The 56,999-nt window shown below is 59.2% G+C and carries 54 protein-coding genes (2 of these 54 running past the window's edge); 19 read left to right on the top strand and 35 right to left on the bottom strand.

Features of this window, described 5'->3' with window-relative positions; translation table 11 throughout:
• The 3 genes in view from dapA to dapD are tightly spaced (at most 39 nt apart) and all read left to right on the top strand, a layout consistent with a single transcriptional unit that may run on beyond the window.
• Nucleotides 1–329, top strand: the final stretch of a protein-coding gene (dapA, locus tag GXM19_RS11035) for a 4-hydroxy-tetrahydrodipicolinate synthase (protein ID WP_006234337.1). The gene continues 1,981 nt to the left of window position 1, outside the view; the window shows 329 of its 2,310 coding nt (coding positions 1,982–2,310); its start codon lies beyond the left edge, outside the window; the stop codon is at nt 327–329.
• Nucleotides 322–1,062 carry a 4-hydroxy-tetrahydrodipicolinate reductase gene (gene dapB / locus GXM19_RS00785; RefSeq protein WP_172544914.1) on the top strand — a complete coding sequence of 247 codons (741 nt, stop codon included), beginning with the start codon at nt 322–324 and terminating at the stop codon, nt 1,060–1,062. The genes dapA and dapB overlap by 8 nt, the downstream gene beginning before the upstream one ends.
• 39 nt (nt 1,063–1,101) lie before the next feature.
• Nucleotides 1,102–1,821 carry a 2,3,4,5-tetrahydropyridine-2,6-dicarboxylate N-acetyltransferase gene (gene dapD, locus GXM19_RS00780; RefSeq protein WP_006234339.1) on the top strand — a complete coding sequence of 240 codons (720 nt, stop codon included), beginning with the start codon at nt 1,102–1,104 and terminating at the stop codon, nt 1,819–1,821.
• A gap of 253 nt (nt 1,822–2,074) precedes the next feature.
• On the opposite strand, the gene GXM19_RS00775 is transcribed toward dapD, so the two are convergent.
• The 5 genes from GXM19_RS00775 to GXM19_RS00755 form a co-directional block, all read right to left on the bottom strand.
• Nucleotides 2,075–3,079, bottom strand: a complete 1,005-nt coding sequence (locus tag GXM19_RS00775; protein ID WP_022094136.1) for a nucleoid-associated protein — start codon at nt 3,077–3,079, stop codon at nt 2,075–2,077.
• A 111-nt stretch (nt 3,080–3,190) separates the two neighbouring features.
• The gene (locus tag GXM19_RS00770; RefSeq protein ID WP_006234342.1) at nt 3,191–4,351 is read right to left on the bottom strand and encodes a DUF2974 domain-containing protein; all 1,161 of its coding nucleotides are present in this window, start codon (nt 4,349–4,351) and stop codon (nt 3,191–3,193) included.
• A gap of 114 nt (nt 4,352–4,465) precedes the next feature.
• Entirely contained in the window at nt 4,466–5,416 is a 951-nt protein-coding gene (locus tag GXM19_RS00765; RefSeq protein WP_006234343.1) for an L-lactate dehydrogenase, read from the bottom strand.
• A gap of 201 nt (nt 5,417–5,617) precedes the next feature.
• Nucleotides 5,618–6,781, bottom strand: a complete 1,164-nt coding sequence (locus tag GXM19_RS00760; RefSeq protein WP_006234344.1) for a pyridoxal phosphate-dependent aminotransferase — start codon at nt 6,779–6,781, stop codon at nt 5,618–5,620.
• 118 nt (nt 6,782–6,899) lie between these two features.
• The gene (locus tag GXM19_RS00755; RefSeq protein WP_040358349.1) at nt 6,900–8,879 is read right to left on the bottom strand and encodes an NAD(+) synthase; all 1,980 of its coding nucleotides are present in this window, start codon (nt 8,877–8,879) and stop codon (nt 6,900–6,902) included.
• A 203-nt stretch (nt 8,880–9,082) separates the two neighbouring features.
• On the opposite strand from GXM19_RS00755, the gene GXM19_RS00750 reads away from it, so the two are divergent.
• Both GXM19_RS00750 and GXM19_RS00745 read left to right on the top strand, forming a co-directional pair.
• Nucleotides 9,083–10,045, top strand: coding sequence for a hypothetical protein (locus tag GXM19_RS00750; protein ID WP_006234346.1), 963 nt, complete (start codon nt 9,083–9,085; stop codon nt 10,043–10,045).
• Between the two features lie 140 nt (nt 10,046–10,185).
• A complete protein-coding gene (locus tag GXM19_RS00745; RefSeq protein ID WP_006234347.1) occupies nt 10,186–11,481 on the top strand; it encodes a hypothetical protein in 1,296 nt (431 codons plus the stop codon).
• A 214-nt stretch (nt 11,482–11,695) separates the two neighbouring features.
• Here GXM19_RS00745 and ettA read toward each other — a convergent pair whose 3' ends face one another.
• The 3 genes from ettA to GXM19_RS00730 all read right to left on the bottom strand — a co-directional run bounded on the left by ettA (nt 11,696) and on the right by GXM19_RS00730 (nt 14,535).
• Nucleotides 11,696–13,375: an energy-dependent translational throttle protein EttA gene (gene ettA, locus GXM19_RS00740; RefSeq protein ID WP_006234349.1), complete on the bottom strand. Its 1,680-nt coding sequence runs from the start codon at nt 13,373–13,375 to the stop codon at nt 11,696–11,698.
• A gap of 184 nt (nt 13,376–13,559) precedes the next feature.
• Nucleotides 13,560–14,264 carry an SdpI family protein gene (locus GXM19_RS00735; protein ID WP_006234350.1) on the bottom strand — a complete coding sequence of 235 codons (705 nt, stop codon included), beginning with the start codon at nt 14,262–14,264 and terminating at the stop codon, nt 13,560–13,562.
• Complete coding sequence (locus GXM19_RS00730; RefSeq protein ID WP_022094448.1) at nt 14,257–14,535, bottom strand: autorepressor SdpR family transcription factor; 279 nt, start codon at nt 14,533–14,535, stop codon at nt 14,257–14,259. Before GXM19_RS00730 ends, GXM19_RS00735 begins: the two co-directional genes overlap by 8 nt.
• Nucleotides 14,536–14,714: 179 nt before the next feature.
• On the opposite strand from GXM19_RS00730, the gene GXM19_RS00725 reads away from it, so the two are divergent.
• Nucleotides 14,715–15,512: a tRNA threonylcarbamoyladenosine dehydratase gene (locus tag GXM19_RS00725; RefSeq protein WP_006234352.1), complete on the top strand. Its 798-nt coding sequence runs from the start codon at nt 14,715–14,717 to the stop codon at nt 15,510–15,512.
• A 14-nt stretch (nt 15,513–15,526) separates the two neighbouring features.
• The gene (locus GXM19_RS00720) at nt 15,527–16,309 is read left to right on the top strand and encodes a TatD family hydrolase (protein ID WP_006234353.1); all 783 of its coding nucleotides are present in this window, start codon (nt 15,527–15,529) and stop codon (nt 16,307–16,309) included.
• A gap of 79 nt (nt 16,310–16,388) precedes the next feature.
• Here the strand turns inward: GXM19_RS00720 and GXM19_RS00715 are convergent, their stop codons facing one another.
• The 14 genes from GXM19_RS00715 to deoC form a co-directional block, all read right to left on the bottom strand.
• Nucleotides 16,389–17,906: an FGGY-family carbohydrate kinase gene (locus GXM19_RS00715; protein WP_006234354.1), complete on the bottom strand. Its 1,518-nt coding sequence runs from the start codon at nt 17,904–17,906 to the stop codon at nt 16,389–16,391.
• Between the two features lie 6 nt (nt 17,907–17,912).
• A complete protein-coding gene (locus GXM19_RS00710; protein ID WP_040358351.1) occupies nt 17,913–18,722 on the bottom strand; it encodes a BtpA/SgcQ family protein in 810 nt (269 codons plus the stop codon).
• Nucleotides 18,723–18,755: 33 nt separating this feature from the next.
• Complete coding sequence (locus GXM19_RS00705) at nt 18,756–19,184, bottom strand: secondary thiamine-phosphate synthase enzyme YjbQ (RefSeq protein WP_006234356.1); 429 nt, start codon at nt 19,182–19,184, stop codon at nt 18,756–18,758.
• Nucleotides 19,185–19,186: 2 nt separating this feature from the next.
• The gene (locus GXM19_RS00700) at nt 19,187–20,047 is read right to left on the bottom strand and encodes an amidohydrolase family protein (protein WP_040358369.1); all 861 of its coding nucleotides are present in this window, start codon (nt 20,045–20,047) and stop codon (nt 19,187–19,189) included.
• A gap of 27 nt (nt 20,048–20,074) precedes the next feature.
• Nucleotides 20,075–20,875, bottom strand: coding sequence for a fructoselysine 6-kinase (gene frlD, locus GXM19_RS00695; RefSeq protein ID WP_006234358.1), 801 nt, complete (start codon nt 20,873–20,875; stop codon nt 20,075–20,077).
• A gap of 121 nt (nt 20,876–20,996) precedes the next feature.
• Nucleotides 20,997–21,860 carry a PfkB family carbohydrate kinase gene (locus GXM19_RS00690; RefSeq protein ID WP_006234359.1) on the bottom strand — a complete coding sequence of 288 codons (864 nt, stop codon included), beginning with the start codon at nt 21,858–21,860 and terminating at the stop codon, nt 20,997–20,999.
• A gap of 14 nt (nt 21,861–21,874) precedes the next feature.
• On the bottom strand, nt 21,875–22,843 hold the full coding sequence (locus tag GXM19_RS00685; protein ID WP_006234360.1) for an SIS domain-containing protein: 969 nt from the start codon (nt 22,841–22,843) through the stop codon (nt 21,875–21,877).
• A gap of 61 nt (nt 22,844–22,904) precedes the next feature.
• On the bottom strand, nt 22,905–23,756 hold the full coding sequence (locus tag GXM19_RS00680) for a sugar phosphate isomerase/epimerase family protein (RefSeq protein WP_006234361.1): 852 nt from the start codon (nt 23,754–23,756) through the stop codon (nt 22,905–22,907).
• 1 nt (nt 23,757) lies between these two features.
• Nucleotides 23,758–25,341 carry an amidohydrolase gene (locus GXM19_RS00675; RefSeq protein WP_006234362.1) on the bottom strand — a complete coding sequence of 528 codons (1,584 nt, stop codon included), beginning with the start codon at nt 25,339–25,341 and terminating at the stop codon, nt 23,758–23,760.
• Nucleotides 25,342–25,350: 9 nt separating this feature from the next.
• Nucleotides 25,351–26,814, bottom strand: coding sequence for a YfcC family protein (locus GXM19_RS00670; RefSeq protein ID WP_006234363.1), 1,464 nt, complete (start codon nt 26,812–26,814; stop codon nt 25,351–25,353).
• 218 nt (nt 26,815–27,032) lie between these two features.
• Nucleotides 27,033–27,776: a GntR family transcriptional regulator gene (locus GXM19_RS00665; RefSeq protein ID WP_006234364.1), complete on the bottom strand. Its 744-nt coding sequence runs from the start codon at nt 27,774–27,776 to the stop codon at nt 27,033–27,035.
• Between the two features lie 150 nt (nt 27,777–27,926).
• Nucleotides 27,927–28,586, bottom strand: a complete 660-nt coding sequence (locus GXM19_RS00660; protein WP_040358370.1) for an HAD family hydrolase — start codon at nt 28,584–28,586, stop codon at nt 27,927–27,929.
• Nucleotides 28,587–28,649: 63 nt separating this feature from the next.
• A complete protein-coding gene (locus GXM19_RS00655; protein ID WP_040358373.1) occupies nt 28,650–29,492 on the bottom strand; it encodes a Cof-type HAD-IIB family hydrolase in 843 nt (280 codons plus the stop codon).
• A 149-nt stretch (nt 29,493–29,641) separates the two neighbouring features.
• On the bottom strand, nt 29,642–30,316 hold the full coding sequence (gene deoC, locus GXM19_RS00650; RefSeq protein ID WP_006234367.1) for a deoxyribose-phosphate aldolase: 675 nt from the start codon (nt 30,314–30,316) through the stop codon (nt 29,642–29,644).
• A gap of 455 nt (nt 30,317–30,771) precedes the next feature.
• On the opposite strand from deoC, the gene GXM19_RS00645 reads away from it, so the two are divergent.
• The 4 genes from GXM19_RS00645 to GXM19_RS00630 all read left to right on the top strand — a co-directional run bounded on the left by GXM19_RS00645 (nt 30,772) and on the right by GXM19_RS00630 (nt 35,498).
• Nucleotides 30,772–31,929: an IS110 family RNA-guided transposase gene (locus tag GXM19_RS00645; protein ID WP_225093533.1), complete on the top strand. Its 1,158-nt coding sequence runs from the start codon at nt 30,772–30,774 to the stop codon at nt 31,927–31,929.
• Nucleotides 31,930–32,473: 544 nt separating this feature from the next.
• Nucleotides 32,474–33,520 (top strand): hypothetical protein, encoded by a 1,047-nt coding sequence (locus GXM19_RS00640; protein ID WP_006234368.1) that lies wholly within the window; start codon nt 32,474–32,476, stop codon nt 33,518–33,520.
• Between the two features lie 63 nt (nt 33,521–33,583).
• Complete coding sequence (locus tag GXM19_RS00635) at nt 33,584–34,201, top strand: ATP-dependent Clp protease proteolytic subunit (protein WP_006234369.1); 618 nt, start codon at nt 33,584–33,586, stop codon at nt 34,199–34,201.
• Entirely contained in the window at nt 34,194–35,498 is a 1,305-nt protein-coding gene (locus tag GXM19_RS00630; protein WP_006234370.1) for a VirD4-like conjugal transfer protein, CD1115 family, read from the top strand. The genes GXM19_RS00635 and GXM19_RS00630 overlap by 8 nt, the downstream gene beginning before the upstream one ends.
• 139 nt (nt 35,499–35,637) lie before the next feature.
• On the opposite strand, the gene pgi is transcribed toward GXM19_RS00630, so the two are convergent.
• Both pgi and GXM19_RS00620 read right to left on the bottom strand, forming a co-directional pair.
• A complete protein-coding gene (pgi, locus tag GXM19_RS00625) occupies nt 35,638–37,332 on the bottom strand; it encodes a glucose-6-phosphate isomerase (RefSeq protein WP_006234371.1) in 1,695 nt (564 codons plus the stop codon).
• A 199-nt stretch (nt 37,333–37,531) separates the two neighbouring features.
• Nucleotides 37,532–38,056, bottom strand: a complete 525-nt coding sequence (locus GXM19_RS00620) for an iron-containing alcohol dehydrogenase (protein ID WP_239057664.1) — start codon at nt 38,054–38,056, stop codon at nt 37,532–37,534.
• A gap of 216 nt (nt 38,057–38,272) precedes the next feature.
• Between GXM19_RS00620 and GXM19_RS00615 the strand changes: the two genes are divergently transcribed.
• Both GXM19_RS00615 and GXM19_RS00610 read left to right on the top strand, forming a co-directional pair.
• Entirely contained in the window at nt 38,273–39,799 is a 1,527-nt protein-coding gene (locus GXM19_RS00615) for a Y-family DNA polymerase (protein WP_370510495.1), read from the top strand.
• Nucleotides 39,792–40,217, top strand: coding sequence for a hypothetical protein (locus GXM19_RS00610; protein ID WP_227790077.1), 426 nt, complete (start codon nt 39,792–39,794; stop codon nt 40,215–40,217). Before GXM19_RS00615 ends, GXM19_RS00610 begins: the two co-directional genes overlap by 8 nt.
• Here GXM19_RS00610 and GXM19_RS10970 read toward each other — a convergent pair.
• Both GXM19_RS10970 and GXM19_RS00600 read right to left on the bottom strand, forming a co-directional pair.
• The gene (locus GXM19_RS10970; RefSeq protein ID WP_006234376.1) at nt 40,214–42,766 is read right to left on the bottom strand and encodes a hypothetical protein; all 2,553 of its coding nucleotides are present in this window, start codon (nt 42,764–42,766) and stop codon (nt 40,214–40,216) included. The genes GXM19_RS00610 and GXM19_RS10970 overlap by 4 nt on opposite strands.
• A 272-nt stretch (nt 42,767–43,038) precedes the next feature.
• On the bottom strand, nt 43,039–43,422 hold the full coding sequence (locus GXM19_RS00600; protein ID WP_006234377.1) for a heavy-metal-associated domain-containing protein: 384 nt from the start codon (nt 43,420–43,422) through the stop codon (nt 43,039–43,041).
• A 173-nt stretch (nt 43,423–43,595) separates the two neighbouring features.
• Between GXM19_RS00600 and GXM19_RS00595 the strand changes: the two genes are divergently transcribed.
• On the top strand, nt 43,596–44,300 hold the full coding sequence (locus GXM19_RS00595) for a DUF3793 family protein (RefSeq protein WP_006234378.1): 705 nt from the start codon (nt 43,596–43,598) through the stop codon (nt 44,298–44,300).
• 46 nt (nt 44,301–44,346) lie between these two features.
• Nucleotides 44,347–44,766 carry a flavodoxin gene (locus GXM19_RS00590; protein WP_006234379.1) on the top strand — a complete coding sequence of 140 codons (420 nt, stop codon included), beginning with the start codon at nt 44,347–44,349 and terminating at the stop codon, nt 44,764–44,766.
• A gap of 117 nt (nt 44,767–44,883) precedes the next feature.
• Here the strand turns inward: GXM19_RS00590 and GXM19_RS00585 are convergent, their stop codons facing one another.
• From GXM19_RS00585 to GXM19_RS00560, 6 genes are all read right to left on the bottom strand, one after another.
• The gene (locus GXM19_RS00585) at nt 44,884–45,636 is read right to left on the bottom strand and encodes an amino acid ABC transporter ATP-binding protein (RefSeq protein WP_006234381.1); all 753 of its coding nucleotides are present in this window, start codon (nt 45,634–45,636) and stop codon (nt 44,884–44,886) included.
• Nucleotides 45,637–45,648: 12 nt separating this feature from the next.
• Nucleotides 45,649–46,986, bottom strand: coding sequence for an ABC transporter permease subunit (locus GXM19_RS00580; protein WP_115596182.1), 1,338 nt, complete (start codon nt 46,984–46,986; stop codon nt 45,649–45,651).
• Nucleotides 46,987–47,126: 140 nt separating this feature from the next.
• The gene (locus GXM19_RS00575) at nt 47,127–47,987 is read right to left on the bottom strand and encodes an ABC transporter substrate-binding protein (protein ID WP_006234383.1); all 861 of its coding nucleotides are present in this window, start codon (nt 47,985–47,987) and stop codon (nt 47,127–47,129) included.
• Nucleotides 47,988–48,134: 147 nt separating this feature from the next.
• Nucleotides 48,135–49,001 carry a deoxyribonuclease IV gene (locus GXM19_RS00570; RefSeq protein WP_006234384.1) on the bottom strand — a complete coding sequence of 289 codons (867 nt, stop codon included), beginning with the start codon at nt 48,999–49,001 and terminating at the stop codon, nt 48,135–48,137.
• Nucleotides 49,002–49,174: 173 nt separating this feature from the next.
• Nucleotides 49,175–50,194 (bottom strand): Gfo/Idh/MocA family protein, encoded by a 1,020-nt coding sequence (locus tag GXM19_RS00565; RefSeq protein WP_239057663.1) that lies wholly within the window; start codon nt 50,192–50,194, stop codon nt 49,175–49,177.
• A 90-nt stretch (nt 50,195–50,284) separates the two neighbouring features.
• Complete coding sequence (locus GXM19_RS00560; protein WP_040358398.1) at nt 50,285–51,475, bottom strand: aldo/keto reductase; 1,191 nt, start codon at nt 51,473–51,475, stop codon at nt 50,285–50,287.
• Nucleotides 51,476–51,637: 162 nt separating this feature from the next.
• Between GXM19_RS00560 and GXM19_RS00555 the strand changes: the two genes are divergently transcribed.
• Nucleotides 51,638–51,832, top strand: coding sequence for a cyclase family protein (locus tag GXM19_RS00555; RefSeq protein WP_040358399.1), 195 nt, complete (start codon nt 51,638–51,640; stop codon nt 51,830–51,832).
• 116 nt (nt 51,833–51,948) lie between these two features.
• Nucleotides 51,949–52,863: a ketopantoate reductase family protein gene (locus GXM19_RS00550; protein WP_040358404.1), complete on the top strand. Its 915-nt coding sequence runs from the start codon at nt 51,949–51,951 to the stop codon at nt 52,861–52,863.
• A gap of 109 nt (nt 52,864–52,972) precedes the next feature.
• Here GXM19_RS00550 and GXM19_RS00545 read toward each other — a convergent pair whose 3' ends face one another.
• The 3 genes from GXM19_RS00545 to GXM19_RS00535 form a co-directional block, all read right to left on the bottom strand.
• Complete coding sequence (locus GXM19_RS00545) at nt 52,973–53,179, bottom strand: hypothetical protein (RefSeq protein ID WP_006234393.1); 207 nt, start codon at nt 53,177–53,179, stop codon at nt 52,973–52,975.
• A gap of 188 nt (nt 53,180–53,367) precedes the next feature.
• On the bottom strand, nt 53,368–54,144 hold the full coding sequence (locus GXM19_RS00540; RefSeq protein ID WP_006234394.1) for a hypothetical protein: 777 nt from the start codon (nt 54,142–54,144) through the stop codon (nt 53,368–53,370).
• A 312-nt stretch (nt 54,145–54,456) separates the two neighbouring features.
• Nucleotides 54,457–55,767 carry an O-acetylhomoserine aminocarboxypropyltransferase/cysteine synthase family protein gene (locus tag GXM19_RS00535; RefSeq protein WP_006234395.1) on the bottom strand — a complete coding sequence of 437 codons (1,311 nt, stop codon included), beginning with the start codon at nt 55,765–55,767 and terminating at the stop codon, nt 54,457–54,459.
• 272 nt (nt 55,768–56,039) lie between these two features.
• On the opposite strand from GXM19_RS00535, the gene GXM19_RS00530 reads away from it, so the two are divergent.
• Nucleotides 56,040–56,978 carry a LysR family transcriptional regulator gene (locus GXM19_RS00530; RefSeq protein WP_040358406.1) on the top strand — a complete coding sequence of 313 codons (939 nt, stop codon included), beginning with the start codon at nt 56,040–56,042 and terminating at the stop codon, nt 56,976–56,978.
• Nucleotides 56,979–56,990: 12 nt separating this feature from the next.
• Nucleotides 56,991–56,999, top strand: partial view of a ribonuclease HI gene (rnhA, locus tag GXM19_RS00525; RefSeq protein ID WP_006234397.1) — the 5' portion only. Its footprint extends 528 nt past the window's final position; the window shows 9 of its 537 coding nt (coding positions 1–9); the start codon lies at nt 56,991–56,993; the stop codon falls past the right edge of the window.

The following is a 56,999-nucleotide window of genomic DNA, read 5'->3' as shown; positions in this document are numbered from 1 at the left end:
ACTCGGGCGAGGATGCACTCACAGTGCCGCTCATGAGCCTGGGCGCTTCGGGCACCATCAGCGTGTGGGCCGACGTGCAGCCGCAGCTTGTACACGACATGTGCCGCGCTTATCTGGACGGCGACGTAGCGCGCGCCCGCGATATCCAGATTGCCGGCCAGCCGCTCATCAACGCCCTCTTTAGCGAGGTCAACCCCATCCCCGTCAAGGAAGCGCTCGCCCAGATGGGCATGATCGAGGCAAACTACCGTATGCCGCTGTGCCCCATGGCAGACGACACGCGAGCCGCACTTACCGATGCTCTGAAGGGAGCTGGTCTACTTGATTAAGACCGTCATTATGGGAACGGGCCGCATGGGCTCGCTCATCCGCACTACCGCCGAAGGCATTGTCGACGCCGCCGGGCAGCCCGTTTTTGATATCGTGGCCCAGATTGGCTTCGATTTGAGCGAGCTCGAGAACGCACCGGCTGCCGACGTCATCATCGACTTCTCGAACGTCGCGACCTTCGACGCCGTCGTCGCCTATGTCGAGCGCACGGGCGCGGCGTTGGTCTCAGGCACCACAGGCTACACCCCCGAGCAGATGGACCGCCTGCGTGAGCTGGGCCAGAACACCCGCGTTATGCACTCGGGCAATTACTCCATCGGTATCGCAGCCCTGCGCCATCTGGTAGCGCAGGCTACACGCGAGCTGCCCGGCTTTGACTGCGAAATCGTCGAGACGCACCACAACCAAAAGGTCGACGCCCCCAGCGGCACTGCCAAGCTACTGCTCGACGCCGTCGTCGAAGCCGAGCCCGAGGCAGGCTACCACCCCGTCTATGGCCGCGAGGGCATGTGCGGAGCACGCGATCCCAAGGAAATCGGTATGCACTCGCTGCGCGGCGGCACCGTCGCCGGCGTGCACGAGGTGAGCTTCTTTGGCCAGGACGAGGAGGTCACGCTCACCCACCGCGCCACGAGCCGTCAGATCTTTGTCAACGGCGCCTTGGCAGCCGCGCAGAAGCTCGTCACCCGCGAACCCGGCTTCTATACGTTCGACAAGGTCATGTTTGCCTAACCAGGTATCAACCGAATCCACCCAAAGGAGAGATAGCAAATGAGCAACGCAGCCGAGATGGATGCACAGGAGATTATCAACTACATCGCCACCGCGCCCAAAAAGACGCCCGTCAAGCTGTACGTGCGCGAGAAGCCGGGCATGAAGGTTGCCTGGGGCGACGCACATGTCTACGGCGGCCGTCGCGGCAAGACCGTCTTTGGCGACTGGGACGAGCTCAAGACCATCCTGGACGCCAATGCCGATTCCATCGATTACTACGACGTTGAAAACGATTGCCGCAACTCCGCCGTGCCCATGCTCGACCTTAAGGGCATCAACGCCCGCATCGAGCCGGGCGCGATCATCCGCGACCGCGTCGAGATTGGCGACCGTGCCGTCATCATGATGGGCGCCATCATCAACATCGGCTCCGTTATCGGCGAGGGTTCCATGATCGATATGGGCGCCGTGCTGGGCGGTCGCGCCACCGTGGGCAAGAACTGCCACATCGGCGCCGGCACCGTGCTGGCAGGCGTTGTGGAGCCCGCCAGCGCCACGCCCGTCATCATCGAGGACGATGTCATGATCGGCGCAAACGCCGTGGTCCTGGAAGGCGTGCACGTGGGCAAGGGTGCTGTAGTTGCCGCCGGCGCCGTGTGCGTCGAGGACGTCCCCGCCGGCGCCGTCGTGGCCGGTGTCCCCGCCCGCGCCATCAAGATGCGCGACGAGAAGACCGACAGCAAGACCGGCCTGGAAGAGGGCCTGCGCCAGCTTTAATAGTTACGGCGTTTTACCAAACGCCGTAACGACCCGACGCTGCAAACGCCCCTAGGCGGCAATCTGACGTTCAATCGTCGGGCATAACCAGAAGGTCAATGCCCTCCTCTTTCGCGTCACCTTGCTCGCCTAGGGGCGTTTTCGCTGACGTGTGCTCAACCTGCGGCGCAATGTCAGCAACCAAGCCGAAAACAAAAAAGGCCGAAGTCCCAAAAGGCTTCGGCCTTTGTTTTTTGCAACGTCCAAGAGCAGTTTATCGATTCTCAATACTTCCGATGTTCTTGAGCTCGATGGAGATGAGGCCGTTGGGCTCGTTGACAAACTCGATGTACTCAGAGTTCGAACCCATCTCGGCCGGGAAGCTGATCTCGATGCCCGTGTCGGTACGGATCTTGTGGTTGCGCACCGCCGCGCGTTCGACCTGCTTGCGCTCCACGGGCACACGCTCAGGCACCTTCTCCTCAGTCAGTGCCGCGCGCACGCTCTCCTTGATAACCGGCTCGTCCTCAAAGACCTCATCGACGATATCCCAAGGGGGCAGTTCCTCGTCATCCTCAACTTTCTCGGCAACAGCAGCCTTAACCTTGGCGAGTGCTACAGCCGTGTTGGCACCGTGCTCCTCGGCGACTTCCTCGACCACACGCGTCACGGTGTCGATGACCTCCTTGCCCGATACCCCCGTGTCGCACTGCAGCAGGCCATCGGGAATGAGCATGCGATCCTCGCCGGCAATCTTGCGCTTCTTATCCACATAGCCGATCTCCATGGTGCTTGCACGCACGATTGCATAGCTCGGCACCTTTTGCGAGGGATTCGGCAGAATGGCGTAGTGGCGCGCAATGTCGTTGCGCACCTCGCCCTCTTCGCGACCCACCTCGTGCATAAAAGCCTGCTTGGAGCCCAGCAGCATCACGGCAAACCAGCGGGCATCCTCATCGTCATCAAAGTCCGCCACAAGCACGTCAGTGGACTCGGCTTTCTCGGCCTTGGTAAGTTCGGAAGAGATGAACTCCGCAATCTGCTGAGACAGATCCACGAACTCACGCTCACCAAAGAAATAGCCCTTGAGCTCGCCGCCGAATGCGGAGTTCTCGGCAAACGTGGCACGCTTGTTATCAGCCGAGGTACGAGCGCGCCGCAGGTGCGTGGTTACGAAATTACGCACGGTGCGGCTCTCGATATCGAGCTCGCGCTGGCTCATAACGTTGACGGCAGAGTCAAAGTCCAGGATATGCAGAATCGCGTGATTGATTTTCATATACGGCATTCCGTTCTAGATCGATTTCGGCACGAACCAGTATAGCGGTCGATCCCGCCCCAGGCGCATCGAAGATTGGTGCATCGGGGACAGGTTGCTTTGCACCAATGGTTAGCGCAGGAGCTCGGACTGCCAAGCCTCGAGCTGTTCTGCCAAGCTCTTGCCGGCAGCGGGCATGTCGATCTGGGGACGTTTGGGCAGAAGCGCACACTTAAGAATCGCAACGATAGTCTGCGAGACAAAGCGTCGCGTATCCTTGTCAAAGCCTTGCGCAGCCTGGAGCATCACGGGCAGGCTCTCGCGCAGATTCCCAGCGATATCCGCAAACCGCTCAGCACCCGTAGCCTCAAGCACGGAGAACAACGCATCTACAAAACGCTCGCGCTCGTTAGGCGACACCGCAAGCAGCATCTCGCGAATGGAGCCATCAACGTATCGAGCACCGGCGGACAGGCGCTCACAGTACACGAAGTCGCGACCATCAACCACCCAGCTAAAGGGATTATGCTGAAGCAGGCTGAACTCGGTGCTCTCAACGATGGCATAGTCCTCCTGTGTCTCGAACATCATGCCAAAGATCGACGACCGAGGTAGCGTCTTGTCGATTCGACCGGATAGATCGGCGAAGGCGTTGCCGCTCAGAAACTCCTCGACGAAGCCCGGACCATCATGGGAATACGCCCGTTCGATTCGCTCACGGGCGACATCGGGGCACATCGCCGCACCGTACACCGCAAGGTTTCCACCCTTGGAATGACCTCCGCACAAAAGCGGCCCGTCAATCGCATCCGCCGCCTCGTCTACATAACGCGCCGCGGATTCCTGGGCCGGCACAGGACACCGGAACGCCATGTTAAAGTCCTCTTTCCAGCCCACAATCGTGCTGTCGGTCCCCCGGAAGGCAAGATAGCTAAACCCCGCCGGAAATCGGAACGTCATGGCCGCAAACTGCTCCGTTGTCTCGGCATCACTCACGCTACGATAGCCGCAAACACGAACGCCACGGTAGCGAGGGCTTGCTGCCACAGCCTCCAACAGGGCACGACTCCCCTCCGGATCCCACAGGTCGCCAATCATGTCTTGGTAGCACTCGGCGCGCAGCAGCTCGCGTACGTCTAGGCCCTGCCAGTTCGTCAGCTCCGCCATATCACCCGGCAAACGCAAATAGGACAACCACGCAAAGACCAGGCTATCCACCGCGCAGAACGGCCGTTCCTCAAACGGATCAAACGCTGTCTGGGCATAGGTCAAAAAATTAGGCGAATCCGACATGGCCCTCCCATCAACTATGGTGCATTGGGGTCAGGTTACTTTGCACCAAAAAGGCGCCCGGGCCGTGTGGACCCGGACGCCTTCATTGTAGCTTTTCGCTCTAGCGAGCTTGATTTAGCAGGAGAAGTCGACGCTGTCGATGATGTCCTTGAGGGCCTTGGCGGAGGCGGTGAGCTCATGCTGCTCGTCATCGTTCAGCGGCACGGGGACGCGGCAGACGACGCCGTCGCGGCCAACGACCGTCGGCATGGAGATAGCCAGATCGGACAGGCCATACTCGCCCACCATGAGCGAGGAAACGGGCAGAACGGTCTGCTCATCGCGCATAACGGCGGTGCAGATGCGCTTGACGGCCATGGCGACGCCGTAGTAGGTGGCGTGCTTCTTCTCGATGATGGTGTAGGCGGAGTTCTTGACGTCCTCGGCGATACGCTTCTCGGCAGCCTCGTGCTCCAGATGACCGTGAAGCTCGCAGAAGGTGTTCAGCGGAACGCCAGCAACCTGAGCGCTGGACCAAGCGACAAACTCGGAGTCGCCGTGCTCGCCCATGACATAGGCCTGGACATCGCGCGGGTCAACCTCGACGTGGGCACCAAGCATCTGCTGCAGACGGCCAGTGTCGAGCACGGTGCCGGAGCCGATGACATGGCCCTCGGGCAGGCCGGACATCTTGATGGCAGCATAGGTCAGAACATCAACCGGGTTGGAGACGATTAGCAGAATGCCGTCGAAGCCGGACTTCTTAATCTCGGGGATAATGGACTTAAAGATGTTAACGTTCTTGTTGACCAGGTCCAGGCGGGTCTCACCGGGCTTCTGGGCAGCGCCAGCGGTGACGACGATCATGGCGGCGTCGGCGACATCGGAATAATCGCCGGCGTAGATCTTCATCGGCTCGGCAAACGTCATGCCGTGCGCGATATCCAGAGCCTCACCCTCGGCGCGGTTCTTGTCCACGTCGATGAGGACCATCTCGGAGAACAGACCGCTCTGCATCAGAGCGAACGCCGAAGACGAACCGACGAAACCGCAGCCGACAATAGCGACCTTCTTCTCGTTAACCATTAGAAACTCCCATCTCTCTCCACAAACAAGCCGCCCGGGAACGACCCGAGCGGCTTGTCGTAATCCCAATACATCCAATCGGGACTTTGATTATGCCCCTATTCGCAGCCGAAAATCGACCGTTTACCGAAATTGTTTGCAGTATTCGTAAAATAACTGCACGAAATCGGTTTCGAGCTATTGACGGGCCGAAACAGGTTTCTAATACAGGCCCGCCTCGCGAATGGCCTCGACAGCCAAAGCGATCTGATCGGGCGGCAGGACCAGCGCCATGCGCACGTGCCCCTCGCCCGAAGGACCAAAACTCGCGCCCGGCGTCACCACAACGCCGGCCTTCTCCATGAGCTCCTCGCAAAACGCCATGGAATCGGTGCGACCACCGGGAAGCTTGGCCCACACAAACATAGAGCCATGCGCGTTGGGACGCTCCCAGCCCAGGCCCTCAAGACCGTCGCACAGGGCATCGCGGCGCTCCTGGTACTTCAGACGCTGCGCCTCGACCTCATCGCGCGGACCGTTCAGGCAGGCGATGGCGGCCTTCTGGATCGGGAAGAACATACCGAAGTCGATCTGGCCGCGCAGCTTGGCAAAGGCCGAGACTACATCCTCGCGACCGACCAAAAAGCCGATGCGGGCACCGGTGACGTTAAACGACTTGGAAAGCGAGAAGAACTCAACGCCCACCTCGAGCGCGCCGGGATACTGCAAGAAGCTGCCGCCCGGCTCGCCGTCGAACACGATGTCGGAGTATGCGTTGTCATGGACGATGAGCAGGTCGTGCTCGCGGGCGAAAGCGATAATCTCCTCGTAGACCTCGGGCGTACCCACCGAGCCGACCGGGTTCGCGGGCAGCGACACGATCATATACTTGGCACGATCGGCCACCTCGGGATCGATACCCGCCACATAGGGCAGGTAATTATGCTCGGCAACCAGCGGATAGTATTCGAGCTTGGCATCGGCGATCTTGGCACCCGCCTCAAAGACCGGGTAGCACGGATCGGGAACCAGAATGGTGTCACCCGGATCGAGCAGGGCCAGGCCCAAATGGCCCACGCCCTCCTGCGTGCCGTTGCACGACTGCACCATAGACGGCGTAATGCCCGAAACGCCAAAGCGACGCTCATAGTAATCGCACACGGCTTGCTTGAGTTCGGGCAGGTCGCGCAGGGCATACTTCCACATCTCGGGATCTTGGGCTGCCTGCGTGAGCGCCTCGACCACGTGGTCGTACGGCTTAAAGTCGGGCGTGCCCACGCTCATGTTGTAAATGGTCTTGCCCTGAGCCTTCAGCGCGAGAAGCTTGTTGTTGAGCGAGGCGAAGACCTCCGCGCCAAAGCGGTCGAGACGCTGCGATGCCTGCATGGTGCCACCTTTCGATATAAAAAACGCGGCGCTCCGACAAGAGCGCCGCGCGATACGGGCCATCAGATTGCAAAAGTGTAACGCTTGCAACCCCCGTATTGGTTCAATTTAGCCAACCTTAGTCAACTGGATTGAGCGCGTCGATCTGCGCAAGCCACAGACACGAGCTAGCGTCACTCGGCATACGCCAATCGCCGCGCGGGCTGAGCGTCACCGATCCCACCTTGGGACCATCGGGCAGGCAGCTGCGCTTAAACTGCTGGGCAAAGAAGCGGCGGTAGAACGTACGTAGCCACGTGTGGACGGTCTTGACATCGTAGACGCCCTCAAAGCTCTTGAGCGCCATGTGGTAGATCTTGCCCGGCTCAAAGCCAAAACGTAGCAGGTAGTAGAGGAAGTAGTCGTGCAGCTCGTACGGGCCCACCAAATCCTCGGTCCTCTGCGCAATCTCGCCGTCGCCCGTGGGCGGCAGAAGCTCGGGGGACACCGGCGTATCGAGGATATCGAGCAAGACCTCGGCAATACGCCCGCCAAAGACATCGGCGGCATAGCGCACCAGATGGCGCACAAGCGTCTTGGGCACGCTCGCGTTGACGGCGTACATGCTCATGTGGTCGCCGTTATAGGTAGCCCAGCCGAGCGCCAGCTCCGACAGGTCGCCCGTGCCAATGACAAAACCGCCAGCCTGGTTGGCCAGATCCATCAGGATCTGCGTACGCTCGCGGGCCTGGCTGTTCTCGTAGGTCACGTCCTGCACGGCCGGATCATGCTCGATATCCTTAAAGTGCTGTTCCACGGCAGCATGGATTGAGACCTCGCGGAAGCTCACACCCAAGTCACGAGCGAGCGACTCGGCATTGGACTTAGTGCGGTGCGTCGTGCCAAAACCTGGCATGGAGACCGCCGTGATACCCGTGCGCGGCAGCCCCAGCGCATCGAAGGCACGCACGGTCACAAGCAGCGCTAGCGTGGAGTCCAAGCCGCCCGAAAGGCCGATGACCGCAGCCTTGGTACCCGTATGGGCGAGGCGGGTCTTGAGGCCCGCAGTCTGCAGGTCGAGGATGGTCTCGCAGCGCTCGGCCAGGTCGCCGTGGTCGGCCGGCACAAAGGGCGCGCGCGGGAAAACGCGGTCGATATCGCAGGCATCGCGCAAGACAGGTTCTTCGGCCAGCACGCCCTCAAACGAAAACTCAACGGTCGTGGCCTCCGGCGCATCGTCGGTGCGCGCCCACGTCGTCGAGCGACGGCGCTCGGCAACCAGGCGGTCAAGGTCAACGTCGGCGATGGCCATATCGCAGGTAAGCAGTTTGGTGGCGGCGAGCTTGGAGCCATTTTCGTAGATAAGGTTCTCGCCCGCAAAGACCATGTCGGTCGTGGACTCGCCCTCGCTCGCGTCCGCGTAGGCATAGGCGCAGTACAGGCGTGCGCTCTGGTTAGAGATGAGGCTGCGGCGGTAATCCGCCTTACCGATAATCTCGTCCGAAGCCGACGGATTGAGGATCACCGTCGCACCGGCAAGCGCCATCTCGGTCGAAGGGGGCGCCGGCACCCACAGGTCCTCGCAGACCTCAACGCCCAGCACCATATCCTCGGCACCCTCATCACAGCAGCGGTAGACAAGCCCCGAACCCAGCGGAACCGGACCCTGACCGGCAAATTCAACCCACACGGGATCCGCAGGCGACGGAGCAAACCAGCGACGCTCATAGAACTCGCCATAGTTGGGCAGATACTTCTTGGCCGTAAGACCCAAAAGCTCGCCCGCGCAGCACACGGCAGCGCAGTTGTAGATATTCTCGGCAACTGCAACGGGAAGACCGATGGTAAAGACAATCGGCAGATCGCGGGTTTCATCGAGAATGTGCACAAGTGCCGCCTCGCAGGCATGCAGCAGTGTGCGGTTATGGAACAGATCAGCCGCGGTATAGCCGGTCAGGTTAAGCTCGGGCAGCACCAGCGCGCGAACGCCGCGCTCGGTAGCCTCGCGAACAGCCGCCAGCGCAACCTCGGCATTGCCCTCGACATCGGCCACGCGAATCCGCGGCGAGGCCGCCGCCACACGCAAAAAGCCATCAGACTGAGAAAGGTGAAGATTCATAAGAATGCTCCCGTGCGTAGACGCCATTCACAACAATTAGCAAGTCCTATTGTAGTTCAACCGCCGGGTGGAACCGCATCCCACCAACTTGGTGAGCAATTGATGAGTTGATGGTATCTGTTAAATGTCACGTACGATTCACATCTGGTGGGTACCCTGATGGCTACACGAAACGAAGCAGATTTACACCGGGAGGACCCCGTATGACAACCAAGTACACCGACGCGCCGCGCACGCGCGTCATGACGCCGGCATCGCTCAACAACGGCGTACACGAGAACCATTCCATTGGACAGACCATGGCCATCGCGCCCAAAAAGGGCCTGTTCGACGACATTTCCATTCCCCAGATCATCGCCGGCGCCGCAGCTGCCGCCACGAGCGTGGCGCTTGCTTCAAAGATCGGCATCGCTGGTTCAGTAATTGGCGCCGCCGTGAGCTCGGTCATCACCGTTGTGTCCTCGCAGGTCTACCGCCACTTTATCTCTGCCAGCGCCAAAGCCCTCAAAGGTACGCACGCCGACGTCGACTACCCCGCCGGCGCCTATGAGCCCGTTGAGCTTAATGCCGAGGAGCACCTGGGCGGCGCCGCGACTACGCAGGAGATGCGCCAGGTTGCGGGACGCGCGACCACGGCGCGCGTCGCCCCCAACAGTCTGCGCGCCAAGGCGGCGGCAGAGCGCAGCCAGACACAAAAGAAGGTCATCGTCTTCTCGATCGCCATCGCCATCGTCGCGGTCATCGCCTGCGCCGGCGCCATCCTTATCACCACTGCCGGTGAGGGTCTGGGCGAGCGTCCCGAGCCAATCCTGTCGTCGCGCACGACCGAGAGCGATGCAAATGGCAACACCCAGTCGCAAGATCAGCAGGCGCAGACGGACGATACGCAAGACAGTTCTACCTCTGCCAATTCGTCCTCGAACACCCAAAACCAATCGCAGGGCACCGATTCCTCTACGGCCAGCAGTAGCACGCCGTCCGGCACGACCGACTCAAGCCAAACGACTGGCGGTTCGCAGCCGAGCACGGGCGGCCAGACGAGCGACACCACTTCGGGAACGGGCACAGCAGACAGCAACAACACCAACGGCTCGAACAGCTCGAGTGGAACCGCGTCCGGCACGGCATCTGACAACTCGAGCCAAGGCACGGCATCGGGCAACTAAGTACATTTGCCTCTCATAGATAACCGACCTGTACAACGGGCGCGAATCGAAAGCGGTTCGCGCCCGTTTGCCTTGGGCGCCGCCATGGCGAACGCTATGCGATGGTAAGATGCTTTACATGTGTAAAGAGGAGATTTGCCATGAGCAAGACAATAGTTAGGCCCACGCTTTCGCTGGGCAACCACATCTATCTGTATCGCCTGCTGCGCGACGCGATTGGGTGCGGCAAGCAAACGTTTATGACACAGGTCGAGGAGGCGCTCGCCGCCGGCGACATGACCGCTTATGACCTGGGCTTTGAGTCCACGCGTGAGCTGCTCGAGGAGCTCGACGACTGCATTAAGCTGACCGTCTTTAAGGGCGGTCGCCTGTATGCCACCGTCATCGCCAACGAGGCCTGGGATGCCGCCCTTGCCAAGGGCGAGGACAAGCCCAAGGCTGCCAAGGGCGCCAAGCAGTCCTACAAAAAGAAAAAGCGCGGTGAGAAGGACCTCAAGGCCGTGCGTCCCAAGCACGTTAAGCGTCCCGAGCCCGAAGTCATGGTTGAAGCCGTGCCGGAACCCGAGCCCGAGGCAGAGATCGAAGCCGCTATTGAGGTAACAGCGGAAGCCGAAACCACCGCCACGACCGATCCCGAAGTCATATCTGAGCAGGAAACCACTGCGGAGCTCAACGAAGCTCCCAAGTCGACAACCGAAGAAGCCGCTGACCGGCCCGAGACGTCTGCATTCCAAAACAGCGATGTCTTTGGTGACAAGACCGAGGACGATCAGTCCGACGAGCCCGCCGATCAAGGCGCTACCGAGTCGGCGCCGGAGCCCGAGGCACCGCAGCCCGCCATCTCGCTCACGGTCGTCTATGACCCCGAGAACGCAAACGCCGGCATCACCACCATGGCATCCACGCCCATCGAGGCAAAGTCGAGCGTCGAGAATCAGAGCGCTCCGCAAGTCGAGTTCGACACCGCGACCGCAGACGCACCTGCCATCGTCGAACCCGCAGATTCCGCGGTGATGCCGAAAGCGGACACCGAATCAGTACTCGGCGCCGAACCCGCGCCCGTCATCGAGGTGACGCCCGTCAATGAGCAGGCCTTCGCACCGACGATGGTACCGGCCCCCGCACCCGTAGCGCCCGCCATCCCCGAGGACTTCCCCGTCGATTTCGCAACCGAGGTCTTCTGCCCCGGCCCGCTTCTGCACCAGCTGTCAACCTATCTCCCCTACGGCGCCGACACGCTCGGCATCGTCGGCGAGTACTACTGGATCGCCCGCGAGCGCGGTACCATCGAGGCCGCGCGAAACCGCGCAAGCTTCCCTCTGCGCTACACGCAAGCCGGCGAGCGCCACGAAGTCACCGTGCGCATCCGCCGCAACACCACCGGCGGTCTCGGAGCCGCCTGGACCATCGATAAAGTCGAAGAACCCGAGCAGTAACGACAAACGGCTCAAATCCAAATCAGGATTTGAGCCGTTTTTATTTGTTGATGTTGCGTAACCAACAGCGAGCGGGCCGCAAGTGCCCCAGGTTGCCGTGAAAGAGGAGCGACGCGTACTTCGGTACGCGAGCGACGGCTTGAACGGCAAGATGGGGTGCTTGCGACCCGCGCAGCGTCGAGCAGTTACGCGGTTTGGAAAACCGCGTAACGATCTAGTCGCGCGTCAGCTTACGGTGAATACGATGCGGCTGGGCTGCATCCTCGCCCAGGCGCTCGATGCGGTTGGCCTGATAGGCCTCGAAGTTGCCCTCGAACCAATACCAGTTGCCCGGATTCTCGTCGGTGCCCTCCCACGCCAGAATGTGCGTGGCGACGCGGTCCAGGAACATACGGTCGTGGCTAATGACCACCGAGCAGCCCGGGAACTCGAGCAGCGCCGCTTCGAGCGAGGACAGCGTCTCGACGTCGAGGTCGTTCGTGGGCTCGTCGAGGAGCAGCAGGTTGCCGCCCTGCTTGAGCGTGAGTGCCAAGTTCAGACGGTTGCGCTCGCCACCGGATAGTACGCCAGCGCGCTTCTGCTGGTCCTGGCCCTTAAAGCCAAAGCTCGCCACATAAGCGCGGCTCGGAACCTCAGTCTCGCCGACCATCATGTGGTCCAGGCCATCCGAGACGACCTCCCACAGGTTCTTATCGGGGTCGATGCCGGAACGGTTCTGGTCGACGTAAGAAATCTTGACGGTCTCGCCCACCTCGAGCTCGCCCGAAGTCAGCGGCTCCAGACCCACAATCGTCTTGAACAGCGTGGTCTTACCGACGCCGTTGGGGCCGATGACGCCCACGATGCCGTTGCGCGGCAGGGTGAACGAAAGGTCGTCGATAAGCACGCGGCCATCGAACTCTTTGTGCAGGTGATGGGCCTCGAGCACCTTGTTGCCCAAACGCGGGCCCACAGGAATGCGAATGTCGGTCCAGTCGAGCTTCTGGCTTGCGCGGGCCTCGGCCTCCATCTCCTCGTAGCGAGCCAGACGGGCCTTGTTCTTGGCCTGGCGAGCCTTGGGCGAGCTGCGTACCCACTCGAGCTCGGCCTCCATGCGCTTGGCGAGCTTGGCATCGCGGTTGCCCTGTGCCTCGATACGCGCAGCCTTGGTCTCCAGATACGTGGAGTAGTTGCCCTTGTAGGGATAGAGGTGACCGCGGTCGACCTCGCAGATCCACTCGGCAACGTTATCCAGGAAGTAGCGATCGTGCGTGACAGCCAGAACGGCGCCCTGGTAGTTGTGCAGGAAATGCTCGAGCCACAGGATCGACTCGGCGTCCAGGTGGTTCGTGGGCTCGTCGAGCAGCAGCAGGTCGGGAGCCTCGAGCAGCAGCTTGCGCAGGGCCACGCGACGGCGCTCGCCGCCGGAAAGCACATTAACCGGCATGTCAGAATCGGGCAGCTGCAGGGCGTCCATGGCCTGGCCGAGCTTGGAATCGATATCCCAGCCGTCGGCGGCGTCGATCTCGTCCTGGAGCTTGCCCATCTCGGCCATGAGGGCGTCCATGTCGCAATCCGGGTCGCACATCTCCTCGCCGATCTTATTGAAGCGATCGACCTTGGCGATCATGTCGCCAAATGCCATGCGCACGTTCTCGATGACGGTCTTGTCGTCATCGAGCGGCGGCTCCTGCTGCAGGATACCCACGGTGTAGCCGGGGGTGAGCCTGGCATCGCCGTTGGAGACCTCCTCGATGCCGGCCATGATCTTGAGCAGGGTCGACTTGCCCATACCGTTGGGGCCCACGACGCCGATCTTGGCACCGGGGTAGAAGCTCAGGGTCACGTCGTCAAGGATTACCTTGTCGCCATGGGCCTTGCGAGCCTGATACATCTGGTAGATGAACTCCGCCATTTGCCTGTTTTATCCTTTCTACCTGCTGTTTCCCTATTCTTGTTTCGCTTTAGTGGAAACGAAATGAGAAAACCAGCTCTGAAACGTAACGAAAAAGGGGCATGGTTGCCCACACCCCCTAATACTACCTGGGAAAAGTCCCCCGGAGCATACTATGAACTGCGTACGCTAGTTTTCCGCAACCTTAACGAGCGGCTCGCTGCGATTTGCGCCACAACAGATACGAGTAGACGTAGACGGCTCCAACCGAACCAAACGCCAGAACCGCAATCACCGCGGCGACGACTTCACTCGAAAGCACGCTGCCTGCCACGCCCATCACAATCAGGCCAATACCCAGCACCATAAAGCAGGCGCCGCCAAAACGCTGAGTACGGCGCCAGTTCTCGGGATCGGCAAGCGCCCAAGGTGTCTTGATACCGAGCGTATAGTTCTGCTTCACACGCGGCAAGTAGTTGCCTACGCCGATGAATAGCAAACCGACAACACCGGAAATCAGCACGTTAACCGAACCGACCGACGGCACCACGCCCCAGACCGTAAGCTCTCCCAGCCAGCTTATGGCGCACATGAACAAGGTGGAGGCGATTACGAAGCCCTGGTAGAACTTGCCCGAGGTTCGATATGCCTCACCTTTGGGGTCGATGCGCGGCACCATGCGGAACATTGCGAGAAGCGCCAGAGGCAGCACGCCGAGCGCGGAGGCCATCCAGCTAGGACCCCAACCGTCGACGGCGCCGTTCGCGCCCCAGTGCGTGGGAATCTGCGCAGGCAAGCTCGGCATCACCATGAGGTGCGCTACGACATTGGCGACGCACAGAGCGACCAGCGCAATCCACACGCGCGACGATACCCCCGTGGGGTGAATGCCCTTGTTTTCGTTATTCATCCTTATCACCTTCAGTGTTTGTAAAGCCCATAAACCAGCCAATTAAATCCTGCATGACGGTGGTGTTTAAGCTGTATACGATGTTTTGGCCATGGCGCTCGTCGGTCACCAACCCGGCGTTTTTGAGCGTCGCCAAGTGATGGCTCAGCGACGGCTTACTGATATCGAAATGCTCGGCAAGCTCCCCCGCCGTGCAATTGCCCTCGCGCAGCAACTCCAAAATGCGCCGTCGCGTTGGATCGGCAAGCGCCTTAAAACCCTCTCCCGGCATAAGACCTCCTCTCATCATCTCTCATGACGTGCACACTATACTCAATATTTAGATGTTTGTCTAACTATCTAATCGCAATGCTTCAAACCACATCAAAGCAAACGCCATCGCAACCTATGGGCGATTACCTATAATGGCGATAGCTAAAACACGACCTGCTTCCCCATCGGAGGATATTTATGACCGAAACCGCTGCCGCAGCCGCCATCGAGACACGCGACACCAAGCTCGAGATTATCATGGGCCGCGAGGCACTCGATAAGCTCGCCGATGCTACGGTGCTAGTGCTCGGCTGCGGAGGCGTGGGCTCCAACTGCTGCGAGGCACTCGCCCGCGGCGGCATCGGTCATTTCGTCATTCTGGATAAGGACATCATCGCGCCCAGCAATATCAATCGCCAGGCCATCGCCTTTCACAGCACCGTCGGCAAGCGCAAAGTCGACGTCATGGAGGCTATGATTCACGACATCAACCCTACCGCTACCGTCATCAAGCGCACCGAATACCTGCTGAGCGACAACATCGATGATTTCTTCGTGAGCGTTTTGGAGCAGACGGACGGCAAGCTCGACTACGTCGTCGACGCCATCGACACCATCTCGGCCAAGCTCACCATTGCCAAATATACTCAGGACCACGACATTCGTTTGGTTAGCTCCATGGGCGGGGCCAACAAGCTCCATCCCGAGTGCCTCCGCTTTGCCGACATTTTCGATACGGTACGTGACCCCATGAGCCGCATCATGCGCAAAGAATGCAAGAAGCGCGGAATCAAGAGCCTGCATGTACTGTTTAGCTGCGAGGAATCGGTTAAGACACAGCCCCGCGACCCTTCCAACATCCACGAGCGCACCGAGCTGGGAACCGCCAGCTTTATGCCGCCCATCATGGGCCAGATGATTGCCGGCGAGGTTATCCGCCAGATCAGCGGCCGCGGCACTGAGCGCGTACGCTCCGATGGCCAACGTCTGGACTAGCGGAGCGCACCGAGATGGAGCCCCGGTTATTTGATGCACACTGCCATCTTGATTTAATGGCTCACCCGGACGCCGTTGCCGATGAGGCGACGGCGCTGGGCTTGGGTCTATTTGACTGCGGCGTCAATCCGCGCGACTTTTCGGCCGCAAACGAGCGCGCCTGTCGCCAACCAGGCATCATCGCCGGCGTTGGGCTTCACCCCTGGTGGCTCGCCGATGGCCACTGCGGTTTTGTCGAAGTCAATCTGCTTTGCGAAGTTGCTGCCCAAGAACGCTACATCGGTGAGATCGGGCTCGACTTTTCCGCGCGCTTTGCTGGAAGTGAGCAGCTACAAATACAGGCACTTAACCGGCTCTGCGATGCGCTCGTGCAGCATCCTCTTACCGGGCGCGTGATATCAATTCACGCCGTTCGTTCGGCAGAAGCCGTACTGGACGTCCTCGAATCGCATGGACTACTCATCCCAAACCCCGATTCCCCCGTTATCATCTTCCACTGGTTTAGCGGCACCTCGGACGAGCTTGTCCGCGCACGCGATGCAGGCTGCTATTTTTCCGTCAACGAACGCATGCTCGCGTCTAAACGAGGACGCGAATACGCACGACAGATTCCACTCGATCGTTTACTGCTCGAGACCGATGCGCCAGCCGAGCCAAACACAGAAACAAGCGCACAGTCGCTCATCAGATCGCTCACAAGGACCTCGATGCGCATTGCCTCACTCAAAAACTGTGACGCAAAGCGCATCGAGTCGGTAGTTTTAGCAAATGCGCACGCTGTTTTTGACCTTCGCTAACCCCTGTGGGCAAAAATGCCAAGGGACATGCGAATCGCACAACGCAGTCCCTATTGGTAGGCAGTACAATTCGGCAGCATTACACCAATTCGTGCATGAGATCACGGTTGCGTGCATACAATTCGTCAAAGATATGACGACGCGATGCATATAACTCGTGGGCAGCCATATCGGGCACGATTGTTTGCGCAACGCCAAGGACTTGGGCGAGCTCATCCCATGATGCATAGGCGCCACCTGCGAGAGCTGCCATGATGGCATCACCGAAGCATGCGCCCACCGTAACCTTGGCAACCGAGACCTCGCGCCCGCATACGTCGGCGATAGCCTGCATCCAAACTGGATTCTTGGTTCCACCTCCGACAAGCATAATGCGCCCAATTGGCAGTCCATGCTCTCGCTCGATAATGTCGACATGGGATGCAACGGTATACGCGACGCCTTCCAAGGCGGCGCGAACCATATGGGCTCGCGTATGCCTTCCGGTCAGGCCAAAGAAGACGCCACGTGCCTCGGGATCGTTAAGCGGAGTACGCTCCCCCGCAAAGTACGGCAGACACAGGAGCCCATCGGCACCCGGCGCCACATCGGCGGCATCATGCGCCATAACCGAATAGGCATCGGGACCACCGTGGCCCTCGGCCTCTACGGCGTCGCGATACAGCTCTTGGCGCAGCCACGATGTGAGTGCGCCCGCCGTATTGGTCCCCGCGCAGATCCCGTAAGTTCCGGGAATGATAAACGTCCCCGGCCACAGGCGGGCATCATCGATCATATGATCAGCTAGGTAGATGAAATACGCCGTACTCCCCAACTGAACCATCATATCGCCGGGACGGAATACACCCGTCGAAATGGCCTCGGCACCAGAATCGCCCGTTCCCACTAAGACAGGTGTCCCTGCCGCGAGCCCCGTCGCCTCAGCCGCACGCTGCGTAATCACCCCGGCAATATCGGTAGCCGACATTACCTCCGCCATCTGGTCAGGCCGGCAGAAACGAGCACATTCCCGAGCATCAACCTTCCAAGTGAAGCGGTCGTATAGGGGAAGAAAATCCTCCGCCAAATAACGGTCCACCGTAAAACGCCCCGTCAACTTTGCGCATAGAAACGACGACGCCGTCAGGAACTTCGCGGCACGTTCGTGCACCTCGGGCATATTCTCCTTAAACCACAAGATCTTGGGAGCAATATCTGACGAACAGGGATCGTGCCCGAAAAGCTCGCGTGCGCGGTCTGACCCATATTCGGAAAGAAGCTCGTCAATCTGCGGCTTCGAACGTGCATCGACTCCATACAAAATCGCGGGCGCCAGCGCGTTGCACTCGGTATCGACCGGCACACAGTCGCAACCCAATGCGGAAAGGCCCACGCATCCGATCTGTGCCGCGTTAACCCCCGATCGCGCCACCAGCTCGCGCGACAAGCGGCAAAAATCGCCCCACCAAACTGCCTCCGCATCATGCTGGTACCATCCGTCACACGGGTTGTCCGTCTCATGTCCACAAGAGGCTTGGCAAACGATGTTGCATCGATCATCGATTAAAACGCCTTTAGAGGCGCTTGTCCCAATATCAATACCCAGATAGAGCGCCATAGGTGCCTACTCCCCTCGCGCCGTACGAGCGGCAGCCATAAAACGAGCTACCCGCTCAACATCAACCGGGGCATCCAGCCTTCCGTCGCGCTTTAAGCAGGTGCCGACAAACGCGCCATCGTAGTGAGCAAATACGTCAGCCACGGTATTTTCGCGACAACCGGTGCCACATACCACGGGTACTTCGCCAACACGCTCGCGGACTTCATCGGCAAGCTCGCCCGAAGCGCCACGACCGGCAGCCGAACCGCCGATGACCATTGCATCCGGAAGGCAATTAAAGAGAAGTGAATCGGCAATGTCCGCAGTCGTGCGGTCGTTGAGATAAACCTCCCCCTCGCTCGTGATGAAGTGAAAAAGCTTGAGGTCGTCCAAGCGCAGCGCCGCCTTGCGACGCATGGTGTGAGCGAAATCTCGGTTAATCAGCCCGAGATCACCGGCCCAGGCACCGCAAAAATTGCAGCGTGTGAACTGCGCGTCGACGGCGGCGCACAGCTCGATTGTGGCATCACCGTCGTAAATAGCCTCAGCTCCCCAAGGGGTCGACAGATCATGGGATAGAGTCCCGATTACATAGCCCACCGATGCAAGGGTTGAGGGAGAAACGTGCTGCTCATAGGGCATCGAGAGCTCATTGGTAATCAAAATGCCATCGACACCGCCCTGCTGCAACGCCTCGAGATCGCGCTTGGCGGCTTCCACGACCTGCGACACGCTTCCGCCCGGGTAATACAGTGGATCGCCCGGCAGAGGACGCAGGTGCAGCATTCCGATAACCGGCTTTTCGGTCTTGAACATCGAGGTTAGAAACGACATAGCGTGCTCCTTCATAGGGTTATCGCGGGGACGTTACTCCCCCAGCACCTCGACGTACACTTTTCGCTTCTGCGGACCGTCAAACTCCGCAAGATAGATGTTCTGGGCACTTCCGCACACGATGTGGCCATCTTGGACGGGAAAGAAGCAACTGTTTCCACAAATCATGCTCTTGATATGCCCACAGGAGTTGTTGCCGGTGGCTCCATAGCTCGGCAGGAAGTGTGCATGCGCATAGGGGGCATCGAGTGGGGCGATGCGATCAAGCGTCTCCATAAGATCCGTCTCCACGCAGGGCAGCCCCTCGTTTACCACGATTCCACAGGTCGTATGCGACAAAATAATCGCTGCCAAGCCATTGGTCACCGAGCTGCGTTCGATGGCAGCGTGCACGTCTTCGGTAATATCGATGAACTGGTCCGGAGCAGTCGATAGATAGCTCAATGTCTCGAGCGTCACCATGTTCACTCATCCCCTTCAAGAAAACGCAGGGCATTACCCCAGTAGAGCCTTTCTCGCGCATCATCGCGCATGGACACGGTATCGAGCGCCCGCTTGAGTTTGAACGCACGGAAACGCGGCGTATTGCTGGCGAACATCACTTGATGCGATAGCGCGCGCTCATACCACAGCGGCCCCATATCGACCGTGAAAAGACGCTGCATCATCTCCTCGGGCGAATCGATGTAAGTGATAGAGGTGTCCGTGTAGCAGTTGGGATACTTGAGCAGCATCGCCACGGTCTCGCGCACCCAGGGCCAGCCAAAGTGGGTCAAACTAAAACGCACATTTGGATGCGTTGCGATTGTGTGCTCAAATGCAAGCGGGTTACTGCGCGAGAGCTCTGCGCCCGGCTCCCAAGACATACCGGCATGGAAAACCACCGGCTTGTTATAGCGCTCGCACAGCTCGTAAAGCGGCTCAGCCACAGCATCATCGGGGTCAAAACCCTGCTTTGCCGGATGCAGACAAAGCCCCTTTGCCCCCAGCTCGGTAAAGGCGCGCTCCAATTCGCCTGCGGCACTGCTCACCCGCGGATCTACGCTCGCAAATCCCCACAGACGATCGGGATGCGCGGCAACCAGCATGGCAATCTGGTCATTGGTGCCAAAATGCCCTCCGCATGCCGTGGTTACATCGAGCGGCATGAGCAAGCTCTTCTGCACATCGCAGACGTCCATCTCAACTTGAAGCTCGTCCCAATCCATGGGACCCATATGCCCCATACCAAATTCTCGTGACCAAAAACCGAATCCATCAGGCTCATCACCCGGTGTACAGATCTCGCCGTAGAGCATGGGCTGAACCAACATGTCGATAACCATTTCGTACTCCTTTCCAGGCATTTGACCCTAGTACGGCTCAAACGAACCAATCACTCGGGACGACAGCTCAGCGCCCGCCTTCATACACGCCGGAATATCAAGGCCATCGATCACGCCCTTGGTAAACCCGGCAATATACGAGTCGCCGGCACCCACGGTATTAACGACCTTCTCCGCCGGTACGATCCCGCACTCATAGAAGCGCTCACCGTCATAGGCAATGCTTCCCTTCTCGCCAAGCGTGGCAACCGCAACGCGCGGTCCCAATTCCTGCACGTGGCGTACCCAGTCTCGTAGCTCCGGAGTGTCCTCTTCAAACGACATAAATGCGTAGTCAACGTAGGGAAAATGATTCTCACATGCATATTCGGGATCCTGGCTGAACACCGAGAAGTCCATAACCACCGTCTTGCCCGCATCGTGCCATTCGGGCAGGAGGTCCAAACAATTGCCAAACAGGTCGGTATGAATGATGTCATGCTCTAGGATAAACGCCCGGTCATCTTCATTCGGTCGATATGTCTCCATTACGCCATCGATTGCCTCGAGATGCACGCGATCGACGCCGTCTTTCAATGCCATGAGCATCACCGAGGTGTCGCCATCCTCCACCCGCAGATGTGAGATATCGAGCCCCTCAGCGGCCAGCGCCTCTCTCATCTTGTCTCCGTACTCGTCCTTGCCGACAACCGACACGGCGGATACCGAAACGCCCATTCGTGCAAGATGGATACCCCAGTCAATGCCATTACCAGTCGGATAGAACACGCCGATGTTTTGATAGACGTCCGCACAGCAAAAACCAGCCGCGCACGCTTTAATACCCATGGTCTTCTCCAATGTTCAAAAGGGGACCCACCACATGGCGAGCCCCCTTTTCGCGTTTCGCTTATTGTTTTGCATCGGCTGTCCAAGGCCTCATAGCCAGACCGCCGTACGCTTTCTTAAGCTATTCGACGATTGGCGCTCCGTGGCCCCAAGAACCTTCCATACCGCACACGGTCGAGGCAAACCCGGCAGCAAAGTCGAGCGCGCGTTCGATGGCCTCGGCGCCATCCTCACCACGCTTGGCGGAATCGAGATAGCACATCAAAAACGAGGTGAGGAACGAGTCGCCCGCCCCCATGGTATCCTTCATGTCCGTTACCGGTTTAGCCAGCTGGCGGTAATAGCGCTCGCCGTCGTAAGCAATGCAGCCCTCGGCGCCCGCCGTAGCCGACACAAAACGCGGACCCAGGCCCTTCACCCATGCCAGACGTTCGCGAATCTCGTCCTCACTCGCGGCATCCGCCGCACTAAAGAAAGCGAAATCGACGTAGGGCGCAATCTGCTCGTAGTACTCGTCGGTGGAGTCGTCCGAAAAGTCAAAAGAGACCGTGACGCCCGCAGCCTTCAACTTGGGCAGCTCGCGCTCGGTGAAGCAATAGTTGCCCGAATGAACCACATCGAACTGCTTCATGTACGCAAGGTCAAAGCGATCGAGGACATAGCGCGCATCGCCACGGATACCGCCCTCGTTGGAGCCAAGGAAGACACGGTCACCGTCAACGACGGTCACGCGAGCCGCTCCGTTCTCGCCAATCATCTGCTCGCACTTGTCAAGCTCGATACCCTCATCCTCGAGGCTTGCAATGACATGCTCGGCAGCGGCATCATTGCCAAAAATGCCCATGTATGCGGAGCGTGCGGCACCGCATTTCTTGGCATAAACGGCGAAGTTCACCGCATTGCCGCCGGGATACATGGTGTGGATATGCTCGTAGCGATCGACGACGTTGTCGCCAAATCCGAGCGCATTAACGTTAAATGCCATGGCCTTTGTCCCTTCTAGTACTCGACAACACCCATATAGCGACGGAAATCGGGGTCGTGATCAAACACCTTGCCGCGTGCAGCACGCAGCTCGCAGTTCATGGCGTAGAACAGCACCGGGTCCAGATAGGCACGGACGCTCGCCGGCACGGCTTCCATACCGTACTCCTTGGCATCGAGCACCATCAGCGTATCGGTATGCGTCTTAAGGAACGCCAGGGCGCGCTCGTCCATAGCACGGCACTCGCTGGAGCCCATCTGCAGGAAGTAAAAAACGCCATCCTGAGTAGCCTCGAAGGGGCCATGGAAGTACTCGGCAGAGTGGATGTAGCTGCAGTGCTGCCACTGCATCTCCATAAGAGAGCAGATAGCGAAACCGTAGGTCTGGCTAAAGTTGGGACCGCTGCCCAGAATATAGAAGAACTCGTGCTCCTGGCAAAGCTTGGCAAAGCGATCGCCCAGCTCGGCATTTACCTTCTCGCGTGCCGGGGGAAGAATCTTATCCATCTCGGCGATACCGGCATACATATCGGCAAGATCGACGTAACCCTCCTGCTGATCGAGCAGCTCTGCCGCAAGCGACAGCGAAATGCCAGCGGGGACCTCGGCCTGCGGCACGCCCTCGCCCCACGGGTAGACCCACGTGGTCCACTTGCCGGAGTCGATCTTAGATCCAGCGTTGTCGGTCTGGGCGATCACCGTAGCGCCGGCAGCAAGGGCAATCTCGCAGCCCTCGACGACCTCAGGGGTGTTGCCACTGTGGCTACAAGCGATGACCAGGGACTTCTCGCCCAGACGACGCGGACGCATGATATCGAACTCGCGAGCCGTATAGATATACGAAGTGAAGGTGGTTGCCTCGCGCTGCAGAAGCTCATGGGCCGGGATCAAATCGATCATGGAGCCACCGCAAGCAATCCAGTAGACGCTGTCGAACTTGCCCTTCTCGGCAATTGCCTCTTTGATCAGATCGTGTGCGTTCATATCCAGTTCCTTTCTTGTTTGGCCGCAATCAATGACGTTGGCTGCGTGGCCGATAGTTGTTTTAGTCAATCAGATATTTCTCGAATGCGGCCATGTTCTTGGTATCTGCCGCCGCCGGATCATCGTAGTAACGACCGTCCGTGATTTCCTGGCCCAGCATGCCGTCGAAACCATGGGCGTTGAGCGTGGCGACGAAGGCGTCCATATCGTGCTTGCCATCGCCCCACACCAGATGGCCATACGGGTCACCGTCGATAAAGTGCATCTCGTGAATTGCCCCATCACCAAAGGCGGCAAACCAGTCCTCGAGCGTCTCGCCTGCAACGCCCATCGCGGTTGTATCAACCATGGGCTGTAAGTACGGGCTCGCGACCTCGTCAATCATGCGCTTCGCATCGGAAACCGTCGTCACAAGGTTGCTCTCCTCGGGACGCAGACTTTCCATCGTAAGCACCAGACCGTGCTCGCCGGCATACTCCGCCAGAATGGACAAGTGCTCGCGGCTGCGCTTCCAGGCTTCCTCGCGGTCCTCGTCCCAGTCGCCCCAGCCCGAGTTGACGGACATACGGTCGCACCCAAGTACCTCGGCAAGCTCAATGCCGTGCTTAAAGTACGCCAGGCTGCGCTGTTCATGCAGCGGTTTGCGTGCGCAGTACTGCCAAGGATAGACAACGTTCTCGGGGCACAGAGTACGATACCTAAGCCCACGGTCTGCAGCCTTTTTCGCCAGGACCTCAGCCTCAAAGTAGCCCGTGTGGTCGAGCGTCACATGCGGCTCTGCACACCACAGCTCAATGGACTCAAAGCCCAAACGCTGCTGCACATCAAGGAAGTAATCGAGCGACCACATGATGTAGTGGATATTCATGCCCGCAATCTGCTCGCGGCGCAGCGTCGGTTTGGATTCAGACATCTTATGCCTCCTTATTTCGATCGAACACGATTTGTCCGTCCGACATCGTCATATCAACCGCAAGATCGCGTGCGTCGCGATAATCGAGGTCGAACACATCCCGATCGAGCACGCAGATATCGGCAAGCTTGCCAACCTCGAGCGTACCCAGCTCGTCTTCGCGCATCAGGTCGTACGCGCCCCCGGCAGTCCAAGCGCGCAAGAGCTCGACAAGCGTCAGCGTGTTGACCTCATTCACGGGCAGTCCGTCGGCGAAGAATCCGCCGCACGCGCTGTAGATTGACTCGCCCAGGCTCGGAATCAGCAGCGGCAGATCCGTGCCGCAGCACACTGTGCATCCGGAATCTTCCATGCCGCGGCGATTCCAGCTGTGCAAAAGTCGCGTCTCGCCAATTTGTCGACGCATCATCGACAGGCAATCCTCGCGCCGGTCCAGCGTCAGAATCTGCGGATAGACCTCGCAAATTCCACCTAACTTGCCAAACTCGACAAGATCGGTCGGGTCAGAGTTCTCGAGATCGGTAATCGCATGGCGGCGAAGCATCCGTCCATGCTCGTCTCGAGGCAGCGAGGCATAGAGCGCCACGGTGCGACGAACGGCGCCATCGCCCTGGCAATGCAAGGAATATCGGAAGCCGTCAGCATCAATTGCACGCAGCTCGTTCTCAATCAGATCCCACTCTGGCTCCTCGACGACCGTCTTGCCGGCAGCGCCCGCATCGGCCGTGTCCTCATAGGGGTCTATCATCTCGGCAAGCCCCGCCCATACGCCGCGATCGGTCATACGGTTGAAGCCAGAAAAACGAACGAACGGTCCCCGGAAGCGCTCTCGCGCCTCGCGGGCATATGCCAGATTTGCACCGGCACCCACCGGCTGCGACATCATAGAGACGCGAACCGTCAGCTCACCAGATTCCTCACGGCGAGCCATTTCGTCGGCAAAGCCGTAGTAGTCATCAAACGCCATCTCCTTGATGGCGGTAACGCCGCGCTCGTTAAGCATGCTCATGTAGTCCGAATACCCGGCACGCACCTCGGGCAGCGCGAGGAAATCGCTCATCATGCGCCAGATCTTCTCGGCATAGCACGCCTGGGGTGTAAAGCCGTATCGCGCACTGGCGGCAGCGTTGAGAACGCAGGTCCCCGCTCCTGGTGTAAAGCAGACGACGGGGATATCGCCAAAACAATCGTCAAACACAGCTGCCGTATTTGCGTTCTCGGCATCCGATGCCAACGTTTCGGGTAGGTTGTGGCCAAAAGCCGCCGCGCAATCCGGATGATCTTCTTTCCATGCGCGCAAGAGCGACACGGCCTCTTTGGCATCGGCGATGCCGGACAGATCAGACCCCAATGTCCGCAGCGCCCAGCCTGTATAGAAGGTATGCACGTCGATCAGGCCAGGCATGACGGTGCGGTCGCCCAGGTCAACTACCTCGTCCGCCTGGGTCAAATACGAAGCTACCTCACACTTGGTGCCAACAGCCTCAATTCGATTGCCACGGACCGCTACGAAACCTTCAAACGGCAGGTCCCCCGTACCGGTAAAGACGCTCTTAGACGTCAGGACCGTCAAACGATCAGACATCACAACCACCTACACCGGAAGCATGCCAGAGATTGCCGTTACGATCAGGCCAAAGACGACCATGAAAATGAAGAACTTCCAAATGGTCTTCCACCATTGGCCAAACGAAATCCTAGCCACGGCAAGGCCAGCGACCGTCATGCCCGCCACGGGGCTGATGGTGTTGATGGTCTGGTTGGCAAACTGGAGCGCGGTGACGGCCGCCTCGGGATTGAGGCCCATGAGCTCGGTCAGGGGGCCCATAACGGGCATGGTGAGCGCCGCCAGGCCAGAACTCGAGGGAACCAGCAAAGAGAGCAGGCCAAGGACGATATACATAAACGTGGTGTAGACGGCGGCGGGTGCACCGGCAAGCGCGGTAGCGAGCGCCTGGAGGATGGTGTCGATGATCATGCCGCCCTCGGCGATGACCAGAATACCGCGAGCGATACCGATAACGATGGCAGCGTACGCAAAGTCGGCGAGACCCTTAACGAACTCCTCTGCGATCGTCTGCTGGTCAAGGCCGCCCAGGATACCGGCAAGCAAGCCCATGCCAAGGAACACGGCGGAAATCTCATTCATGTACCAGCCCTGGGTAACAAGACCCCAGACGATAATGCCCATACCGCAAGCAAAATCGATAAGCACGAGCTTCTGACGGATAGTGAACTCTTCCTCGATGGAGGCATCGGTCACGGAAAACTCAATACGCTTGAGCTTATCGTCCTCGTACACAATGGACGACTCGGGGTTTTTCTTGACGCGCATGGCGTAGCGCATGGCCCATGCGATACCGACGGCAGTGAAGATGACCCAAGAAACGGCGCGCAGCCACAGTTGCGGATTACCCTCGATGCCAATGATGCCTTGGGCGATCAAAACATTAAACGGGTCGATGGTCGAAGCACAATATCCCAGGTTAGGACCAAGGAAGCAGATGATGAATGCCGTCATCGAGTCATAACCGATACCCATCATGATGGGAATGAAGATGGCATAGAACGGCAGGGCTTCCTCAGACATACCAAACGTAGTGCCGCAAATGGACAGCAATGTCATCGTGATGGGAATGATGAGGATGTCCTTGTTCTTGAGCTTTTTAATCACACGGCTCATGCCGGCATTCAAAGCGTTGGTCTTGGTGATGATCGCGAACGATCCGCCAATCAATAAGACGAACGCAACGACGTCGGCAGCCTCTTGGATACCCTTGGTGGGCGCTTGCAGAACCGCGAAGATATCCTGGCCCAGATTGATGGTCTCGCCGGTCTCGGAATCGGTGTAGTTCTTATCGACCTGTTCATAGGTTCCAGCAACGGCGACTTCACGCTCGCCCGCCGCTGTCGAAATCGTCTTGCGCTGATACTGACCAGAGGGAACGATCCAAGTCAGGACCGCAAAGACAACGATCAGCAAGAACATGATCGTATAGACATGCGGTAATTTGAACTTAAAACGTCTGTTTGTCTTCTTCGCCTTCGTATCTGACATAGATACCTCCAAAGAACTCGAGACTGCATCGCATCTCGCTTCAACGTTTGCATAAGGCAAACGTTCTATGACGTCCCATAGATTACCAGCAGCTTTTTCCTTCATCAAGATAATTTCAAACTGGTTGCCGCAACGCGGTTGAACGGTTGTGTTCGCGCCGTGAACGGTATGGAAACGCCCGGTGAGATGATCCACCGGGCGTTTCCATTCGCAATGTCCTAGATGTCAAAAACGTAGCGAGACCCAACGATCCGCTGACGACCGATGATAAACGGCCGCCGCTGCTCATCGAAAAAGAAGGCTTCCATATAAAACAAGGGTTCGCCAACGGGAACTGCCAACAGCCGAGCGACCTCGGGCGACGCGCACGCGATCTCGAGCGTGCACGGGTCGGTAAACGCGGGCGTGCGGCCCGTTCGGTTGCGCACGAACTCAAAAATGGATTGGTTAGATAGAGGTGCCGTTGATAGATAGGCGTTGTCCTCGTAAACGTATATGTTGTTCTCGAGCATGACGGGGACTCCATCGGCAGTACGTACACGCTCAACGCAAATCAAATCAGTTCCAACGGGAACACCAAAGAACTGCGCTTCGGTAGAATCTGCCGGCAGTATCTTTCTCGAAATGACGCACGCCCCCGGCTCCATTCCGTTAACGCGGCATGCGTCCGAAAAACTCTGGACGTCATCCTTCTGGCGAATCTTGCGCTTAAGCTTGGGGGCATTGACAAACGTGCCTTTCCCCTGCCGCTTCGTTAGATAGCCCTGCTGGACGAGCTCCTCAATAGCGCGTCGCACGGTAACGCGGCCAACTTTATAGTTCTCAGCCAATTCGAATTCGTTGGGTATCCGCGCGCCCGCCTTGTAGGCACCGGAATTGATTTCGTTTTTAATGATATCGATAACCTGTTGGTACAGCGGTATCGCTGCTTTACCGTCAGTTAGTCCTTCAGTCGGTGGCATATACCCTCTCCCAGCCCAATTAAGTCAAAAGCGGGCTTAAGGGCATTCAACAAGCCCTTAAGCCCGCATTAGCATAAAGTATGCTTGCTGCCGCACCAAAATGTCGGGTATTTACTCATCTGACCCGAAAAACGCGCAACTACCGCGCTCCTAAGAAAGCGTGAGCAGCTCCGGCAGCTGGTCGATAATCTTGTCCGCGGCATCCTGGCTAAAGCCAAAGCGCTCCTCGCGCTTGGCAATAACTGTCAGGCCGGCTCGCTTGCCGGCAGTGATGCCAGGCACCGAATCCTCAACGCAGCAGCAGCGATTCGCGGGCAGCCCCAGCAGGTCCAGCGCATGCAGGTAGATGTCGGGCTCGGGCTTGCTCTCCTTAAACTGCTCGCCGCTCACCACATACTCAAAAGCATCCGACAGCCCGCACGCATTGAGCACTTCCTCGATGCTATCCATGGGAGACGAGCTGGCAAGCGCCACGCGAACGCCACGGCGCGGCAGCTCTCGAATCGTATCCACGGCGCCTGGGTTAATCAAAGCCTGATAGTCGCGCGGACGCTTATGCGCCCACTCGTCCCAACGGATCAACGCTTCCTCGCCAGTTAAATGCCCCTTCCCGGCGCGCTCAAACCAATCGACCAGCATACGCAGGAAGAACTGATGCGAGGTACCAACCTGCCCGTTCAACTCCTCTTGAGTCAGGTTAAGCCCAAGCTCCTTGGCAAACGCGGCAGTCTCGCCCAGGTAGTAATACTCGGTATCGACAATGACGCCGTCCATGTCAAAGATAACGGCGTCGAACGGAAATGCGGACACGGCACCCTCCCTAACAAAAGGGCGCCCGCAAGCGGACGCCCGAACCATGCATTATCGGCGATTCTAACCCAGCAGCTTATCCAGCGCCACCGCAATACCATCTTCGTTGTTATTGGCGGTCACCATCTGGGCCACAGCCTTAACCTCATCGACGGCGTTTCCCATGGCAACACCGGTACCAGCCCACTCGATCATGGACTTGTCGTTCTGGCCGTCGCCAAACGATACGACCTCGCTGGCATCGATGCCGAGCTTGGGCAGGGCACCCTCGAGCGCGCGGGCCTTGTCAATACCGGGCGCCGTGTACTCAAAGTACCAGTCGGCCGTAAACATGCCCGAAAGCGTCTGCTTAAAGGGCGCATACATCTCCTCGTAATGCGCCTGCAGGTAGGCCGGATCGCCCGCCGTCAGCAGCTTGTCCACGGGATAAGTGTCCACGACCTCATGCAAGCTCTCGACCTCGCGGATCTTAAGGTCGCAGGCATCGCGCTCGTATTTGACAATGTTTTTCTGCGAGCCATCCGGCAGCGTAATCATGCAGTGGTACGAGTCCTCGACATGCAAGTCGCGACCGAGCGAGATCATGGGGATCACATCATAGTTTTGCAGATGATCAATCAGACGGTGCAGCTCGTCAGCCGGCATGGCCTGGTCAAAAAGAACCTCATCGGTCTGAGCGTCGACCACATGCGCGCCATTGAAAGCGACTAGCAGACCATCATGGTTTTGAAGGTCGAGCTCCTGCGCCAAGGCGTGCAGCCCCCATGCGGGACGACCCGAAGCCAAGATGAGCTTAATGCCCGACTCCTGCGCCGCGAGCAGCTTCTCGCGCGTACGCGGGCTAATCACTTTCTGGTCGTTGGTGAGCGTACCGTCAATATCCATCGCGATGGCTTTGATTGCCATATATGCCTCCCTGTCATTGAATAACCTTGTCTGAGTCATCATACAGAACAGCCACCGCGACTCCGTTTGCAACGGGAAAAATGTCATATTGTCCCGAACATGAACGGCGTGTGGTCGTGAAGCTTTATCGCTCAGGTCAAATACGTCTGCTAGCGACGCTCATCCGTCGGTGCGCCCTCGACGATCGCGATGCCCGCCGATGCACCTAACGCGCTGGCGCCGGCCTCGATGAATGCGCAAGCCTCTTCGTAATTATGGATACCGCCCGCCGCCTTGATTGCCACGGCATCGCCGAGCACCTCGTGCATCAGCCGCACGTCCTCGAGCTTAGCACCGCCAAAGCTTCTGCCGGTCGACGTCTTAAGGAATCCCGGCTTGGCCTCCAGCGCGATCTCGCATACACGGCGCTTGGCGGCGTCGTCGCCGTCCAGCTTGCACATCTCGACGATTACCTTGTCAGTGATGCCATGCGCGCGACAAAAATCAGCAATGGTAGTCATCTCGCGCTCGATGGCATCAAAATCGCGGTTCTCGATCGACCCCTGATTCAAAACGTAGTCAATCTCGGTAAAGCCACACGCAGCGTATTCCTCAAACCTCGCAAGCTTCTCCTCAAGCGTCATAGTGCCCTGGGGAAAGTCGATAGCGCCGGCAAGGACGATGTCAGAGCCCTCGAGCATGGCGCGGCCCGTCTCGTACTCCTGCAGGTTCGCAAATACGCAGCGAAAGTTGTACTTTAACGCCTTCTCGACATAGTGCTCAAACGTGTCCTCGGGGGCATCGATATAGTCGATGTATTTATTGATGGGTTTGGCAAGCGTCATGCTGGGCCTCCTTGTTCAGGGCCGACAACCGATTCGTGGTTTCACGCGAAAAACCACGTTCAATGTACGCCCGGCATGCAAGGACAGCGTCCGCATTCCGACAAGTGGTATGAAATTAGCCGTAAACGTATAATTTACGGCAGCGAATGGCACCGCAGGCGGATGCCGACAGCAAGACATCCCCATTACAGTCTGAAGTGGGCCACCGATAAATTTCGATGGCGAGCATTCGGCGCATTGCCTACGATACGGGCAAGCCCCGAGGGGCCGCCGATCGGGCGCCTCCGGATGGCCGTCTGCCCCTGCCCCGTAGAGGGCCCGGGGGGTGTTGCCACCGGGGGCGCTCGCCGCTCCGGACGACTGATAGGAAACTGCCGGGCGCAAGCGCCACGGCCAGGTAATGTGGGTGTCGCAGGGAGGGGTTCCGATCGGCCTACCGATTGGAGGATAACACCGTGGCACCACCTAGAATGCCGGAAGCCGTCATCGGGCTCGATGTCGGGAAATTGTCCCATTGGGCATGCGTCGCGACCCGGGACGGCGAGATACTGCTGAGCGCCCCCGTCGCGAACAGGGAGGGCGATCTGGACTCGCTGTTCGGCCGCTTCCCCGACGCGCTCGTGGTCGTCGACCAGTCGCGCAACATAGGCGCCCTCGCGCTCGCCCGCGCCAAGGCGGCCGGGATGTCGGCGGCGTACCTGCCGGGACTCGCGGCACACGGGGCCGCCAGGCTCTTCGCCGGCGACGCCAAGACCGACGAGCGGGACGCAATGGTCATCGCGAAGACGGCGCTGGGCATCCCCGACGCACTCCTGCCGGTCGGGGATCCGGGCCCGACGGTCGCGGCGGCGAGGGCGCTGGCCGCCCAGAGAAACTTCCTGACCTGCGAAAACACCAGGAGCAAGAACCGGCTGCGCAGCATCCTGCTGGAATCGTGCCCCGCCTTCGAGGCGTTGGTCGACCTGTCCGACGGTCCCCAGCTGAGGCTCATGGCATCCCTCGGCGGGGCCTGGTCGGTGGCCGACGCCGGGCCCCGCAGGGCGGCGGCGCTCACGCGCGGGGCGGCGCGCGGCAAGATCGAGGCCCTCGTCCGCTCGACGGCCTCCTCGACAAGGCCGGACGCGGCGGCCATCGCCGCCGAGGACCGGGCGGTGAGGCTGCTCGCGCGCAGGATCTCCGAGAACTCGGCGGAGATCGATGTGATCACGGCGGAGATATCCGCCCTCCTCGAGGGCGACGATACCTACCGATGCCTCCTGACGGTGCCGGGGATCGGCCCCAAAACCGCTTCCGAGCTCGCGATCTCCATAGATATCGAAGACTTCCCAAGCCACGACAGGCTCGCGTCGTACTGCGGCCTGGCGCCGCGCAACCGCCAGTCGGGGACCTCGATCTCCTCGGTGACGGCATCGCGCCAAGGCAACAAGAGGCTGAAGAACCTGCTCATATTCTCGTGCAACTGCCTTACCCGGACAGAGGGAAGATGGGGCGATTACTACGCTAGGTGCCGAGAGCGGGGCATGCCGCACGGCAAGGCGCTCAAGGCGCTGGCACGAAAGAGGCTGAAGGTCATCTACGCGATCATGCGGGACAGGGTGCCCTACGCCGCCTAGTCGAAGCGCTCCGAACAGATTGGAGCCCATCGGCCGAAAGGCCTGGCGTTAGCATGTCGCGATTCAATCTCGAAAACAGCATTGCCCAGTTGACAAAACTATAGGAACACCCCCCTCAATACACCCTCATGCCCATTTAAATAGCAAGGGGCCCGTATCTGTTGGGATACGGGCCCCTTTCGGCCATGACCTATCTCAGCAACAAAGACTACTGCGGTGAGCGCGGTAGAACTCGATCGCACCATCTTATCCGAGCCGGGACACGCTTGCATAGCGTGGCGCGTGACGGTTGCAAAACCACCCCATTTGAAACAAAGGCAAAAAAGTACTTGCAAAGACGCGTTCCGACATATAAGTTGAAAAAAGACCGCCGTTGCGGTTTTAAGTAGATCGAGCATATGAAGTTTGAGTTTTAGCGTGTAAGAGAAGGAAGATCGGCAAAGTACAACCCCAAACGCAATGACAACTTAATGAGGTAACTGCCACATGTGAGGCACCCAGGGCATTGCTGTCTCGATTTTGAGCACGATGCCTTCCGCCTTGCATGGGCCGTTCCATCCCACCCCTGCAGCAACTGCCTCACGGGCTCATTGAAAACCGCATAGCACCCCAACGTCAGCACATCACCCACGGCAAGCACATCACTCACGACAACCAACACATCAACAAACAGCACGAACATCAACCGATTGGAGAAGCTATGACAAACCACCGCGCTGAAGACGGCGGTAAGAAAAGCATTCTGGATGCCCGAATTGAGCGAGCATATGCAAACGAATATGACGCCGCCTTTGCCGCCGCGACCATCAAGAACTACGCGTCGCTACCGCTCGCGACGATCTTGGCCGACCACCCTCAACTGCTGAAGCGCTGCACAAAGATCATGGGCGACCCCGACATTCGCAAGCTGACAGACCCCTATGCCCCAAAACGCGACAACGATTCGTGCGTCCTTACCGTAGGCTGCCTAGCCCATATGCTTACGGCGCTCGACACGAAACTCAAGCTCGAATGGGAACCCGACGAGCGTCATGAACTCGAAAGCAAGCGGAACACCCTGCGCACCGCACTGTTCCTTCCGTTGGACGGCCTCAAGCGCTGCAACGTCGAGCTCAATACACAGGCGCGGCAAAAGCCCGGGACCACGGGGCAGAAAACTCCAAGACCCCATGCGGCCATCGTCGACCGCAACCGATATAACCGCATGACCGCGCACTTTTCCGCCGAGGGAGCGGCCATAAGGACGCTGATCGACCTGCTGTGCCTCCTGAACATCAACGAGCTATTTGAGGGCTATCTCGCCCTTGTTCCCGCGACGGCACCCAAGTCGGTATCAAAGATCATCGAGACCTGCAGACGCCAGTTTGAGCGCCATCGCAATGGCAGCGAGATGAACGCCAGCATCGCGCAGTACTACGCGGCTCATTACAAAAATGACGGATGTGCCCCTATCGAGCATCAGCTGCGGCTCGCCTACACCACGCCCGTCGCAACGCTCCATCGCTTTGGAGCCCTTGGCGCTTGCGAGCCGCACGGACAGGCAGCCTGCCCCACAACCGAGCTCGATCTCAGGCTCGGACGAACCCTGTAGCCCGCCAGCCCCTCCGCGGGCAGCGACTCTATTCCACAACACCACCAACAGAAAGGAGTCCTCATGGACACCAATCATTCCCCCATCATCAGCCCCCTCACCATGCGTGAATCCGCCCGAGGTATCACGCTCACCAGCATTTACGATGAGATGCTCGCCCGTCGCGAGCTCTCCGTCATGGGAAACATCGAAACCCCGATGGCTCACGACCTATGCCAGCAGATCCGCCTGCTCGATGCCACCGACCCCAGCCGTCCCATCACCATATTTGTCGCCAGCGCCGGCGGAAGCGTGCGATCGGGTCTTGCGATCTATGACGCCATGCGCCTCGCATCGTGCCCCATCCGCACCGTTTGTCTGGAATTCGCCGCGTCCATGGGTGCCGTGATCTTTATGGGCGGCGACGATTGCCGCATGGCGCCCCATGCAGAGCTCATGATTCACGACCCGCTGATCCCCCAGGGGGCAGGCGGCTCGGCACTTGCGCTACAGGAAACCAGCCGGCGTCTCATGCAGACCCGCAAGACCCTCACGCAAATCCTCTCGGACCGCAGCGGCCTCACGCCCAAGCGCATCCAGTCCCTCACTGCAAAAGACACCTACCTTTCGGCCGAGCGCGCCGTCGAGCTCGGCTTTGCCCACGAAATCCTCTCGACCACCAAGGAGGTCGCCCATGTCTAACCTCGCCAGCCGCCTCGCCGCATCTGAGTCCGCATCGTCCACCATCCTCGCCAAGGATCGAACGCTTTCCTGCGACACCCGCCAAACGGGACTCAACAACAACGCACTTGTGATCGGCCCCTCGGGAGCCGGCAAGACCCGAAACGTCCTCAAGCCCAACCTGCTGCAAATGAACGCAAGCTACATCGTGCTCGACACCAAAGGCACGCTCTGTCGCGAAGTGGGACCCGTGCTGGCAGCCCACGGCTACCGCGTGCAATGTCTCAACTTCGCCGACCTCAACACCGTCCCGGCCCTTGCGCCCGGCATCGAGCGCTGCGGCTACAACCCCCTGAGGCACATTCGCCGCAAGGCGGACGGCAGGCCCAACCAGCAGGACATCCTCTCGGTGGCAAAGGCCATCTGCCCCATCGAGGACAACAACCAGCCTTTTTGGGATCATGCGGCGGCAAACCTGCTGTCGTGTCTTATCGCCTACGTCACCGAACAGCTACCCGCCGACGAGCAGACGATCAGCTCGGTCATCAAGCTGATCGAGCACCTGCAGGACGGTGCCACGGGTCGATTGTTTGACGACCTGATCACGATCGACCCCCAAAGCTATGCCCTCTCGCTATGGCGGCGCTACGCCATTACGCAAAATGCCGAGCGCATGCACGCGAGCATCGTCGGCATCCTTGCCGAAAAGGTCATGTGTCTGGGATTCGACGGTGCGGCACAGCTCTATCGTGAGTGCCATCAGGTGGACTTCGCTTCCATGGGACACACCCCCTGCGCCCTATTTGTAACCGTGAGCGATATTGACCGCAATCTCGATCCGCTGACCGGCCTCTTTATTTCGCAGGCGTTTATGGGCCTCATTCGTGAGGCCGATAGGCAGCCCGACGGCAGCCTGCCCGTGCCCGTGCGCTTTATGCTCGATGACTTCGCAAATCTGCAGATCCCCCAGATCGACAACGTGCTCTCGATTATCCGAAGCCGCAACATCTGGGCAACGCTGCTGCTGCAGTCGACCAACCAGCTCGATGCGCTCTATGGCGAGGCACGCGCACGCTCCATCATGGGCAACTGCGACACGCATCTGGTGCTGGCGTTCCAGGATCCCGAGAGTGCCCGGGTGTTTTCCGACCGCGCCGACGCGCTGCCCAGCACGCTCATGGCGACGCCGATCGATCGCTCGTGGCTCTTTGTGCGCGGTCGCACTCCCGAACAGGTCGAGCGCTTTAGGCTCGAAGACCATCCGCTCTACGGGGAGCTGCCCGAGGCGCAGCGAGACCATGCGGAGGCCGAGATCTAGGCGCAGGGTTCTCGCAGCGCGCGGCGCCCCGGCGATGTTCCACAAAGGCCGTGCGCCCCGGGACCACGGCAAAGCAAAGGGGCCCGCATCCCAACGGATACGGGCCCCTTTCAGCCATAAGCCAACTCGGCCGTAAAAACTACTTGCGATGCGCGCGATAGAACTCGATGAGCGCCTGGGTCGAAGCGTCCTGTTCGGCCTTGGCGGCGTCATCGTGGAAGGCCGGGGTAATCTGCTTGGCAAGCTGCTTGCCCAGCTCGACGCCCCACTGGTCGTAGGAGTCGATGCCCCAGACCGTGCCCTCGACAAACGTGATGTGCTCGTACAGGGCGATGAGCTCGCCGAGTGCGAACGGGGTCAGCGTGTCGCCGAAGATCGAGGTCGTCGGGCGATTGCCCTCAAAGCAACGGGCCGGGACGATCTGCTCGGGCGTGCCCTCGGCACGAACCTCATCGGCCGTCTTACCAAAGGCGAGCGCCTTGGTCTGGGCCAGGAAGTTGCCCAGGAACAGCTCGTGGACATCCTGGCCGCTGTCGGTCGCAGGGTTGGCGGTATTGGCGAAGGCGATGAAATCGGCCGGAACCACCACGGTGCCCTGGTGCAGCAGCTGGTAGAAGGCATGCTGGCCGTTGGTACCGGGCTCGCCCCAGAAGATCTCACCGGTGTCAGAGGTCACGGCGCTGCCGTCCCAGCGGACATGCTTGCCGTTGGACTCCATGGTGAGCTGCTGCAGGTAGGCCGGGAAGCGGTGCAGATACTGGCAGTACGGAAGCACGGCGTGGCTCTTGGAACCGAAGAAGTTGACGTACCAGACATTGAGCAGGCCCATCAGCGCGACGGCGTTGTTCTCGAGCGGGGTGTTGCAGAAGTACTCGTCGATGGCGTGGAAGCCTTCGAGGAACTGCTGGAAGCGCTCGGGGCCGAGCACGACGATCAGCGACAGGCCCACGGCGGAGTCAACGGAATAGCGGCCGCCAACCCAGTTCCAGAAACCGAAGGCGTTGGCGGGGTCGATACCGAAGGCCTCGACCTTCTCGAGTGCGGTGGAAACGGCGACGAAGTGCTTTGCCACGGCCTCGGCGTTCTGCTCATCGGAGCCGTCGATGGCGCCCTGAGCCTTGAGCTGCTCGAGCATCCAGGTCTTGACCTCGCGGGCGTTGGTGAGGGTCTCGAGCGTGGTGAAGGTCTTGGAGACGATGATTACGAGCGTGGTCTCGGGATCCAGGCCCTTGAGCTTCTCGGCCTGGTCGTTGGGGTCGATGTTGGAGATGTAGCGGCAGTCGATACCGGCGTCGGCATAGGGACGCAGAGCCTCGTAGGCCATGACCGGGCCCAGGTCGGAGCCGCCGATGCCGATGGACACCAGATGCTCGATCTTCTTGCCGGTAACGCCCTTCCACTCACCGGAGCGCACGCGCTCGGCGAAGGCATACATGCGGTCGAGGACCTCGTGCACGTCGGCGACGACGTCCTGGCCGTCGACGATGAGCTGGCCCTTCTCGCTTGCCGGGCGGCGCAGCGCGGTGTGCAGGACAGCGCGGTCCTCGGTAGTGTTGATGTGCTCGCCAGAGAACATGGCGTCGCGGCGCTCCTCGAGCTTCACCTCGCGGGCAAGATCGCACAGCAGCTTGACGGTCTCATCGGTCACCAGGTTCTTCGACAGATCGAAGTGCAGGTCACCGGCGTCAAAGCTCAGCTTGTTCACGCGGTCGGCGTCAGCAGCGAACCAGGCCTTGAGGTCGATACCTTCGGCCTCGAGCTTCTCCTGATGAGCCTCGAGCGCCTTCCAAGCGGCAGTCGACGTAGCATCGATAGGTGCGGCAACAGTTGCCATAGAGTCCTCCTCAGCATACGGGCGCACGCCTCCATGCGCCCGGACATTCAGATGCCACTATTCTAGCGCAGGTCAAGACTACAATCAGCGAGCGTTGCCAATCGGCCCCCAAACGGCAACCGATTAAAAAGGGACAGGCTTATTTTGGCAGGTCAAACGCTTTACCAACCAAAAATAACCCGTCCTTTTATGGCAAATATTAGGCCGCGGCGCAGATGCTACCGAGCAACTCACGCAGAGGAGACCCGATGCCCTCCAGCAGTTCGGGCGCGATAATGGCAAAAACGGGAACCTCACCGGTGCCCACGACAGCAGGCGCCTTGCCCTCCGAGAGAATGCATCCATAAGGGACAAAACCGTCTTCGCCGGCATCGAGCGCCGCCATGCGACGCGCGAGCTCGCGCGCAAAGCCAGCAGTATCGGCATCGCCAATCGCCAGGACAAAGTCCACGCCTTCGTCGGTCGCCAGGGCCACGGCTTCGTCGATCAGTTCGTCTCCCCCGTCGCCCCCAACCGAGCCGCAGCGGAAAAGTACGCGCTCGAGTAGGGCTCGATCAAGCGAGCCAAGTGCCGCCGAGACAAGCTCATCGCGCGTATGCTTGTCACCGCCCAACACGACCAGCGCCTTGGTGCCACCGTAGTGAGCGACCAATCGTCCGCACCAGCGAGCCACGTCTCCATCCGCAACAAGGCGCGTCGGCATACCAAACCCGTAATTGACCATCTTTCCCACAACCCTTCCGTGCGCATAGGCGGTATCAATCGTTAGGCTCATGCTACGAAGCAAGGTTTTCCGAGCTGTTTCGCACTCTTTAGAGCTGCGTTAAAAAACCCGATCCAACCGCACGACCATACCTACCAAAACAAACCAGTCCCTTTTTGACAGGTTTTGACGATGTCCGGACGAGCGGGTATTATCGAACAGATATTCGATAAGAACATGTGTTTGATGGGAGGACGCGTGGGGCACGAGCGTCACACCTATATCTGCATCGACCTCAAGACGTTTTATGCCAGCGTCGAGTGCGTCGACCGCGGGCTCAACCCGCTCACCACCAACCTGGTCGTTGCCGACGAATCGCGCGGGCGCACGACCATCTGCCTCGCCATCACACAGGCCATGAAGGACTTAGGGATTCACAATCGCTGCCGTCTGTTTGAGATTCCCGACGGCATCGACTACATCAAAGCCGTACCGCGCATGCAGCACTACATGGAAGTGTCGGCGCAAATCTACGGCATCTATCTGGAATACGTCAGCCCCCAGGACGTGCACGTCTACTCCATCGATGAGTGCTTTATCGACGTGACGCCCTATCTGGACCTCTATCACACAGATGCGGAAGGGCTCGCCTGCACGCTGCGCGACGAGGTCTTGGCGCGCACCGGCATCACGGCGACGGTCGGCATCGGCCCCAACCTATTCCAGGCCAAGGTAGCACTCGACGTCACCGCCAAGCACGTAGCCAGCCGCATTGGCGTACTCGACGACGAAACCTTTCGCAAAGAAATCTGGCCCCACCGCCCCATCACCGACATCTGGGGCATCGGCCCCGGCGTGGCGGCCCGTCTCGAGAAATACGGCGTCTACGACCTGATGGGCGTCGCCGCACTCGACGAAAACCTGCTCTACGACGAGCTCGGCGTCAACGCCGAATATCTCATCGACCACGCCTTCGGGCGCGAGCCAACGACCATCGCCGATATCCAAGCCTATCGCCCGCAGGCAACCTCAACCACCACAGGACAGGTGCTCTCGAAGGGCTATGCCTACGAGCAAGCCTACACCGTCTTACGCGAGATGGTCGACAACGCCGTGTTGGACTTAGTCGATAAGCACGTGGTCTGCGACAGCATCTCGCTCTTTGTGGGTTATGCGAGCGAGCGTGCCGACATACGCCGCCTCGACGCCAGCGGTACAGCGCAATATGTGGACGGATGCGGGCACCTGCGCTCGAGCACGTCGAGCGTCGAGCCCGCCGCAACCGCCGGCCCCGAGCTCGCACCCCGTGCGCCCAAACCCGTCCAACGCGATGACGAAAGGCGTCGCCTAGTGCGCGAAGCGCAAGCAATCGATGGCATCTTTGTGGGAGAGCATGGCGGCAAACCGCGTGGTGGCTATGCCGCACTCTTTGCGCACTCCAACGCCTCGCGAAAGCTGCCCGAGCGTACCAATTCGTTCAAGAAGATCATGGGCTATTTCGATGAGCTCTGGGCGCAGACTGTCGATCCCAAACGACCGGTCAAGCGCATCAACCTGGGCTTTAGCAATCTTGTGCCCGAGGAATTTGCCACCATCGATCTGTTCAGCGATATCGAGGCCGATGAGCGCGAGCGCGACCTGGCGCGCGCCGTCCTGGCCGTGAAAGGCAAGTACGGCAAGAACGCGCTCGTCAAGGGATTAAGCTTTACCGCCGGCGCCACCGCGCGCGAGCGCAACGATCAAGTTGGAGGACACCGTGCCTAAACCCAAACAACAGCCCATGCGCCCGCCGACCGCCTTCGAGCGCCTGGCGGACCCCGAGGGCAGACGCCGCGCAGCCGACCCCAACCTCACTGCCAACGGTGCCGTGCGCGCCAACCGCGCCGCACAGTTTATGCCCTTTGCCGCCCTCACGGGATACTACGAACTCGTGCGCAAGCAGGAAATCACCGTCGAGCAAAAACGTGAGCTCACGGAAGAAAAAGCCCTCGAGCTTTCGCAAAAGCTCGAGGGCCTCAAACGCGGCGACTTGGTGCGCGTCACCTATTACGATACGTACGGCTATCGTAGCCGCACGGGCATTCTCGACGAAGCGTTACCCGCATTCAAGCTGCTCAAACTCAGGGATATCGCCATCAACTTCGACGATATCCAGGACATTGAGCTACGCGGACGAGCCTAGCGACGAGAACGCTTGCGCAAGACGAGAGCAATGCCAAGCACTGCGGCAGCTGCAACCAGCAATCCCAAGACCAGCGTGAGGGTCGAGTCGCCAGCGCGAGGCAGCGAGCCGTCCTTCGGAGTCTTCTTAGCGGTCGTCGTGACGGTGGTCGTGGTGCTGCTCGACTGGTCGTTGCCACCCGTCTGGCTGCCGCCAGGCTGATCGCCGCCACCCGGCTGCGAAGGATCGGTGGGTTCCGTCGGATCCGGAGTACCGGGATCAACCGGATTCTCCGAATTCTCCTTGCGCTGGATCCAGACCTGGCAACCATAGAACGGGTTGGCGGTACCAAGGCACAGACCCTGGTTGGTCACCGCAAAGGTGCGCAGACCATGGTTATACGGATCGTTAAAGCCATTGGTCGTCAGCGTCGTAAAGTTCACGCCGTCCTCGGTCACATACATATCAAAGCCGCGCTCGGCATCGCGCAGGTAACACATGCACGTAAGGACACTCTGCAACTTCTTGAGGTTCTCCTCGCTCAGCAGCTTATCGAGCGCATCCTGAATATCGCTCGGCAGCTCGGTGCCATAGGCATCCTCGTACTGCTGCTTAAGGCTCTCATAGCTATCGAGCATGTCCTGATACTGGTCGGCAAAGGACTTGAAGTACGCGATCTCGCCATCGATCTTCTGGACATAAGCGGCGTCGTCCTCAAAGTCCTGGGACATCGTCGCGGCCTGATCGCAAAGACCGCCCGCGGCATCCTCCAGCGCATCGCTCAGATCGCCAAAGCCCTTAGCAACCTCGGTCTTCTCGTCATCGACATCGACGGCCTTGTTTGAATCATCAACCTCAGCAGCTTCGTTCGAATCATCGACCTCGACGGCCTCGTTTGAATCATCGTCCGCAAGCGTGTTCACGGGAACGATGGGGTCGTCAGGCGATTTCTTGTCGAGCAGGTGATCGAGCAGGTCCCTAAGGCGCTGAACCTGAGAGTCCCACTCCTCGGGCGTCATATCGATAATGTCGCCATTGGAGAACTGGCCGATCGGCTCAAGCAGGCTCGCGGTATCAAAGGTACCGATATACAGCTTGCCGTCGAACTTCTGCATGCGCCAAATGTACTGGTTCTCGTTTCGGCCAAAGCCCGAAGTCAGGCCGGAAATACCGCCCTCGGGGAACATGTCGGTGCGATCGCCAACGACGAGCTCCATGTTCTCGTCCTTGTCCATGCGATAGATGTTAACCGACTGCTCAAGATTGGCATTCACAAACGAGCAGTCAACGCCACCCATGCTGCCCTTGCCGCCCTCTTCGGTGTTGGATTTGTTGAACAGGATGCGCTCGAGGGCAATCTCCTCGTCGTTGTATTCACCGATATAGAGGTAGTCGTTGTAGACGATGAGGTTGGCAGCGCCAGAACGGGTACGGGCAGGATCGATGCCAAAGCAGTACTTTGCACCGTCCGTCTTCTGATCGCCGACAATGGGAGTCCACGAATAGCTGCCGTCGGCATTCTTGTCGCCACGGACCATGGCAAACGACTGCATGGAATTATCATCGGGAGCGTTCTCGGGCGTACCGGTGCAGATGGTCGCATAGAGATGGCCATTGTACGAGACCATATCCCAAATGGCGCCGCCGTAGATGCTGTCCTGATAGCGAATCGCCGGATAGCCAAACAGCGTCTCCGAGTTGGCAATCTCGGTGAAGCTGTCCTGGGCCTTCGAGGGGTCAGACGACGTCAGGATTGTCGACACAAAATTACCGTTCGCGTCTTTACCCACATTACTGATGACGAGCTGGCCATCATGGACGCACATGCCGCGGATACCGGTAGAAATGCCCTGCTTGTAGGCAGCACCGTAATCCTGCATGCTCGAAAGGCCCTGATAGACAACTTTGTACTCATCCGTCTTAGGATCGATCTCGTATACAGCAGGCAGGCCGCCTTTGCCGTCATTGGTCCTGACGCTGCCGCAGAAATAGAGCTTACCCTTATAGCTCACGGCATTGCGGAACAAAGGAGCGACGCCGTTGAGCGATTCAGAGAGTAGCAGCTTGGTCTCACCGGTCTTGGTATTGATCTTGACCAAGATGCCGCCGCTGTCCTTGTCGGCCGTGCCGTCCTCCTTCTGCTGTCCATAGAAGAAGGTACCGTTAAACATGGCCTCCAGCGTCAGGCGCATGGTTTCGACATCAAAGGAATCGCCCAGCGTGCTGTTCATGAGCGTCAGCGTGTTGCCCATCGCCGCATAGCAGGTGCCCACATAAAGCCAGTCACCATAGCTCGCAGCCGCCCAAGTGTAGCTCTGGCCGCGATCGCCTTCGTTGTTGGCCGTATTACCATCGGCGCCCGGAACGGCAACGGCACCGTTACCCTGGTAGTCGACGATGCCATCCGGCTGCGACGTTCCTACCGTAGGATGCGAGAGCTTCTCAAAGGAATACCCATTTCCCGCATTGTAGGTAACGGCACCCGATGCGTCTTCGGCGTGCGCCGGCAGCGGCGATACCAAGATAGCGGCAAGCGCTGCCACCAAGCCAAGTGTTCCCACTCGTCTCATAAGGTTATAGCCTCCCCTGTCCTAAAGCCCAGTTTTAGCATTCTTCATTTCTGTCCACGGTTAATTGCAATCTGAGCACAGCAATAATCAGTGTATAAATATACACCTGTAATTTTTTGGACGGGTTCATAGATGCTCGATTGGTAGCGAATTCCGCGCAAACCGTCACCAAACTCCACTTTTGCCGCATCTAAAGGTTATTTTTGCGCAAATTTTTGGATGCCGATAGTCACAATGGGCAGGAGGCTGGTACCCACCGGAGAGGGCAACGCCTACATTTTCATAACGTAATAGCCCGCACCCCTCACTGCCGTCTCGAGTGTGTCGCGATCAACCGGGCGCTTCGAGCGCACGCGTGCCGTGTGGTCCGCGTACGTTACCGTAGCCCACACGCCATCAAGCGCATTGAGGGCATTCGTCACATTCCGGGCGCAGCCGTCGCAACTCATGCCGCCGATAAGGAGTTCCTCACGATAGGGGTAGTGGGACTCGTCGGTGTCTGCCACCACAACCTTTTTGGCCTTCTTGCCGCTCGCACCATCGCTGCAGCAACTCTTCCCGTGTGTCGAAGCGGCAATGCGACGCAGTCCAAAAAACATGCCGACGGCAATGACGGTCAGCACGATGAGATTCGCAGGGTTGAGCAAGTCACTCATGCGTTCCCCTTTCAGTAGCACTATCTAGATACCCCCATGGGGTGTCCCCATCTTAACCCAAAATCATGTCCGTTCGGTCAATTAGTTTTCCTCTTCAAACTTTTTTGTTGACCATGGCTTACTTTCGTGTATAAGTTTTCCTAGGCTAACAGTTTAGATCCGTAAGGAGCGACGTGACTCGAACCATAGACATCCCAACGTTTCAGGCAGCAGTCGTGCGCAACTGCTCCCCCACGCTCGCGGGCATCAAGCCGGCATCGCTCTTTACCTATCCAGGCACCTACGCCCACGGGGACGGCTCGACCGCAACAGAAACCATCGCAGAACGCCGAGCACGCCTGCTCAACGTTATCGCCCAGTGCAACCGCGAGCTTGACCCGCTTGGCATCCACCTGAGTGTTTTGGTCTGGCGGCCCTGCGGAGCGCTCGTGTACGTGTACCGAGCCAAAAGCCTCACCACCTATTTCGCGGACCCTTGCGCCAAAACGGCGCTCGCCTCGGAAGGCTACGACACGAGAGACCTTTCGACATGCCTTGTGCATTTGGCATCACGCATCACGCTCGCGAGTAATAACGTCGCGGAATGCGCCTGTAGCCAGACTCGATGCGCACTACCCCAGCAAGCTAGCTGCAGCAACGACTGCACCTGCGAGTTTCCGCACGAAATAGGCTACTTCCTAGGATATCCCTACGACGACGTGCACGAGTTTATCGTCCAGCGCGGCGAGAACTATAAGGTCTTTGGGGCCTGGAAGGTCTACGCAAATGTCGAGCAGGCACTTGCGACGTTTGATGCCTACCGCGCCTGCACCCAATACTTCACCTTTGTCTATCAGCAGGGCTACAGCTTGGCGCAACTTGCCCAGGCAACCCGATAGAACATAGAAGCCGTGGCAACCTGCCGCACAACTGAAAGGACTCAACATGAGCAAGATCGCCGTCGTCTACTGGAGCGGCACGGGCAACACCGAGGCCATGGCAAACCTCGTTGCCGAAGGTGCAACCGATGCCGGCGCCGAGGCAGAGGTCATCTCCTGCGCCGACTTCTCCGCAGACAAGGCCGCTGGCTATGACGCTATCGCCTTCGGCTGCCCCGCCATGGGTTCCGAGGAGCTTGAATATGATGAGTTCCAGCCCATGTGGGATGAGGTCAAGGAGACCCTCGGCGACAAGAAGGTCGTCCTCTTTGGCTCTTATTCGTGGGCCGAGGGCGAATGGATGGACAACTGGAAGGCGGACGCCGACGAGGAGGGCGTCAACGTCGTCGATTCCGTCATCTGCTACGACGCCCCCGATGATGAGAGCGAAGCGGCCTGCCGCGCCCTTGGAGCCGAGCTCGCCTAGCGGCAATGAGCTCCGCCCGCAACGCGCATTGCAACAAAACACATTCGCGTCCCAACAAAAACGGGAGCCGGATCACATCCGGCTCCCGTTTTCTGCTATGTCAGTCATATAAAGCGGCTACGAGATATTGCCCAAGAACGCCTTGGTGCGCTCGCTCTTGGGGTGGTCGAAGACCTCGCTCGGCGTACCCTCTTCCACAATGACGCCGCCGTCCATAAAGACGACGCGGTCGGCGACATCGCGGGCAAAGCCCATCTCGTGCGTCACGACGATCATGGTCATACCGTCGTGCGCCAGGTCGCGCATGACGCCCAGAACGTCGCGCACGAGCTCAGGGTCGAGCGCCGACGTGGCCTCGTCAAAGAGCATCACGTGCGGGTTCATCGACAGGGCGCGGGCGATGGCCACGCGCTGCTGCTGGCCGCCCGAGAGCTGGCTCGGCATAAAGTCGATGCGCTCGGCCAGGCCGACCTTGGTCAGCTCCTCGACGGCGATCTTCTCGGCCTCTTCCTTGCTGCGCTTGAGCACCTTTTGCTGCGCAAGCATGACGTTCTTTTTGACCGACAGGTGCGGGAACAGGTTGAACTGCTGAAACACCATGCCCAGGTGCGTGCGCACTTTGTTGAGGTCGACGCCCTTGGCACACACATCCACGCCCTCGACGACAATCGAGCCGCTCGTGGGATGCTCCAGGCGATTGATGCAGCGAAGCATCGTCGACTTGCCCGAGCCTGAGGGGCCCAAGACCACAACGACCTCACCCTTGTGCACATCCAGATCGATATCGCGCAGGACCACGTTGTCCCCAAAGGCCTTCTGGAGGTTCTTGATGCTGACGACGACCTCGTTCGAGTTATTGGTTTCGCTCATGATAGGACCTCCTTACAGACCGGCGATGTGATCGGCGGGCGTCGCGACAACCTGTCCGGCGCTCTTGGCGGGACGCTTCTTCTTGGTCTCGGCCGTGCCCAAAAGCCTCGCCTCAAGACCGCTCACCAAGCGAGCGAGCGGCAGGGTGATGACCAGATAGAACAGGGCGGCAACCACGTACGGTGTAATGGAGCCCGTCGTGGCCACGATGGTACGGGCGTTCATGACGATCTCGACCACACCCACGGCGGCAAGCAGCGACGTATCCTTGTAAAGCAAGATAAACTCGCTGGTCAGCGTAGGCAAAACATTACGGAACGTCTGCGGAATCATGACATAGAGCAGCGTCTGGAACGCGTTCATGCCCAGCGAACGCGCAGCCTCGTTTTGGCCCTTGGGGATCGATTGAATACCGGCACGGAAGATCTCGCATAGGTACGCAGACGAGTTCATGGCCATGACGATAACGCCAAGCACGTAGTCATCAACCTTGACGCCGGCCAACGGCAGACCGAAGAACGCGATATAGATCTGCAGGAACGCCGGCGTACCGCGGATGATATTCACATAGATGCCGGCGAGGCAGCGCAGGATGCGCGACTTGGAGATGCGCATGAGCGACAAGGCAAAGCCAAAGGGAATTGCCAGCGGAAACGCCACAAGCACGATCGAGAGCGACATAAGGAAGCCCTTAAAGACGATCGGCAGGCTTTGGACCAAAATGACTGGGTTTAAGAACAGGCGCAGGAACATATTGGAGTTCCAGGCCTCGACCCACGGCTGCTCCTTAAGATCGGCCAGGAAGTTATCGAATGCCGTCACGCCCTTGATCTCCACCGACGGAATCTTGGAAATCTTCTTGGTCGAACCGTCGGCGAGCGTATAGGTGCCGCTAAAGGCCTCTTCGCCGCCCTCGACGGGAAACGTCACGCCGTAAACCTCGACACGGAAAAAGCCGCCGGCAGGCGCCGTCTCGCCAAAGTCAATCTTGAGCGTCTGGCCGTCAGCCTTGCACGTGGGCTTCATGGGCGTACGATCCATGAGGTCCTCGCCCGAGAGCATCGTCAATCGCGTGTCATCGATACCAAACGTTGTGCCGTCGACAAACGTCAGAGAAAGACCGCTCAGCTCCTCGTCGGCATCGGCCTGAACTTCCCAGGTAATGCGCGTCTCGGTGCCGCCGACCACAGCGCTGCCCGAACCGGTGTTGGGTCGGGCGGTAATCTTTGCGGTCTCAAGCGCCTGGGCGGTCGAAGGCGCGGCTGTCCCCGCGCACAACAAAGCGAGCGCCACAGCTAGGGCGCAGGCTAGTTTTTGGAGCATCGAGGGCAGCGGAAAACGCCGACCCATGGCCCCTTCGTTCAATCGAGACAAGGTGGCTCCTATCGTAGAAGTTGCCGGCAAAACGAGACGGAAACGCTCTCCGTCGAGAGAAGCGCAAAGGCCCTCTCCGCAAAACGGAAAGGGCCTACGCGCAATCAAGCATCTATTTACTTGATGTTGTACTTAGCCATGAGGGCGTCAACGGTACCGTCGTCAGTCAGGTCCTTGATGGCCTGGTTGATGTCGTCCTTGAGCTTGGTGTTGCCCTGGTTGATGGCGATGGCGTACTCCTCGCCGGTGCTGATCTGCTTGATGGTCTGGCAGGTGTTGAACTGCTCGGCGGTCAGCTGGCTGGCAACGGAGCGGTTGGTGACTACGGCGTCGCCCTTATCGGACTGCAGGGCGCTGAAGCACTCGGTGGCGTCCTTGTAGGGGACAATCTTGGCCTTGGGGAAGTTTTCCTGGGCAAAGGCCTCGGCGGTCGAGCCAGACTGGACGATGATGGTAGCGTCGGCGTTGTTGAGCTTCTCGCTGAAGTTGTCGGCCGTGATGTCGGTGTTATCGACCTTGGTCACGATAGCCTGATCGTCCATGTAGTAGGAATCGGAGAAAGTGACTTCCTTCTCACGCTCGGGCGTGTCGGTGATAGCCGCGATGGAGACGTCATATTTGGCGCCCGAAGCGACGCCCGGAACCAGCGTGTCAAAGTCATTGTTGACATACTCGACATCCAGGCCCAGCTTGTCGCCGATAGCCTTGATGAGCTCAAGGTCAAAGCCCTGATAATCGCCGTTGTCATCCTTGTACTCAAACGGAGCGTACTCGGCAGAGGTGCCGACGGTCAGCGTACCGTCCTTGACGAGCGCGTACTCCTTGGAACCGTCGACCTTCTCGACCTTAGCGTCGTCAGAGCTGCTGGAACTGGCATCAGAACCAGAGGTGGCGTTGGACGAGCCGCAGCCCGTCAGAGCGAGGGCGAGCGCCATAGCACCCGTGGCGGCAAATGCGCCAAGCTTCTTCAGCTTCATAATCAGTCTCCTTCCAAAGACCCCACGTGATTCAGGGGTCTGCAAAAACTGAGGGTTATTATGCACCCGCTTGGAAGAATCCGCAATTAGAAAACTGATTGAAACAAACCCATAACGTGAATGGAGCACTCCACTTTATGACAGTCATCACTGCTGCAATGACCTTAACAATTTGATTTCAGCCGCATAACCTGCAAGTTCGTTCGGTGTCTCCAAAATGAATGGCAATGCGCGCAAGCGGCCATTCGATACAATATTCTGCATAACCTGCATACCGCCGCCAAACTCTTCACTACCCAGGTAGCCCTTGCCGATACACTCGTGGCGATCCTTATGGGCGCCGCAGGGATTCTTGGAGTCATTGATATGCACGGCGCGCAGGCGTTCGATACCCACCACACGATCGAACTCGTCAAGCACACCGTCAAGATCGTGGACGATGTCATAGCCGGCGTCATTCACATGGCAGGTGTCCAGGCAAACGCCCAACTTGGCCGACAGCTCGGGGCGCTTGTCGGCAACGCCCTCGATGATGAGCGCCAGCTCCTCAAAGCTGCGGCCCACCTCGGTGCCCTTGCCGGCCATGGTCTCGAGCAGCACCGTCGTCTGCTGCCCCTCAAACATCACCTGGCACAGGGTGTCGACGATCATCTGAATGCCGGCGTCGGAGCCCTGCCCCACATGCGCACCGGGATGGAAGTTGTAGTAGTTGCCGGGCAGCGCCTCCATGCGCCGCAGGTCCTCTGCCATGGCCTCCAGGGCAAACTCGCGCGCCCGCTCTTTGGCTGAGCAGGGGTTATAGGTATACGGGGCATGAGCCACGAGTGGGCCAAAATCATTTTGCGCCATAAGCTCGCGCAGGGCGGCCACGTCATCCATGTCAAGATCTTTCGCCTTGCCGCCGCGCGGGTTGCGCGTAAAGAATGCAAAGGTATTGGCGCCAATTGACAACGCCGTCTCTCCCATCGCCCGATAGCCCTTCGTCGTGGATAGATGACACCCGATCGTCAGCATCCCCAGCTCCCCCTCATCAGTTGCGGTGAAATAGTTCCTGTCGATGCCTTATTCTGCCGCAAACAGGAACTATTCCACCGCAAGTTATAAAAAGGGGCATCAGAGATGCGGGGCACCAAGCACTACGGCTACGGGCGCCGGCGTCATGATCCCTCACGCGTCAGCGCCAGGTCCTAGAGGGCTAGACGGATTGCTTCGATAATACGCGCGCAGCGCTGTGTGGCGGCAAGGGGCATGACGGGACTCTCGAGTTTCCCCGCCCGGATGAGCTGGGTCGCATGCTGGATTTCGCCGTAGAAATCATCGACCTCAAACGGGGCATTTATTTCGAGCATTCGTCCGTCGGAGCACTTCACATGGGCGAGTTCGGGGCGATGAAGGCGCTCGATTTCCAACGAGCCCCGCTCGCAGGCAATCGTTAAGCGGCTTTCATATGCTGCTTTGCCGTCGACCACCATATGAATGGGTATACCGCCGACACTCATATGGATCTCATCGGCCCAATCCACGCGGCCGCCCGATACGTCACGCCAGCGAACTTCACGGGACGAAACCTCGCACGCGCCCGCGAGCAAATCCTCAAACCAACCGACCGCATAGCAGCCCATGTCATATAGACAGCCACCCTGCAACGGGTCGAGCAGATAACTCGAAGGAGGCTCACCATAATCGAGTTTTTGCACGCTTTCAATCGAGACAATACGGCCGAGCTCGCCCGACGCAAGCAAGACCTTCACGCGAGTATGCATCGGACAAAACCGATTTTTCATCGCCTCCATAAACGGCACACCGCACTCACGGGAAACGGAGGCGATCGCATGGGCCTCTTCTTCATTCAAAACGGCCGGCTTTTCGCACAGCACGGCCTTTCCCGCGCGCAGTGCCCGACAGACCCAATGCGCATGCATGCCATGTGGAAGAGCCAAGTAGATTGCGTCGACATCGGGGTCGGCAATCAGCGCATCATAAGCCGCATCGCCGCTATCGTCAGCCGTGGCATAACTGTGCGCGGCATCAATCGAAAACGCCCTGCAAAACTCCTCAACATGCGAAGGAGTGCGGCCGGCGGCAGCCACAAGCCGTGCCCCGTCCACCTCCTTGAGCGACGATGCAAATCGATGCGAAATGTGTCCAGCGCCCAAAACGCCCCAACGAACCTCACGCAAATCATCACATGAATCCCGATGGCCCACGACAGCCCCCTTCAGTTGCGGTGAAATAGTTCCTGTCGATGCCTTATTCTGCCGCAAACAGGAACTATTCCACCGCAAGTTATAAAAGGGTCATGAGGAGCGCGTTTTGCCGAAGGCCTTAAGCACCGCCGTCACGGGGCCAGGCTGAAAACGGCGGCGTACGTCGTCCAAGCGTCCGGGAATATCGATGTGCTGCGGACAGTGCCGCGCGCATTTGCCGCACTTGACGCAATTGCTCACCAACTTAGGCTCGCTTGTGCGCACCGCGCTCGCCGTAAAGTACTGCGATAGACCCGTAAACCAGCTATGCGCATAGCTTGCGTTGTAGGCGGCAAAACACCCAGGGATATTGATGCCTTTAGGACACGGCATGCAATAGCCACATCCCGTGCAGGGAACGCGATTCGATTTTTCAAACTCTCTCAGCACGCGCGCGATGGCATCGAGCTGAGTAGCTGTCATCGAATCCGGCAGGGCCCGATCGGCCAGCGCCGCGTTCTCATCCACCTGCGCGGTATCGGTCATACCCGAAAGCAGCATCGTCACCTGAGGATGGTTCCACACCCACGAAAGCCCCCAGGCGGCCGGAGTGCGCAAATGCGGGTCACGGGCGCCATCGAGCACAGCGCGTGCCCGCGGCGGAAGTTTGCCCGCTAGACGACCGCCCAGCAGTGGCTCCATCACAAACACCGCAAGACCGCGCTCCGCAGCCGCCATGAGTCCTGCCGTTCCCGCTTGGTAACGCTCGCCGGCATAGTTGTACTGGATCTGGCAAAAATCCCAGTCATATGCGTCAAGCACCGTCAGGAAATCCGCCGCGCTGCCGTGATACGAAAAACCAATCTGGCGAATGCGCCCCGCCGCCTTTTGACGCGCGATCCAGTCCTCGATGCCCAACGCCACCACACGTTCCCACTGGGCGGGCGAGGTAATGTTGTGCATGAGGTAATAGTCGATATGGTCGGTCCGCAGGCGGCGCAGTTGCTCGTCGAAGAACCGGTCGAAATCCTCCGCGCATTTGCACGAAGCATGCGGCAGCTTGGTCGCGAGCAAAACCTGGTCGCGTAGGCCTAGGCGCTCAAGCGAAGCGCCCACGCAAGCCTCGTTGCCGGGATAGAGATAGGCCGTGTCCAGGTAGTTAATCCCCTGCTCCACCGCACGGGAGATGATGGCGTCGGCTGTCTTCGCATCCGGGCGTCCCGGCGCACCGGGAAACCTCATGCAGCCCAGCCCCAACGCCGAGATACGGTTACCGCTTTTGGGGTCAACGCGATATTGCACGGCCCCTCCTCCCCCATCGAAGCCCTGATAAGGCGAAACAAACCTGTCACGTCATCGAAGCACATCGGAATCGCAATCGAGAACGTATCGTAACGCAGTAGAAATCAGGCCGTCACGGCACCGCTTTAACATCAGCAAAAAGCCCGACGAAAGGAGACGAGCGTGACCACACGAGAGGATGCCTGCCCCTACCCCGGCGAACAATACATTCTCTCGGTCGACCGTTACCAGACCGAGGTCATGGACCATCTGGACGAGCTTCCCGCCACAGGCGCCGTCATCTTCTGCACCTTCCCCAAGGTGCGCGATGGCGTTGGATATCCCGCACGCGTTTTTGCCATCTGCCCCGCGGCATAAGTTCCCATGCGTTTGTTCTTCTAAATTCAGCCTCCGGTGCACGCTACACGCCCCAGCGGCATACAATCCATCAGGCGCCCCGCACGCGGGCGCCTTTTTGTGAGGAGATGATCCACATGCAGATCAACAAGGTCGCCTTTATCGGCAAGGGCGGCGTCGGGCTACTCTACGGCAGCATGATCGCCCAGGCACTCGGCGACGATGCCGTCGAATACGTCATGGACGACGCCCGTTTCGAGCGTCACGCAGACGACGCCCTTACGGTCAACGGCGAGCCCTGCGCACTCAAGTCCGTGCGCGCCAGCGAGGCAACGCCCGCCGATCTGGTCATTCTCACGGTCAAGACGACGGGACTCGACCAGGCGCTCAAGACTATGGAACATATCGTGGGCCCCAATACGCTCATCGCCTCGCTGTGCAACGGCATTACGAGCGAGCAGAAGATTGCCGAGCGCTTTGGCTGGGAGCACACCGTCCTGGGCATCTGCCAAGGCATGGACGCCGTGTTCCTCAACGGAGAGCTCACCTTTACCAATGCGGGCGAAATTCGCTTTGGCGCGGCAGCGGGCACCGAGCCCGCAACCGTTACCACCATCGACGAGCTCTATACGCGCTGCGGCGTCGCCCATACCGTCGAGAGCGACATTGCGCACCGCATGTGGGCCAAACTCATGCTCAACGACGGCATCAACCAGACCTGCATGGCCTACGGCGGGACCTACGGAAGCGCCACGGAGCCGGGCTCCGAGCAGCGTCGCTGCTTTGTTTCCGCCATGCGCGAAACGCTTGCGGTCGCTAACGCCGAGGGCATTGAGCTGACCGAGGCAGACCTGACGCAAATGGTGCACCTCATCGAGGGAATCGACCCCGCCGGTATGCCCTCGATGGCTCAAGACCGCATCGCAAGGCGCAAAACCGAAGTCGAGGAGTTCGCGGGCACCATCTGCCGCCTCGCAGCCAAGCACGATATCCAAGTGCCGCAAAACGATTGGCTCTATCGGCGCATCCGCGATATCGAGAAAAGCTGGTAGCGCCAACGCACCGCATTCAACAGCCTTAACAGCAAAGCCGCCGCAAGGGAACCGTTCCCCCGCGGCGGCTTTCATCTTCGTCTATGACCGGCTGTCAATCTCACAACAGTTAGCGTTGCGATTCCGGAACCTCGTCCTCGTCATCGCGGCAAAGTAGCACGCCGGCGCTTCCCAGCAACGCCGCTGCAATCAAGGCGCCCACAATCACAGGAGCGGCGCCCGTAGCGGACTGCAAGCCGGCAGTTAACACCGCCGTCGGACCAAGGCATCCGATCAAAAGGGCAACGACGGCAATAGCGACATCTCGAGCGTTCATGGAACCACTTCCTCCACGAGAAAGACTTTGTTTCTCGTGACTTAGTGTGCCCCGCGCCCATATGCGCGGCGTACTGCCACGGTAAGCGCTCTGTTAGCTCAAGCATGCACAAAAAAACGGACGCCCTTACGTTGCCCAAAGGCTCGGTAAAGACGCCCGCCCGTCATGTCCTATTGGCTTATGGCAGATTACCAACCGGTATAGTAGTCGGTGGTTCCGGCTGCGCAGCCGGAGTCATAGACCTTGCACTCGCCCTTGGAACCGGTAAACGTGGAGCCCTGAGCCTTATCGCCCGCGGCCACGACGTAGTAACCATCGGAATCGCGCCAAAAGCCCTCGGAATCCTGAGTCCACTCGCCCGTGCGGTGATGGTAGAGCACGTTGCTGCTGTAATAGGTCTCACGACGACCGTTATAGTTATTGACGCCGCTCGAGCGCGTCAGGCCCGAGCCGTTCGCGTAATACGCAGCAGACGCGTAAGACGAGCCGGAGCCGGCGTTGTAATACGAAGCCTGAACGGCCTCAGCGGCCTCGGCTTCGGCAGCCGCAGCCTCGAGCGCCTCGCGCTTAGCATCCTCGAGCGCGGAGCGAAGCTCGTCGAGCTCGGCCGACTTCGCGTCGACCTCTTCCATCGTCAAAAGACTGCCCGCACCATCGATACAACCTTGCAGTACAGCGCGCTCGTCATCGGTGGCATAGTCACCGTACATGTTCATGATGATCTGGGCGCGGACCTCCAGGGAATCGCGCTTGGCCCCCATAGAGGCGTTCCACTCCTGCATGGAGCCAAAGCCGTCGCCGCGATAGTCGACGGGCTGCATCAGCGTCGCCTCGGACGGCGTGGATCCGACCGTATCGGATAGTGTTGCCGCGCGGGCATCAGTTGCGCCGGCGCCCGTCAAAAGTGCCACGGTCAGAGCGGCGGAAAGGGCGGCGGCTTTCGGTTTTCGTGAATCAATCCTCATGTAGCTGGAAACCTCCGTAGTGCGTTTTTGCTGCGTTTGAGCTGCGTGTGATTCGATCGCGCTGCATAGTACCCCGAGCAAATCGCGACCTGCGGTTTTTCTCAAAAGGCGCACGTCATTTGCGTAAAACTCACATCCTCTCAACAGGAGTTTTCCACATCTCGATTGCATAAAGCGTGCCAAAAACCCTGTTTTTGCACCCTCTCTATGCAAAAAAGGCGCCTGTGCGACCATTGTTCGCACAGGCGCCTTGAGCAGGCATTTTATGCAGTTATACCTATCGAGTCGCAAGGGGTCCTTGCACAAGTCGCCTTACTCGTCCAGTGCGGCAAAGGCCTGCTTCAGATCCCAAATGATGTCCTCGGCGTTCTCGGTACCGATGGAAAGACGGATCGTGGAGGGCGTGATGTTCTGCTCGGCGAGCTCCTCGGCAGAGAGCTGGGAGTGCGTGGTGGTAGCCGGGTGCACGACGAGCGACTTGACGTCGGCCACGTTGGCGAGCAGCGAGAACACCTGCAGATGATCGATGAACTTCCAAGCTGCCTCCTGGCCACCCTTAATCTCAAAGGTAAAGATCGAGGCACCGCCGTTGGGGAAGTACTTCTGGTACAGCTCATGGTCGGGATGCTCGGGCAGGCTCGGGTGGTTCACCTTGGCAACGTGGCTGTCACCGGTCAGGAACTCAACGACCTTCTTGGTGTTCTCGACATGACGGTCAACGCGCAGCGACAGAGTCTCGGTGCCCTGGAGCAGGACCCAGGCGTTGAACGGGCTGATGCAGGCGCCCTCGTCACGCAGCAGGATAGCGCGGACATAGGTTGCAAAGGCGGCGGGACCGGCAGCCTCGGCAAACGAAACACCGTGGTAGGAGGGGTTGGGCTCAGCGATCTGGGCGTACTTGCCACTCGCCTTCCAATCGAAGTTACCGCCGTCGACGATCACACCGCCCAGCGAGGTGCCGTGGCCGCCGATAAACTTGGTTGCGGAGTGGACGACGATGTTGGCACCATGCTCCAGCGGACGGAACAGACACGGGGTGCCGAAGGTGTTGTCGACGACAACCGGCAGACCATGCTTCTTGGCGATCTCGGAGATGGCGTCGATGTTGGGGATGTCGGAGTTGGGGTTACCGAGCGTCTCGAGATAGATGACCGTGGTGTTGTCCTTGATGGCGCCCTCGACCTCGTCCAGGTTATGGGCATCGACGAAGGTGGTCTCGACACCAAACTGGGAAAGCGTGTGCTCCAGCAGGTTGTAGGAACCGCCGTAGATGGTCTTCTGGGCGACCACGTGGTCACCAGCCTGGGCAAGTGCCTGCAGGGTATAGGTGATGGCAGCGGCACCGGAGGCGACGGCAAGACCGGCCACGCCACCCTCGAGCGCGGCGATACGGTCCTCGAAGACGCCCTGGGTGGAGTTGGTCAGACGGCCGTAGATGTTACCGGCGTCGGCAAGACCAAAGCGGTCGGCGGCGTGCTGGGAGTTGCGGAACACATAGCTCGTGGTTTGATAGATAGGCACAGCACGGGAGTCGGATGCAGGATCGGCGCTCTCCTGGCCAACGTGCAGCTGCAGGGTATCGAAACCAAAGGTGTGCTCGGGGTTGTTGATAAACTGGCTCATGATGATCTCCTTGATCGAACAAAAGTAATAAGAGTAAGAGAAGTAAGTCGCTGTCTCCTGATCACGCCGACGGGCGCAAACAGGAGCCCGGCATTCGTCTTGGTAAGCAATTCATATGCGGGCCTCCTTTCGCATCCCGGTTCCGTGGTCGGCTTAATTACCTACAGCCTTTGTGTGTTTTGAATAGTACGAGCATTGTTTCCCTCGGTCAATCACTTAAAAGCGCTAATCTGTTATCTGTTTTATAGATAGCAATCGAGAGGATGGCGTCGATGACCCTTCAGCAGCTTCGTTTTCTGATTGCCGTGGCAGAGTCCGGCTCAATCAACGCTGCAGCCCAGCGCCTCTATACCGCTCAGTCCAACATCTCAAACGCCGTCAAAAGCCTGGAACAGGAGCTCCATCTGGAGATCTTTACGCGCTCCAGCCGCGGCGTCACGCTCACCAACGACGGCACCGAGCTTTTGGGCTATGCGCGCCAGGTCGTAGAGCAGGCCGACATGCTCGAGGCACGCTACGAGGACGGCGGCACACCCCAGGCGCGCCTTGCCGTCTCGGCCCAGCACTACGCGTTTTCGGTCGAGGCCTTTGTCAACGTCGTCGAGCGCTGCCGCGACAGCAAGTTCGAGTTCATCATGCGCGAGACCACCACGGCGCAGATCATCGACGACGTCCGTGCGTTTCGCAGCGATATCGGCATTCTGTATCTGGATGACTTTAACGCCCGCGTTCTGCAGAAGGCCTTCGCCGATGCCCGAGCGAGCTTTCATCCCCTCTTTGATGCGAAGGTCCACGTGTTCGTCAGCAAACGCCACCCGCTCGCACGCCGCTCGCAGCTGTCCCTTGCCGACCTCACGCCCTATACGCGCTACAGCTTTGAGCAAGGCACCTCGAACTCCTTCTATTACGCCGAGGAACCGTTTAGCTATATTCCCTGCAACCGCAATATCCGCGTATCCGACCGCGGGACGCTCACCAACCTGCTTATCACCTCGAACGGCTATGCGCTGTCGACCGGCGTACTCTCCAGCGAAATGCAGTGGGGCATGGCCTCGATCCCCCTGGCAGACGCCCCGACGATGCATGTGGGCTACATCATGCATGACGACCGCAAACCCTCTCCCCTCTTGCAGCAATACCTCGACGAGCTCAACCGCATCATCCATGCCAACCAACTGTCGGAAGACGGGGTAGAAATCGTAGATTGCTAGCCCCCGGCGGGCATGGCGCTA

Source organism: Collinsella aerofaciens ATCC 25986 (genome assembly GCF_010509075.1).
Classification (GTDB): Bacteria; Actinomycetota; Coriobacteriia; order Coriobacteriales; family Coriobacteriaceae; genus Collinsella; species Collinsella aerofaciens.
This window is presented reverse-complemented; position numbering and strand designations above follow the sequence as displayed.

What these genes read in the sequence shown, in the direction of transcription:
- dapD (WP_006234339.1), top strand. Translation starts at nt 1,102, where the DNA reads ATGAGCAACGCAGCCGAGATGGATGCACAGGAGATTATCAACTACATC.
- GXM19_RS00775 (WP_022094136.1), bottom strand. Translation starts at nt 3,079, where the DNA reads ATGAAAATCAATCACGCGATTCTGCATATCCTGGACTTTGACTCTGCC.
- GXM19_RS00770 (WP_006234342.1), bottom strand. Translation starts at nt 4,351, where the DNA reads ATGTCGGATTCGCCTAATTTTTTGACCTATGCCCAGACAGCGTTTGAT.
- GXM19_RS00765 (WP_006234343.1), bottom strand. Translation starts at nt 5,416, where the DNA reads ATGGTTAACGAGAAGAAGGTCGCTATTGTCGGCTGCGGTTTCGTCGGT.
- GXM19_RS00760 (WP_006234344.1), bottom strand. Translation starts at nt 6,781, where the DNA reads ATGCAGGCATCGCAGCGTCTCGACCGCTTTGGCGCGGAGGTCTTCGCC.
- GXM19_RS00755 (WP_040358349.1), bottom strand. Translation starts at nt 8,879, where the DNA reads ATGAATCTTCACCTTTCTCAGTCTGATGGCTTTTTGCGTGTGGCGGCG.
- GXM19_RS00750 (WP_006234346.1), top strand. Translation starts at nt 9,083, where the DNA reads ATGACAACCAAGTACACCGACGCGCCGCGCACGCGCGTCATGACGCCG.
- GXM19_RS00745 (WP_006234347.1), top strand. Translation starts at nt 10,186, where the DNA reads ATGAGCAAGACAATAGTTAGGCCCACGCTTTCGCTGGGCAACCACATC.
- ettA (WP_006234349.1), bottom strand. Translation starts at nt 13,375, where the DNA reads ATGGCGGAGTTCATCTACCAGATGTATCAGGCTCGCAAGGCCCATGGC.
- GXM19_RS00735 (WP_006234350.1), bottom strand. Translation starts at nt 14,264, where the DNA reads ATGAATAACGAAAACAAGGGCATTCACCCCACGGGGGTATCGTCGCGC.
- GXM19_RS00730 (WP_022094448.1), bottom strand. Translation starts at nt 14,535, where the DNA reads ATGCCGGGAGAGGGTTTTAAGGCGCTTGCCGATCCAACGCGACGGCGC.
- GXM19_RS00725 (WP_006234352.1), top strand. Translation starts at nt 14,715, where the DNA reads ATGACCGAAACCGCTGCCGCAGCCGCCATCGAGACACGCGACACCAAG.
- GXM19_RS00720 (WP_006234353.1), top strand. Translation starts at nt 15,527, where the DNA reads ATGGAGCCCCGGTTATTTGATGCACACTGCCATCTTGATTTAATGGCT.
- GXM19_RS00715 (WP_006234354.1), bottom strand. Translation starts at nt 17,906, where the DNA reads ATGGCGCTCTATCTGGGTATTGATATTGGGACAAGCGCCTCTAAAGGC.
- GXM19_RS00710 (WP_040358351.1), bottom strand. Translation starts at nt 18,722, where the DNA reads ATGTCGTTTCTAACCTCGATGTTCAAGACCGAAAAGCCGGTTATCGGA.
- GXM19_RS00705 (WP_006234356.1), bottom strand. Translation starts at nt 19,184, where the DNA reads ATGGTGACGCTCGAGACATTGAGCTATCTATCGACTGCTCCGGACCAG.
- GXM19_RS00700 (WP_040358369.1), bottom strand. Translation starts at nt 20,047, where the DNA reads ATGGTTATCGACATGTTGGTTCAGCCCATGCTCTACGGCGAGATCTGT.
- frlD (WP_006234358.1), bottom strand. Translation starts at nt 20,875, where the DNA reads ATGGGTATTAAAGCGTGCGCGGCTGGTTTTTGCTGTGCGGACGTCTAT.
- GXM19_RS00690 (WP_006234359.1), bottom strand. Translation starts at nt 21,860, where the DNA reads ATGGCATTTAACGTTAATGCGCTCGGATTTGGCGACAACGTCGTCGAT.
- GXM19_RS00685 (WP_006234360.1), bottom strand. Translation starts at nt 22,843, where the DNA reads ATGAACGCACACGATCTGATCAAAGAGGCAATTGCCGAGAAGGGCAAG.
- GXM19_RS00680 (WP_006234361.1), bottom strand. Translation starts at nt 23,756, where the DNA reads ATGTCTGAATCCAAACCGACGCTGCGCCGCGAGCAGATTGCGGGCATG.
- GXM19_RS00675 (WP_006234362.1), bottom strand. Translation starts at nt 25,341, where the DNA reads ATGTCTGATCGTTTGACGGTCCTGACGTCTAAGAGCGTCTTTACCGGT.
- GXM19_RS00670 (WP_006234363.1), bottom strand. Translation starts at nt 26,814, where the DNA reads ATGTCAGATACGAAGGCGAAGAAGACAAACAGACGTTTTAAGTTCAAA.
- GXM19_RS00665 (WP_006234364.1), bottom strand. Translation starts at nt 27,776, where the DNA reads ATGCCACCGACTGAAGGACTAACTGACGGTAAAGCAGCGATACCGCTG.
- GXM19_RS00655 (WP_040358373.1), bottom strand. Translation starts at nt 29,492, where the DNA reads ATGGCAATCAAAGCCATCGCGATGGATATTGACGGTACGCTCACCAAC.
- deoC (WP_006234367.1), bottom strand. Translation starts at nt 30,316, where the DNA reads ATGACGCTTGCCAAACCCATCAATAAATACATCGACTATATCGATGCC.
- GXM19_RS00640 (WP_006234368.1), top strand. Translation starts at nt 32,474, where the DNA reads ATGGGCCGTTCCATCCCACCCCTGCAGCAACTGCCTCACGGGCTCATT.
- GXM19_RS00635 (WP_006234369.1), top strand. Translation starts at nt 33,584, where the DNA reads ATGGACACCAATCATTCCCCCATCATCAGCCCCCTCACCATGCGTGAA.
- GXM19_RS00630 (WP_006234370.1), top strand. Translation starts at nt 34,194, where the DNA reads ATGTCTAACCTCGCCAGCCGCCTCGCCGCATCTGAGTCCGCATCGTCC.
- pgi (WP_006234371.1), bottom strand. Translation starts at nt 37,332, where the DNA reads ATGGCAACTGTTGCCGCACCTATCGATGCTACGTCGACTGCCGCTTGG.
- GXM19_RS00620 (WP_239057664.1), bottom strand. Translation starts at nt 38,056, where the DNA reads ATGGTCAATTACGGGTTTGGTATGCCGACGCGCCTTGTTGCGGATGGA.
- GXM19_RS00615 (WP_370510495.1), top strand. Translation starts at nt 38,273, where the DNA reads ATGTGTTTGATGGGAGGACGCGTGGGGCACGAGCGTCACACCTATATC.
- GXM19_RS10970 (WP_006234376.1), bottom strand. Translation starts at nt 42,766, where the DNA reads ATGAGACGAGTGGGAACACTTGGCTTGGTGGCAGCGCTTGCCGCTATC.
- GXM19_RS00600 (WP_006234377.1), bottom strand. Translation starts at nt 43,422, where the DNA reads ATGAGTGACTTGCTCAACCCTGCGAATCTCATCGTGCTGACCGTCATT.
- GXM19_RS00590 (WP_006234379.1), top strand. Translation starts at nt 44,347, where the DNA reads ATGAGCAAGATCGCCGTCGTCTACTGGAGCGGCACGGGCAACACCGAG.
- GXM19_RS00585 (WP_006234381.1), bottom strand. Translation starts at nt 45,636, where the DNA reads ATGAGCGAAACCAATAACTCGAACGAGGTCGTCGTCAGCATCAAGAAC.
- GXM19_RS00580 (WP_115596182.1), bottom strand. Translation starts at nt 46,986, where the DNA reads ATGGGTCGGCGTTTTCCGCTGCCCTCGATGCTCCAAAAACTAGCCTGC.
- GXM19_RS00575 (WP_006234383.1), bottom strand. Translation starts at nt 47,987, where the DNA reads ATGAAGCTGAAGAAGCTTGGCGCATTTGCCGCCACGGGTGCTATGGCG.
- GXM19_RS00570 (WP_006234384.1), bottom strand. Translation starts at nt 49,001, where the DNA reads ATGCTGACGATCGGGTGTCATCTATCCACGACGAAGGGCTATCGGGCG.
- GXM19_RS00550 (WP_040358404.1), top strand. Translation starts at nt 51,949, where the DNA reads ATGCAGATCAACAAGGTCGCCTTTATCGGCAAGGGCGGCGTCGGGCTA.
- GXM19_RS00545 (WP_006234393.1), bottom strand. Translation starts at nt 53,179, where the DNA reads ATGAACGCTCGAGATGTCGCTATTGCCGTCGTTGCCCTTTTGATCGGA.
- GXM19_RS00540 (WP_006234394.1), bottom strand. Translation starts at nt 54,144, where the DNA reads ATGAGGATTGATTCACGAAAACCGAAAGCCGCCGCCCTTTCCGCCGCT.
- GXM19_RS00535 (WP_006234395.1), bottom strand. Translation starts at nt 55,767, where the DNA reads ATGAGCCAGTTTATCAACAACCCCGAGCACACCTTTGGTTTCGATACC.
- GXM19_RS00530 (WP_040358406.1), top strand. Translation starts at nt 56,040, where the DNA reads ATGACCCTTCAGCAGCTTCGTTTTCTGATTGCCGTGGCAGAGTCCGGC.